This window comes from Pseudomonas sp. BF-R-26, assembly GCF_019947395.1.
Classification (GTDB): Bacteria; Pseudomonadota; Gammaproteobacteria; order Pseudomonadales; family Pseudomonadaceae; genus Aquipseudomonas; species Aquipseudomonas farris.
Genome location: NZ_JAGYGK010000020.1, coordinates 1 through 55,847, shown reverse-complemented (window position 1 = coordinate 55,847; position 55,847 = coordinate 1). Strand labels below are relative to the sequence as shown.

53 protein-coding genes (1 of these 53 running past the window's edge) are annotated in these 55,847 nt (G+C 59.1%); 17 read left to right on the top strand and 36 right to left on the bottom strand.

All coding sequences use genetic code 11. The annotated features are described in order from the left end of the window. Positions 1–453: the 5' portion of a DUF1780 domain-containing protein gene (locus tag KGB18_RS26000; protein ID WP_052967624.1), read on the bottom strand. It extends 174 nt beyond the left edge of the window; only the first 453 of its 627 coding nucleotides appear in the window; the start codon lies at positions 451–453; the stop codon falls past the left edge of the window. Positions 454–571: 118 nt separating this feature from the next. Here KGB18_RS26000 and KGB18_RS25995 point away from each other — a divergent pair, with 118 nt between their 5' ends. Next, on the top strand, positions 572–1,039 hold the full coding sequence (locus KGB18_RS25995) for an FAD/FMN-containing dehydrogenase (protein ID WP_123721411.1): 468 nt from the start codon (positions 572–574) through the stop codon (positions 1,037–1,039). A gap of 11 nt (positions 1,040–1,050) precedes the next feature. On the opposite strand, the gene KGB18_RS25990 is transcribed toward KGB18_RS25995, so the two are convergent. The 5 genes from KGB18_RS25990 to KGB18_RS25970 all read right to left on the bottom strand — a co-directional run bounded on the left by KGB18_RS25990 (position 1,051) and on the right by KGB18_RS25970 (position 6,264). Then, a complete protein-coding gene (locus KGB18_RS25990; RefSeq protein WP_123721412.1) occupies positions 1,051–1,497 on the bottom strand; it encodes a potassium channel family protein in 447 nt (148 codons plus the stop codon). A 22-nt stretch (positions 1,498–1,519) separates the two neighbouring features. Then, positions 1,520–2,620 (bottom strand): AI-2E family transporter, encoded by a 1,101-nt coding sequence (locus KGB18_RS25985; protein ID WP_123721413.1) that lies wholly within the window; start codon positions 2,618–2,620, stop codon positions 1,520–1,522. Positions 2,621–2,719: 99 nt separating this feature from the next. Next, positions 2,720–4,498, bottom strand: a complete 1,779-nt coding sequence (locus KGB18_RS25980; RefSeq protein WP_123721414.1) for a SulP family inorganic anion transporter — start codon at positions 4,496–4,498, stop codon at positions 2,720–2,722. Positions 4,499–4,547: 49 nt separating this feature from the next. Then, positions 4,548–5,372: a polyphosphate kinase 2 gene (gene ppk2, locus KGB18_RS25975; protein ID WP_123721415.1), complete on the bottom strand. Its 825-nt coding sequence runs from the start codon at positions 5,370–5,372 to the stop codon at positions 4,548–4,550. A gap of 229 nt (positions 5,373–5,601) precedes the next feature. Then, on the bottom strand, positions 5,602–6,264 hold the full coding sequence (locus KGB18_RS25970; RefSeq protein ID WP_123721449.1) for a hypothetical protein: 663 nt from the start codon (positions 6,262–6,264) through the stop codon (positions 5,602–5,604). Between the two features lie 248 nt (positions 6,265–6,512). Here KGB18_RS25970 and KGB18_RS25965 point away from each other — a divergent pair, with 248 nt between their 5' ends. From KGB18_RS25965 to KGB18_RS25955, 3 genes are all read left to right on the top strand, one after another. Then, positions 6,513–7,853 (top strand): aromatic acid/H+ symport family MFS transporter, encoded by a 1,341-nt coding sequence (locus KGB18_RS25965; RefSeq protein WP_223570721.1) that lies wholly within the window; start codon positions 6,513–6,515, stop codon positions 7,851–7,853. 3 nt (positions 7,854–7,856) lie between these two features. Beyond that, the gene (locus KGB18_RS25960) at positions 7,857–9,068 is read left to right on the top strand and encodes a benzoate/H(+) symporter BenE family transporter (protein WP_123721417.1); all 1,212 of its coding nucleotides are present in this window, start codon (positions 7,857–7,859) and stop codon (positions 9,066–9,068) included. A gap of 112 nt (positions 9,069–9,180) precedes the next feature. Continuing rightward, the gene (locus tag KGB18_RS25955) at positions 9,181–10,449 is read left to right on the top strand and encodes an OprD family porin (RefSeq protein WP_223570720.1); all 1,269 of its coding nucleotides are present in this window, start codon (positions 9,181–9,183) and stop codon (positions 10,447–10,449) included. 9 nt (positions 10,450–10,458) lie between these two features. Here the strand turns inward: KGB18_RS25955 and KGB18_RS25950 are convergent, their stop codons facing one another. Further along, entirely contained in the window at positions 10,459–10,701 is a 243-nt protein-coding gene (locus tag KGB18_RS25950) for a DUF2790 domain-containing protein (RefSeq protein ID WP_123721419.1), read from the bottom strand. A gap of 121 nt (positions 10,702–10,822) precedes the next feature. Between KGB18_RS25950 and KGB18_RS25945 the strand changes: the two genes are divergently transcribed. Beyond that, a complete protein-coding gene (locus tag KGB18_RS25945) occupies positions 10,823–11,755 on the top strand; it encodes a LysR family transcriptional regulator (protein WP_201121369.1) in 933 nt (310 codons plus the stop codon). An 8-nt stretch (positions 11,756–11,763) separates the two neighbouring features. Here KGB18_RS25945 and dctM read toward each other — a convergent pair whose 3' ends face one another. From dctM to KGB18_RS25925, 4 genes are all read right to left on the bottom strand, one after another. Further along, complete coding sequence (gene dctM / locus KGB18_RS25940) at positions 11,764–13,047, bottom strand: C4-dicarboxylate TRAP transporter large permease protein DctM (protein ID WP_123721421.1); 1,284 nt, start codon at positions 13,045–13,047, stop codon at positions 11,764–11,766. Further along, a complete protein-coding gene (locus KGB18_RS25935; protein ID WP_123721422.1) occupies positions 13,044–13,676 on the bottom strand; it encodes a TRAP transporter small permease in 633 nt (210 codons plus the stop codon). Before KGB18_RS25935 ends, dctM begins: the two co-directional genes overlap by 4 nt. Positions 13,677–13,748: 72 nt before the next feature. After that, positions 13,749–14,744: a C4-dicarboxylate TRAP substrate-binding protein DctP gene (gene dctP / locus KGB18_RS25930; RefSeq protein WP_123721423.1), complete on the bottom strand. Its 996-nt coding sequence runs from the start codon at positions 14,742–14,744 to the stop codon at positions 13,749–13,751. Positions 14,745–14,847: 103 nt separating this feature from the next. Next, complete coding sequence (locus tag KGB18_RS25925; protein ID WP_201062139.1) at positions 14,848–16,302, bottom strand: TrkH family potassium uptake protein; 1,455 nt, start codon at positions 16,300–16,302, stop codon at positions 14,848–14,850. Positions 16,303–16,549: 247 nt separating this feature from the next. Between KGB18_RS25925 and KGB18_RS25920 the strand changes: the two genes are divergently transcribed. Together KGB18_RS25920 and KGB18_RS25915 are read left to right on the top strand one after the other, a co-directional pair. Further along, on the top strand, positions 16,550–17,239 hold the full coding sequence (locus KGB18_RS25920) for an energy-coupling factor ABC transporter permease (protein WP_201062126.1): 690 nt from the start codon (positions 16,550–16,552) through the stop codon (positions 17,237–17,239). Positions 17,240–17,302: 63 nt separating this feature from the next. Then, complete coding sequence (locus tag KGB18_RS25915) at positions 17,303–17,518, top strand: hypothetical protein (protein ID WP_007938959.1); 216 nt, start codon at positions 17,303–17,305, stop codon at positions 17,516–17,518. 9 nt (positions 17,519–17,527) lie between these two features. Here the strand turns inward: KGB18_RS25915 and yacG are convergent, their stop codons facing one another. The 5 genes from yacG to pilB are packed head-to-tail and all read right to left on the bottom strand — an operon-like array spanning position 17,528 to position 22,139. Then, positions 17,528–17,728 carry a DNA gyrase inhibitor YacG gene (gene yacG, locus KGB18_RS25910; protein WP_077750267.1) on the bottom strand — a complete coding sequence of 67 codons (201 nt, stop codon included), beginning with the start codon at positions 17,726–17,728 and terminating at the stop codon, positions 17,528–17,530. Next, positions 17,725–18,348: a dephospho-CoA kinase gene (gene coaE, locus KGB18_RS25905; RefSeq protein ID WP_052967650.1), complete on the bottom strand. Its 624-nt coding sequence runs from the start codon at positions 18,346–18,348 to the stop codon at positions 17,725–17,727. Before coaE ends, yacG begins: the two co-directional genes overlap by 4 nt. Continuing rightward, on the bottom strand, positions 18,345–19,217 hold the full coding sequence (locus KGB18_RS25900) for a prepilin peptidase (RefSeq protein WP_123357381.1): 873 nt from the start codon (positions 19,215–19,217) through the stop codon (positions 18,345–18,347). The genes coaE and KGB18_RS25900 overlap by 4 nt, the downstream gene beginning before the upstream one ends. A gap of 1 nt (position 19,218) precedes the next feature. Then, positions 19,219–20,436, bottom strand: coding sequence for a type II secretion system F family protein (locus KGB18_RS25895; protein WP_223570719.1), 1,218 nt, complete (start codon positions 20,434–20,436; stop codon positions 19,219–19,221). A 2-nt stretch (positions 20,437–20,438) separates the two neighbouring features. Beyond that, entirely contained in the window at positions 20,439–22,139 is a 1,701-nt protein-coding gene (gene pilB / locus KGB18_RS25890; RefSeq protein ID WP_123721426.1) for a type IV-A pilus assembly ATPase PilB, read from the bottom strand. A 226-nt stretch (positions 22,140–22,365) separates the two neighbouring features. Between pilB and KGB18_RS25885 the strand changes: the two genes are divergently transcribed. Both KGB18_RS25885 and KGB18_RS25880 read left to right on the top strand, forming a co-directional pair. Then, positions 22,366–22,785 (top strand): pilin, encoded by a 420-nt coding sequence (locus KGB18_RS25885; protein WP_052967659.1) that lies wholly within the window; start codon positions 22,366–22,368, stop codon positions 22,783–22,785. Positions 22,786–23,101: 316 nt separating this feature from the next. Then, a complete protein-coding gene (locus KGB18_RS25880) occupies positions 23,102–23,458 on the top strand; it encodes a BON domain-containing protein (protein WP_007901973.1) in 357 nt (118 codons plus the stop codon). Positions 23,459–23,665: 207 nt separating this feature from the next. On the opposite strand, the gene KGB18_RS25875 is transcribed toward KGB18_RS25880, so the two are convergent. The 15 genes from KGB18_RS25875 to dksA all read right to left on the bottom strand — a co-directional run bounded on the left by KGB18_RS25875 (position 23,666) and on the right by dksA (position 43,683). Next, positions 23,666–23,962, bottom strand: coding sequence for a DUF2845 domain-containing protein (locus tag KGB18_RS25875; RefSeq protein WP_223570718.1), 297 nt, complete (start codon positions 23,960–23,962; stop codon positions 23,666–23,668). Beyond that, a complete protein-coding gene (locus tag KGB18_RS25870) occupies positions 23,962–26,952 on the bottom strand; it encodes a DUF748 domain-containing protein (RefSeq protein WP_223570717.1) in 2,991 nt (996 codons plus the stop codon). The genes KGB18_RS25875 and KGB18_RS25870 overlap by 1 nt, the downstream gene beginning before the upstream one ends. Before the next feature lie 61 nt (positions 26,953–27,013). Continuing rightward, on the bottom strand, positions 27,014–28,030 hold the full coding sequence (locus KGB18_RS25865) for a class I SAM-dependent rRNA methyltransferase (protein ID WP_123721430.1): 1,017 nt from the start codon (positions 28,028–28,030) through the stop codon (positions 27,014–27,016). 207 nt (positions 28,031–28,237) lie between these two features. Then, entirely contained in the window at positions 28,238–30,175 is a 1,938-nt protein-coding gene (gene acs / locus KGB18_RS25860; protein WP_223570716.1) for an acetate--CoA ligase, read from the bottom strand. A 230-nt stretch (positions 30,176–30,405) separates the two neighbouring features. After that, complete coding sequence (pgi, locus tag KGB18_RS25855; protein WP_123721432.1) at positions 30,406–32,070, bottom strand: glucose-6-phosphate isomerase; 1,665 nt, start codon at positions 32,068–32,070, stop codon at positions 30,406–30,408. A gap of 229 nt (positions 32,071–32,299) precedes the next feature. Next, positions 32,300–32,680, bottom strand: a complete 381-nt coding sequence (gene panD / locus KGB18_RS25850; RefSeq protein WP_008153310.1) for an aspartate 1-decarboxylase — start codon at positions 32,678–32,680, stop codon at positions 32,300–32,302. A gap of 195 nt (positions 32,681–32,875) precedes the next feature. Continuing rightward, a complete protein-coding gene (gene panC, locus KGB18_RS25845; protein WP_123721433.1) occupies positions 32,876–33,736 on the bottom strand; it encodes a pantoate--beta-alanine ligase in 861 nt (286 codons plus the stop codon). Beyond that, the gene (gene panB, locus KGB18_RS25840; RefSeq protein WP_123361272.1) at positions 33,733–34,533 is read right to left on the bottom strand and encodes a 3-methyl-2-oxobutanoate hydroxymethyltransferase; all 801 of its coding nucleotides are present in this window, start codon (positions 34,531–34,533) and stop codon (positions 33,733–33,735) included. The genes panC and panB overlap by 4 nt, the downstream gene beginning before the upstream one ends. 353 nt (positions 34,534–34,886) lie before the next feature. Then, positions 34,887–35,372: a 2-amino-4-hydroxy-6-hydroxymethyldihydropteridine diphosphokinase gene (gene folK, locus KGB18_RS25835; RefSeq protein WP_123721434.1), complete on the bottom strand. Its 486-nt coding sequence runs from the start codon at positions 35,370–35,372 to the stop codon at positions 34,887–34,889. 3 nt (positions 35,373–35,375) lie between these two features. After that, entirely contained in the window at positions 35,376–36,776 is a 1,401-nt protein-coding gene (locus KGB18_RS25830) for a polynucleotide adenylyltransferase PcnB (protein WP_008068509.1), read from the bottom strand. A 710-nt stretch (positions 36,777–37,486) separates the two neighbouring features. Beyond that, complete coding sequence (locus KGB18_RS25825; RefSeq protein WP_201062741.1) at positions 37,487–38,923, bottom strand: sigma-54-dependent transcriptional regulator; 1,437 nt, start codon at positions 38,921–38,923, stop codon at positions 37,487–37,489. Positions 38,924–38,945: 22 nt separating this feature from the next. Beyond that, positions 38,946–41,900: a sensor histidine kinase gene (locus tag KGB18_RS25820; RefSeq protein WP_187326443.1), complete on the bottom strand. Its 2,955-nt coding sequence runs from the start codon at positions 41,898–41,900 to the stop codon at positions 38,946–38,948. Continuing rightward, positions 41,884–42,060 (bottom strand): hypothetical protein, encoded by a 177-nt coding sequence (locus KGB18_RS25815; RefSeq protein ID WP_003176118.1) that lies wholly within the window; start codon positions 42,058–42,060, stop codon positions 41,884–41,886. The genes KGB18_RS25820 and KGB18_RS25815 overlap by 17 nt, the downstream gene beginning before the upstream one ends. 78 nt (positions 42,061–42,138) lie before the next feature. Next, positions 42,139–43,035: a tRNA glutamyl-Q(34) synthetase GluQRS gene (gluQRS, locus tag KGB18_RS25810; protein WP_223570715.1), complete on the bottom strand. Its 897-nt coding sequence runs from the start codon at positions 43,033–43,035 to the stop codon at positions 42,139–42,141. A gap of 204 nt (positions 43,036–43,239) precedes the next feature. Further along, positions 43,240–43,683, bottom strand: coding sequence for an RNA polymerase-binding protein DksA (gene dksA, locus KGB18_RS25805; protein WP_030130357.1), 444 nt, complete (start codon positions 43,681–43,683; stop codon positions 43,240–43,242). A gap of 334 nt (positions 43,684–44,017) precedes the next feature. Here dksA and KGB18_RS25800 point away from each other — a divergent pair, with 334 nt between their 5' ends. Both KGB18_RS25800 and sfsA read left to right on the top strand, forming a co-directional pair. After that, a complete protein-coding gene (locus KGB18_RS25800; protein ID WP_223570714.1) occupies positions 44,018–45,190 on the top strand; it encodes a pyridoxal phosphate-dependent aminotransferase in 1,173 nt (390 codons plus the stop codon). After that, positions 45,190–45,903, top strand: coding sequence for a DNA/RNA nuclease SfsA (sfsA, locus tag KGB18_RS25795; RefSeq protein WP_223570713.1), 714 nt, complete (start codon positions 45,190–45,192; stop codon positions 45,901–45,903). The genes KGB18_RS25800 and sfsA overlap by 1 nt, the downstream gene beginning before the upstream one ends. On the opposite strand, the gene KGB18_RS25790 is transcribed toward sfsA, so the two are convergent. After that, complete coding sequence (locus tag KGB18_RS25790) at positions 45,900–46,217, bottom strand: Rieske (2Fe-2S) protein (RefSeq protein ID WP_063342511.1); 318 nt, start codon at positions 46,215–46,217, stop codon at positions 45,900–45,902. The genes sfsA and KGB18_RS25790 overlap by 4 nt on opposite strands. 275 nt (positions 46,218–46,492) lie before the next feature. Between KGB18_RS25790 and KGB18_RS25785 the strand changes: the two genes are divergently transcribed. From KGB18_RS25785 to KGB18_RS25775, 3 genes are read left to right on the top strand one after another with little or no spacing between them, the layout of a single operon-like run. Beyond that, complete coding sequence (locus KGB18_RS25785; RefSeq protein WP_161794747.1) at positions 46,493–47,476, top strand: FecCD family ABC transporter permease; 984 nt, start codon at positions 46,493–46,495, stop codon at positions 47,474–47,476. Then, a complete protein-coding gene (locus KGB18_RS25780) occupies positions 47,476–48,243 on the top strand; it encodes a heme ABC transporter ATP-binding protein (protein WP_123721439.1) in 768 nt (255 codons plus the stop codon). Before KGB18_RS25785 ends, KGB18_RS25780 begins: the two co-directional genes overlap by 1 nt. 21 nt (positions 48,244–48,264) lie before the next feature. Beyond that, positions 48,265–49,119, top strand: a complete 855-nt coding sequence (locus tag KGB18_RS25775; RefSeq protein ID WP_223570712.1) for a ChaN family lipoprotein — start codon at positions 48,265–48,267, stop codon at positions 49,117–49,119. 280 nt (positions 49,120–49,399) lie between these two features. Here KGB18_RS25775 and KGB18_RS25770 read toward each other — a convergent pair whose 3' ends face one another. The 3 genes from KGB18_RS25770 to KGB18_RS25760 all read right to left on the bottom strand — a co-directional run bounded on the left by KGB18_RS25770 (position 49,400) and on the right by KGB18_RS25760 (position 51,909). Further along, positions 49,400–49,672: a TfoX/Sxy family protein gene (locus KGB18_RS25770; RefSeq protein ID WP_007902045.1), complete on the bottom strand. Its 273-nt coding sequence runs from the start codon at positions 49,670–49,672 to the stop codon at positions 49,400–49,402. A 244-nt stretch (positions 49,673–49,916) separates the two neighbouring features. Beyond that, positions 49,917–50,261 carry a pentapeptide repeat-containing protein gene (locus KGB18_RS25765; RefSeq protein ID WP_123721441.1) on the bottom strand — a complete coding sequence of 115 codons (345 nt, stop codon included), beginning with the start codon at positions 50,259–50,261 and terminating at the stop codon, positions 49,917–49,919. Between the two features lie 91 nt (positions 50,262–50,352). Then, positions 50,353–51,909: an AAA family ATPase gene (locus KGB18_RS25760; RefSeq protein WP_123721442.1), complete on the bottom strand. Its 1,557-nt coding sequence runs from the start codon at positions 51,907–51,909 to the stop codon at positions 50,353–50,355. Positions 51,910–52,027: 118 nt separating this feature from the next. Between KGB18_RS25760 and mrcB the strand changes: the two genes are divergently transcribed. From mrcB to KGB18_RS25745, 3 genes are read left to right on the top strand one after another with little or no spacing between them, the layout of a single operon-like run. Next, on the top strand, positions 52,028–54,352 hold the full coding sequence (gene mrcB, locus KGB18_RS25755; RefSeq protein ID WP_123721443.1) for a penicillin-binding protein 1B: 2,325 nt from the start codon (positions 52,028–52,030) through the stop codon (positions 54,350–54,352). 16 nt (positions 54,353–54,368) lie between these two features. Continuing rightward, entirely contained in the window at positions 54,369–55,103 is a 735-nt protein-coding gene (locus KGB18_RS25750; RefSeq protein ID WP_123721444.1) for a tetratricopeptide repeat protein, read from the top strand. Next, complete coding sequence (locus KGB18_RS25745) at positions 55,103–55,438, top strand: YqcC family protein (protein WP_123721445.1); 336 nt, start codon at positions 55,103–55,105, stop codon at positions 55,436–55,438. Before KGB18_RS25750 ends, KGB18_RS25745 begins: the two co-directional genes overlap by 1 nt. A gap of 114 nt (positions 55,439–55,552) precedes the next feature. Here the strand turns inward: KGB18_RS25745 and KGB18_RS25740 are convergent. Continuing rightward, on the bottom strand, positions 55,553–55,847 hold a 295-nt coding region (locus KGB18_RS25740), incomplete at its 5' end, for a DUF4124 domain-containing protein (protein WP_223570711.1).

The following is a 55,847-nucleotide window of genomic DNA, read 5'->3' as shown; positions in this document are numbered from 1 at the left end:
CAGCACTTCGCGCTTGAGGCTGGCGAAGGCGATGATGTCCAGCTCCCCCAAGTCCATGCCGCGCTCTTGGTAGTTGTGGGCTTTTTTACGCAAGGTCGGCGCCAGTCTCAGCAGAAATTCATTGGCCGGGATGCGCCGGGGCTTGGCCTCGCGGCGCACCAGCTGGCTCAGGGAAAACGCGCTGCGCCGACGTTGCAGCTCGTCGCGCCATTCGTCGTTGAGGCGCCGGCCTTCGTCGAGCACGAAAAACACCTCGAAATTCGCGTCGCGGAACAACACGTCCGGCGGCTCCCCGGCGGGGGCAAATTCGTCGGCGCGATAGGGAATGTTCAGGCCTTGCAGCAGGCGCTGGCAAACCCAACGCTCACGCTCCCATTTGCGGGCATTGGACAGGAACGTGTTGGCTTGCTCGGCCGCAATGGTCAGCAGGCGTAAATAATCTGAGTCATCCATAGGTCCAAGCTTAGCGTTCATTTGCGACAAGCAGAAAGCGTGAAACGCACTGAGCACTCGGAACGGGTGGTGTAGACTGCTGGCCATTACGCATATGCGCTCGAACAAGGAGTAGAACTTGAAATATTGGCCGGTGTTATTGCTCAGTCTTCTGCCTCTTTGGGCCCAGGCGCTGGAGGTTGGCGAGCGCCTGACGCCCTGGACCTTACTTGATCAGTTCGATCAGGCTTTCACGCTCGAGAACCAGACTCAAACGCTGCTGGTGGCGCGCAGCATGGACGCCGCCAAATTGGTCGGCGCCGCTCTGCAGGACCAGCCCAAGGGCTACCTGGAGGCTCGGCACGCGGTATTTGTCGCGGACATTCAGCGCATGCCTCGGCTAATCGCGAAAATGTTCGCAGTACCGGCTATGCGCGATTATTCCTATCGAGTGATGCTTGACCGTGATGGTCGCGTGGCGCCGCGCTACCCCGGGGCCGTGGATAAAGTGCTGTGGCTGCAGCTCAAGGACGGCCAATTGGTGGAGCAGCACGAATACGCCACGGCGGCACAATTGCGTGAGGCGCTGGAGAAGGCCCTGCCATGATCGGCGCATGCCTATGGGCGTTCACGCGGCTTTAGCCTGTCCATGTTGTGCTTTATGACATCCATCACCGCAGCGGTCATCACCGCGGTGGAGACACCAAACATCAGGATTCCGTTGGCGGCCTCCAATGGGCCAAGCAGACGCCAGCGAGAGGACATGATGATGTCGCCGTAGCCCAGCGTGGCGAAGTTGACCGCCGAGTGATACAGCGCGATGGCGAATTCGTCGAACTCATCGAGCAGCATGAACAGCGTGGCCCAGATGGCGATCTGCACGAAATTACTCAGCAACATCAGCAGCATCACCATCGACAACAACAGGATATTCAGCCATTGCGTTTCAGGCGGTTTGGAATGCCTGAAATGCACGTATTGACGCAGGCATATGGTGACGAAAACGGCTTGCATCAGCAGGCAGAACAACATTACGGGAAGACCGACCAGTAGATTCAACAGCATGGGAATATCCTCGGCCGCTGTGTCAGGTCTGCCCCTGGTTGTCTGGCCCCGGTTCTTGTACTTGATCCACCCATTCCCAGAACAGCTGATAGCCGACCGCGAGTATCACCGGGCCGATAAACAAGCCGAGGATACCGCCCGTGACCATGCCGCCCAAGGCACCGATCAGCACCACAGGCATCGGTACATCGACACCACGACCTAGCAACAGTGGTTTGAGGACGTTATCGACCAATCCTGCGATGAAGACATAGATGGAAAACACAATGGTCGCCGTACTGGCACCTTCGCTCATGAAAACAAAGACGATGACTGGAAGAGTAATCAGGGTCGCCGGTAATTGCATGATGCCAAGAAGCAGCACCGCCAAGGCGAGAAGACCGGCGCCGGGGACGCCCATGAGCACAAAGCCGATGCCCACCAACAGCATCTGGATGAAGGCGATGCCGACCACCCCCAACGCCACTGCCCGGATGGTGGCGGTGCACAGGTCGGCGATTTTCGGCCCGTTGATCGGACCGCTGAAGCGCGAAACGATTTGCACCGCGCTGCGGTGACCGCTTTCGCCATACGCTAAAAAAATACCGGCAATAATCAGGGCGACGATGAATAAAAGGAGCCCCATGCCGACACCCGCAAGCTTGCTCAGCAGGGAGAGGCTGACACCTTTGATCTGCGGCATGAACTTCTGTGCCAGATCGGGCAGGTCAGTGACGGCTTGTGTCCATAAGCTATGAAGAGGTTTCCCCACGAGTGGCCAGCCAGCTACCGCATCGGACGGTGGCGGAAAATGGAAACTGTCGGTTTTGACCATAGTCATAACCCTCTCCACGGAATCCGCAAGCGAGGCTCCCAACAAATAAACAGGCACGATAAGAATACTGATGGCGATCAATACGATCAGCGTCGCGGTGAGCCCGTCTTTGTTCCCCAGCTTGCCTTTGAACCTGACTTGCAAGGGGTAGAGGGTGATTGCCAGGATCACCGACCACAGCATCAGGTCGAGGAACGGGCTGAATATCTGAAAACAGAACATCACCAGAACGGTAATCACTCCGGCACGAATCAGCACATCGAGCAGATCCCGGGAAAAAATCTTTTCGAGCATGGGCGTGGGAACCATTGATTACCTCCAGTAGAGAGTGACAAAGGCTGCGTTCGGTAAGTCCAGCATAGACGGGCTGGCAATCTGCGTGCTGGTCGCGGGTATCTTCGATGCCACTCAGTGATCCTGGTCCTCCCAATCCACCGGATGAATCATCAGATAGCTGTCGACTGCAGTGCCTATTGTTGGAAAGAACGCCGTTTCGCCAAGTCGCGCGAAAAGTCCGAATCGCTTCAGCTTGTCCTTGACCGGATCCTTCATCTCGGCCACGCATAACTTGATACCCGCCGCGTGCAAGGTTTCGTCCAGCTCCGCCAACATGTCGGCGGAGGTCACGTCCACGCTGGTGACGGGTTCCGCCGCAACGACCAACCAGCGCACTGGCGTAGGCGATGCCGCCACGGCGTCGAGCACTCGGTCGTGGAACAACTCGGCGTTGGCGAAAAACAACGGCGCATCCCAGCGAAACAGTACGAGGCCGGGTACAAGGCGCGCGTCGGGATAGCGCTTGATGTCGTGATAACCCTTCACGCCTTCCGCGCGTCCCAGAACGGCAGAGTAAGGACGCCAGCCATCCCACAGAAATTCGATGACGGCGATCACGATGGCCAGGCCGATGCCTTCAATCGCCCCCAGCACGGCCACGCCGATGGTGCAGACGATCGACAGCCAGAACTCCCAACGCTGGATTCGATAAATTCGTCGCAGGTCGGTGACCTCGATCAGGCCGATGGCGGAGGCGATCACCACCGCCGCCAGTGCGCTGGTGGGTAAATCCTTCAACAGATCCGGCGCCACCACCAGCAGTAAGGCAACCGCAAGCGCGCCGATGACTCCGGTCAGCTGGGTTTTGGCGCCTGCAGCCTCGGCCACGGGCGTACGTGACGAACTGCTGCTGATTGCAAAACCCTGAAAAAATCCGGCGGCCAGGTTGGCGACGCCGAGGCCCACCATTTCCTGGTTCGGGTCGACATAGGTACGGGTCCGCGCCGCATAGACACGCGAGAGCACGCTGGTATCGGCGAACGAAACCAGGGCAACGGCAAAACCGCCGATCAGGACAGGGACGATATCGGCGCGAGTGATCCAGGGGATGGCGAATGCAGGCAAGCCTTGTGGAAGAGAACCCAGGACTGACACTCCAGCTTGCGCTGCAAGGTCCAGCACACCCACGGCGACGGTCGCTCCCGCCACGGCGATCAGAATGCCCGGAATGCGCTTGTTGCCCTTGAGCAGCAGAATCACGGCCAAGGTACCTGCGCCGACCATGAACGCGGTCCAGTTGGTTTTCCCCTCCATTACTGCTGTAGCGATCGCCCACAGGTTTCTCAGCGGGCCGTCGGATTCAATCGAAAAACCGAAAAACTTGGGCAGTTGACTGATCAATACCGTCAACGCGATCCCGTTCATGTACCCGTAGCGGATCGGTTTGGAAAGCAGCTCCGTGATAAAGCCCAGGCGCGCTATGCCGGCCAGGATGCACACCACCCCCGATACGATCGCCATCATGCTCGCAAGGGCGATTGCACGATGGGGGTCGCCGCCGGACAGTGGCAGCACGACGGCGAGAATAACGGCCGCCAGCGAGGAATCCGGCCCCAGCACCAGAATCCGGCTGGGGCCGAACAGCGCATATGCAAGCAGCGGAACGATGGTCGCGTAAAGGCCATAGATGCCGGGTACGCCCGATGCCACTGCGTAGGCGATGCCGACAGGCACCAGCATCGTGGTCAGCACCAGTCCGGCCACGAGGTCGTGCCGCAACCAGGCGATTTTGTATCCACGTAGTGTGCGCAGCCCCGGCAGCCAGCGGCTCCAACCGGCGGCGTCGCCGGTATCCCGATGGGCAATCCGACCCGGTTCCGGGACGGGAGGAGAAGCATCCGAATGGCTCATAGGACTGTGGCCCTTTGGTGTACAGCGCAGATCCGCTTGAAGGTGCCGGTCAGAACTTTTCTGGAATTCGCCGCAGCGGATAATTCGGTTCACGATAGCCGCCTGATTTCTGCCGTTTGGGCAAAATCACCTTCTCGCGCGGTACATTCTTGTACGGAATGCGGCTGAGCAAATCAGAGATGATGTTGAGGCGGGCCCGCTTCTTGTCGTTCGAGTTGGCCACAAGCCACGGAGCATGATCGGTGTCGGTCGCCTTGAACATGTCGTCACGTGCGCGCGAGTAGTCATACCAGCGGCTGTATGACTTGAGATCCATTGGCGTCAGTTTCCAGATTTTACGGCCATCCTTGATCCGTGCCTCGAGCCGACGGGTCTGTTCCTCTTCGCTGACTTCCAGCCAATACTTGAACAGCATTACGCCCGAGTCGACCATCATGCGTTCCATGAGGGGGGCCAGGCTCAGGAAGCGGGTCACCTGCTCATCGGTACAAAACCCCATCACACGCTCGACCCCTGCGCGGTTGTACCAACTGCGATCGAAGATCACCACTTCGCCAGCCGCTGGCATGTGCGCCAGGTAGCGCTGTATATACATCTGGCTCTTCTCGCGATCGGTCGGTGCAGGTAGCGCCACCACCCGAAAGACACGCGGACTCACCCTCTCGGTGAGCGCCTTGATTGTGCCGCCCTTGCCGGCACCGTCGCGCCCCTCGAAGACGATACAAATCTTGATGCCTTTCTGTTTCACCCATTCCTGTAACTTGACCATTTCGACATGCAGTAGGCGCAACTGCTCAAGATAGTCTTTGTTCTTCAGTTTCAACGGTTCAGCGGAGTTACTTTTAACAGGGGGTTTCTTCTTGTCCTTTGCCATGACCCAAGCCTCACCTATGCCAGTCGCTGACTGCCGATAGATAGACCCTGAAGGTGCCGCTATCAGCCTGCAGATTGCGCATTGCTTCGAGCAAAACTGGCGTCCGTCGTGGACGGCCCCTCTGCTCTTGACGTTTAACTCCATCACCAACCGCGTGAGTCTAGTCCATGAATCTGCCCTCTACAGGGTTGCTACAGGCTCTTGGAGCATGACGGTTGCTATTCGCTTTTCATCCGCCGAGCGCGATGATCGCGATAATCAGCATCGCGCCGATGACTGCCACCACAACTGCGCCTTGCCACGGTTTTGCGCCTGCGTATCGCGCAAGCATCCAACCGGCTATGAACAGCACTGCGAGTCCGATCAGGTTAGACGCGCGTATTGCCGGCCCCGTCTGATCAAGCAACAGGAAGGGCACCACGAGCGGGAATGTCGAAGACACTACCAATAGGAAAACGCCGATTGCACCCTTGAAATCATCCCAGCCGAGGCGCGGCTTTACCGGGATGTCCGAGGACTCGACCAGGCGGCGGCGCAGCAATTCCAGCCCCTCGGTGCCGGCCGCTCCCGCGAGACGCGGCGGTAACGCCTCAGCAATCAGCGCATGCCCGGTGGTCGCATCCACCCCGGCGCACAAATTTGTGAGTAGCGTGTGGCTACGCGTTCGCTCAATCAGGGTGCGCAGGAGATACATCATCGCGTCCGCGAGTCCCCAGGCGAGGTTGCAGCCGAGCGCGGCGAGCATCATCGTTCGCTCCGCCTCCTGGCCTGCCGTCGCCACGCTGATCGTTCCGGTGAAGGTCATCGCCATGAGCAGACCGAAGATCACCTCCGTGGCACGCTCGATCGGATTGAGCACACGTGCCCGCTTTTGTTCTCCAGTGTTTTGCATGCACCCAACCTCGCTGCCGGGGCGATTTTTCAAAGGGACTTCTCCAGCCCCATTTCAGTGTAGTTAGAAACGATATTGCCGCCTCGTAGGCAGGTGAATCTCCATCTCCCGGTTCAGGGCGTTGCACAAAATGGATAGCGATCTGCGCAAAGCGGCTATTGCCCCGTGCCCGGCGTCTCTACCCTCGGCTGTACGGACGTTAGCCGCGTTACCGACTCTTAAAAAAACAACAACAAGAGATAGATGCCATGCGCAAGATCAACGTACATGAGGTTATCGACAACGCTCGATTCAACCGCTTTCACTGGATGGTGCTGTTCTGGTGCGCCCTGATCATCATCTTCGACGGATACGATTTGGTGATCTACGGCGTGGTGTTGCCGATGCTGATGAAAGAGTGGGGGCTCAGTCCCCTGCAAGCCGGCGCGCTGGGAAGTTATGCCCTGTTCGGGATGATGTTCGGCGCACTGTTTTTCGGCCCGCTGTCGGACAAGATCGGCCGCAAAAAAGCCATCACGATCTGCGTGATGCTGTTCAGCGGTTTTACCGTGCTCAATGGTTTTGCCCGTAACCCCACCGAGTTTGGTCTCTGCCGGTTCATTGCCGGGCTGGGCATTGGCGGGGTGATGCCCAATGTCGTGGCGCTGATGAACGAGTACGCGCCGAAGAAAATCCGCAGCACGCTGGTGGCGATCATGTTCAGTGGCTACTCGGTGGGCGGCATGCTCTCGGCGGGGCTCGGCATCGTGCTGATCCCGAGTTTCGGCTGGCAGTCAGTGTTTTACGTGGCGGTGCTGCCGTTGCTGCTGTTGCCGTTGATCATGTATTTCCTGCCCGAGTCGGTGGGTTTCATGCTGCGTCAGGGGCGCAATGAAGAGGCGCGCAACGTTCTGGAGCGGGTTGACCCGGCTTACGTTGCACTCGCCAGCGATCAGTTGCACATGAGCGAAGTGAAGGGCACCGGCACCCCGGTGTTGCAACTTTTCCGCGAGGGCCGTGCGCTGCGCACGCTGATGCTCTGGCTGGCATTTTTCTGCTGCTTGCTGATGGTCTACGCCTTGAGTTCCTGGCTGCCGAAACTGATGGCCAACTCCGGTTACAGTCTGGGCTCGAGTCTGTCGTTCCTGCTGGTGCTCAATTTCGGCGCCATTTTCGGCGCGGTCGGCGGTGGCGTGCTGGGGGACAAGCTCAACCTGCCGCGTGTGCTGGCGGTGTTCTTCGTCGTGGCTGCGGTATCGATCACCTTGCTGGGCTTCAACAGTCCGATGCCGGTGTTGTACCTGCTGATTGCCCTTGCCGGCGCCACCACCATAGGCTCGCAGATTCTGTTGTACGCCTGCGCCGCGCAGTTCTACTCCATGACCATTCGCTCCACCGGTTTGGGTTGGGCGTCGGGCATCGGGCGCAACGGCGCGATCGTTGGTCCACTGCTGGGCGGTGCCTTGCTCGGGATCAGCTTGCCGCTGCAACTGAACTTCATGGCGTTTGCCTTGCCCGGTGCGCTGGCCGCCCTCGCCATGACCGTGTTCGCCATCAGCAGCCGGCGTAGCGCTGGTGTCAGCCGAGCGCTGTCACCGACCGGTGCTTGAGTCATGAAAGCTCTATTCCAGGACTTTTCCCTGTCAGCCGCCGTCGCCGGATTTATCGCCACAGTGATTTCCTACGCCGGCCCCTTGGTGATCATCTTTCAGGCCGCCGAGACCGCGCAGCTCTCGCGGGAAGTGCTGTCATCCTGGGTCTGGGCAATCTCCATCGGCAGCGCCGTGCTCGGCATCGGTTTGAGCTTGCGTTATCGCGTCCCGGTAATCATCGCGTGGTCGGCGCCGGGCTCGGCGTTGCTGGTGGCACTGTTGCCGGGAATCTCCATGCCGGAGGCGGTGGGCGCTTATCTGGTCAGCAGCCTGATTATTTTCCTGGTCGGCGTGTCGGGGGCGTTTGACCGGATCATCGGCAAACTGCCCGCGGCGATTGCGGCGGCGATGTTGGCAGGGATTCTGTTCAGCTTCGGCACCGGGTTGTTTGTATCGCTGCAAGGCAAGCCGATATTGGTGTTGGCGATGTTTGCCACGTACCTGATGTGCAAGCGGGTGATGCCACGTTATGCGGTGTTGATGGTGCTGCTGGTGGGCTGTTCGATTGCGTTTCTCTCCGGTGATTTGCACCGCGAAGCACTGGTGATCGGCTTGGCCACGCCAGTATGGATCACCCCCGCGTTCAGCCTGAGCGCGATCCTGAATGTCGCTTTGCCGCTGGTGATGGTGGCGCTGACCGGCCAGTTTGTTCCCGGCATGGCGGTGCTGCGTGCCAGCGGCTACCCAACGCCGGCCGGCCCGATCATCGCCAGCAGCGCGTTGGGCACTGCGCTGTTGGCACCGTTCGGTTGTCACGGGTTGAATCTGGCGGCGATTACCGCGGCCATTTGTACCGGTCGCGAGGCCCATGAAAACCCGCGCAAACGCTATGTGGCCGGGGTCGTGGGCGGGCTGTGTTACCTGCTGCTGGGGATCTTCGGTGCCACGCTGGTTTCGTTGTTTTCGGCGTTCCCCAAGGAACTGATCGCAGCCCTGGCCGGGCTGGCGCTGTTCGCGGCGATAGCCGGGGCGTTGGCCGGCGCAATGGCCGTGCCGAGTGATCGCGAAGCCGCGCTGGTGACCTTTCTCACCACCGCCTCGGGCATGTCGCTGTTTGGTTTGTCCGCCGCTTTTTGGGGGCTGATTTTCGGCATGGTCACGCACGTGCTGTTGAGTGCCCGGCGTCCCGCACCGGCGACTCAAGCCACCCCTGCGCAGGAGGTGGTGCGCTGACCGAGTAAGTAATCGCAACCCCGATCCTTATCCGTTTTCACCATCCCCCGCGGCGAATCCGCCACGGGTGGAGCACTTCAACCTGTCGATCAATAACAATAAGAGAACAGCGATGAAACAGATTCTTCCAGCAACCGGTTCAGTGTTGTCCCTGGCGGTCGTCTCGGGTTTTTCCAGTGGCGTGATGGCCGCGGAGGGCGGCTTCATCGAAGACACCACGGCCACCTTGCAAGCGCGCAATTATTACTTCAGCCGGGACTTTTCCGACATCGTCGGGGCCAATCAACAGTCGAAGGCCGAAGAGTGGGCGCAAGGCTTCATCCTCAACGTCAAATCCGGTTATACCCAAGGCCCGGTCGGTTTTGGTGTGGATGTCATCGGCCTGCTCGGGCTCAAACTCGACAGCAGCCCGGACCGGGTCAATACCGGTTTGCTGCCGGTGCACGATGATGGTCGCGCGGCAAATGATTACAGCCGTCTGGAAGGTGCGCTGAAGATGCGTTACTCCAAAACCGAGCTGAAAGTGGGTGAGTTGCAACCCAATCTGCCAGTGTTGGCCTTCAGCGATATCCGCCTGCTGCCGCCCAGCTATCAGGGAGCGAGCATCAGCTCCAATGAGATCGATGGCCTGACCTTGCAAGGCGGCCACTTGAATTCGACCAGCCTGCGCAACGAGGCCGGCGATGAAAAGATGCAAGCCATGCTTGGTCATGTTCCGCAGCGTCAGGTCAGCAGCGATGGTTTCAACTTTGCTGGCGCCGATTACGCCTTCAATGACAAACGCAGTTCGGTCAGTGCCTGGTTCGGGCAACTGGAAGATATCTACAACCAGCGTTTTCTCGGTTTCAAGCACAGCGAGCCGATGGGCGACTGGACCCTGGGCGCCAACCTTGGCTACTACGATTCGCGCGAAGACGGCAAAAAGTTGCTGGGCAATATCGACAACCAGGCGTTCTTCTCTTTGCTGTCGGCCAAGCGTGGCGGCCACACGTTTTATGTCGGCTATCAGGGCATGTTCGGCGACAGCGCCTTCCCGCGAGTCTTTGCCAACATCTCGCCACTGGGCAATGAAGTGCCGACCTACGAGTTCGCCTACACCGACGAACGTTCCTGGCAGGCGCGCTACGACTACGACTTCGCGGTCCTCGGCATGCCCGGCCTGACCAGCACCGTGCGCTACATCACCGGCAATAACGTCGACACCGGCAAGGGCTTTGAAGGCAAAGACCGCGAGCGCGATCTGGATATCGGCTATGTGTTGCAGAGCGGCAGTCTCAAAGGCCTCGGCATCCGCGTGCGCAACGTCATGGCGCGCTCCAACTACCGCAGCGATATCGACGAAAACCGCCTGATCCTCAGTTACACCTGGAAGCTGTTATGAGCCCCGCGGTCACAGATCCGTGGTGCAGTCACCCATGACTTCGTACGTCACGCGATGGCTCTGGCCCTGATGATCGACATACTCCATGGTCGCAGGCACAACCCCGCAGGCGGTTGCGGTGTTCGTCACGGAAACCACCTTGGCGATGTCCAGCGGCTGCGCCGGATTGTACGAGGTGGCGGCTCGCTCGTTGCCGGCGGCCAGGGCCGAGGTGGCGGCGAGGGTCAGAAACAGGCTGATCAAGGTTTTCATTTTTCCGTACTCCGTGTTGATTCCGATGGCTCAATTCTAGTCTTTGCCCGCGACCGATAAAGGGGCCAACGCCTGATGCAGCCTTACATGAAACGTAACAGTCACCGCCCCTGGAGGGCTTATGGATCTGCTCAATAACTTGCGGGTGTTCGTCCGCGTAGTGGACAGCGCAAGTTTTACCGCCGCCGCCGATGCGTTGGACCTGTCGACCGCGCAAGTGTCGCGATTGGTGGCGGATCTGGAGGAGCATGTGCAAGCCCGCTTGCTGCAGCGCACCACACGCAGGTTGAGCCTGACCGAGGCCGGTGAACGGTTCTTGCTGCGCAGCCGGCAAATACTCGAAGAAATGGAGGAGGCAACGGCAGAGGCCCGCGGCGCCCATCTCAAACCCAGTGGACGGTTGCGGGTGCACAGCATGAATGGCCTGGGCGTGCTGATCACGCCGTTGATCGCCCGCTACAGCGAGCTTTACCCCGATGTGGTGTTCGAGCTGACCCTGTCGCAGCGTAATCCGGATCCGTTGGAGGACGGGCACGACGTGGTGATTTCAATTGCCCACGAACTGGCCGATTCGCAATTGGTCGCCCATGCCATCGGGCAGATTTACAGCGTGCCCTGCGCCTCCCCGGAGTACCTGCAGCGGCGTGGCGTGCCGGACACACCACTGGCGCTGAACGATCATCAATGCTTGCGCATGATCGACCCGTTATACAGCGATCAATGGGTGTTTCAGGACAAGCATGGCGAGCACGTCATCAGCCCGGCCAAGACCTTTCAATGCAACGTCGCCGAGTCGATGGTCAAGGCGTCAGAGGCCGGCATGGGCATCAGCCTGATTCCGTTCTATACCGCCACGCGACCCTTGAGCGACGGCACGTTACTGCGTCTGCTGCCAGCCTGGCGTCCCCGTCAACGCAATGTGTATGCGTTGTATCCGTCGCGGCGTTTTCTCGATGCCAAGGTCCGGACCTGGGTGGCCTTTCTCAAGGCCGAATTACCCAAGCTGTTCGCCGAACATGACGCGGTGATGAACGATCCGCGGCATTGGGCCTGAGGTCCCGGTTACGTCATCCCCAGCCAGTTAGGCAGGACCAGAGAAATCCACGGTACATAAGTAATCAATACCAGGAACAGCAGCAGGATAATCAGCCAAGGCATTGCTGCACGTATGGTGGCGGTCAGCGACATGCCAGTCACCGCCGAGGTGACGAACAGGTTCAGGCCTACGGGCGGCGTAATCAGTCCGATCTCCAGGTTCACCACCATGATGATCCCCAGGTGAATCGGGTCGATTCCCAACTTCATGGCGATCGGGAACATGATCGGCGCCAGGATCAGGATGATTGCCGAGGGTTCCATGAACGCCCCCGCCACCAATAACACGATGTTCACCACGAGCAGGAATGTCACCGGTGTGAGGCCCGCGCCGATGACCCAGGCGGTAATTTGTTGAGGTAATTGTTCGGTGGTCAGTACGTGGGCGAAGAGCATGGCATTGGCGATGATAAACATCAGCATGATGCTCAGCTTGGCGGATTCGAGCAGCACCTTCGGCGTTTCGCGGAACGACATGTCCTTGTAGACGAACAGCGCAACGAATGCCGCGTAGACCGCCGCCACGGCCGCCGCCTCGGTCGGGGTGAACATCCCGCTGTAGATGCCGCCCAGGATGATGACCATCAGCAACAGGCCCCAAATGGCTTTGCGTGCCGCACTCAACCATTCACGAAAGGTCGCCCGCGGCATGGCGGGCAGGTTTTTCCTGACGGCAACGACGTAGATGGCCACCATCAGCGCTGTACCCAGCAGCAGGCCGGGCACCACGCCGGCCATGAACAGCTTGCCGACCGAGGTTTCCGTCGCCGCGGCATACACCACCATCACGATGGAAGGGGGAATAAGAATGCCCAATGTGCCGGCGTTGCACACAATACCGGCACCGAATGCCTGTGGATAACCGGAGCGGACCATCCCCGCGATGGCGATGGATCCCACGGCGGCTACCGTCGCGGGGCTTGAGCCGGACAACGCCGCGAACAACATGCACGCCAGCACCGCCGCGATGGCCAGGCCGCCGCGAATATGCCCAACGCAAGCGTTGGCAAAGTCGATCAAGCGCCGCGCCACACCGCCTGTGGTCATGAAGGCACCGGCCAGCAAAAAGAACGGGATGGCCAGCAACGTGTAGTGCTCGGAGGTCTCGAACAGCTTGATGGCCAGTGAGCGCACGGAGTCAGGGCTGAAAAAGATGATCGTCAGCGAACCGGCCAGGCCAAGGGAAATGGCGATCGGTACGCCGATAAACATCAGCACGAACAGGGCAACAAAAAGGAAAAGAATAGTCATTTCTTGTCATCCTCATGCTCGGTCAGTTTCATCACCTCCGCGGCCTCGTCGGCCAGGCCCAGGCCCGTTTGACGGTTTTGTACAATGCGCACCAGGATCTCGGCAAAGCGGATGAACACCAAGGCAAAACCCACCGGCACAATCAGCCCGATGTGCCATTGCATGATGCCGTAATGACCGAGGTCTTCGGCACCGATGCCGGCGATGAACAGCGTCTGAATCCATTCGAAACTGGCGACGCTGAGCAGGCCCGCATAGACCAGACTGCAGAGGCAGGCAATGATGCCAATGATTCGCTGAACCGGTTTGGTGGCCAGTTTCACCAAGGCATCGACACCAATGTGCCCGGCCGTGCGCACGCCATAGGACAAGCCGAAAAAGATCAACCAGGCGAACAAGGCCTTGGTCAGCGATATGCTCCATGTCATGGCCTGGGCCATTCCCATGACGCTGTCGCCAATGGCGAACAAGGGTTCACTGGCGCTCTGCCACTGCTCGGCGAGGCTGTAGAAAACGCTATAGAGGTTGTTAAGGATGACGTAAACGAACGTTACCAGCGTCATTGCCGCCAGCAGGAAGACGATAAAACCTTCTTCGAAGTGATCCCAGATACGCCGTAAGGCATTCATGAGTGGCATCTCCCGATCGAGTGACGGCCTATGAAACAGGGGCCACCCTTTCGGGTGGCGCCCGCCGGCAGATTACTGAGCCTGGTTGGCAGCTTCGGCGGCCTTGATCAGGTCGGCACCGATATCACCTTCGAACTTCTTCCAGACCGGTTTCATTGCTTCGCGCCACTCGCCACGCTGCTCTGGGGTCAGCGTGATGATTTCAGTGGTTTTGGCGTTGATGATGTTCTGTTTGGCATCCTGGTTCAGTTTCTCAGCATCTTTGTTCACCTGAGCGGTGACCTCGACGATGATCTTGTCCAGTTCGGTTTTTATATCCGGTGGCAGGCCAGTCCAGAACTTGGTGTTGGTGATCAACATGTAATCGAGCAAGCCATGGTCGGATTCAGTGATGAACTTCTGCACTTCGTGCATTTTCTGGCTGTAGATGTTCGAGTAAGGGTTTTCCGCGCCATTGACGACGCCGGTCTGCAAGCCCTGATACACCTCGGCGAAGCTCATCTTGCGAGGGTTGGCGCGTACCGCCTTGAATTGCTCTTCGAGCACGGCCGAAGCCTGCACACGGAACTTCAAACCCCGGGCATCGCCCGGTTTACGCAGCGCCTTGTTGGCGGACAACTGCTTCATGCCGTTATGCCAATAGGCCAGACCGGTGATGTTCTTGCTTTCCATGGACTTGAGAAGCCCCTGGCCATCAGGGCTTCGCTGGAAGCGGTCGACTGCCGAGATGTCGTTGAACAGGAACGGCAGATCGAACAATTGCAGCTTGGGTGTGTATTGCTCGAACTTGGCCAGCGACGGCGCAATCATCTGCACATCGCCCGACAGCAGCGCCTCCATTTCCTTGCCGTCACCGAACAGCGAAGAGTTTGGATAAACCTCTACCTTGACCTTGCCGGACAGGCGTTCTTCGACGAGTTTCTTGAACAGCAGGGCGCCTTGGCCTTTAGGCGTTTGTTCGGCAACCACGTGAGAAAACTTGATAACGACTGGATCAGCCGCCAGCGCCAGGCTCGACGCGCCCAGCGCGAGTGCGCAGACGACTGCGTTGCACAATGATTTGAGCATCTAGATGTTCCTCTTGTTTTAGTTCTCGTGCCGTTCATGTCTGAACGCATTTGCACGGTGGACAAGAGGAGTCTAGGCAATAAATCACCATTGGTCGTTGGGACTAGTATTTCCAGAAAACCGGGATGAACAGCACCAAAACAGTGAGGATTTCCAGCCTTCCCAACAGCATACCGACGGTCAGCAGCCATTTGGCGGCATCGGGCAGGGTCGAGAAGTTGCCTGCCGGGCCAATGATCGAACCAAGGCCAGGCCCCACGTTGCAGACGGCAGTGGCCGCGCCACTCAATGCCGTGGTCCAGTCCAGGCCGATGAGCGCCAAGCCCATGGCGATCGCCCCGATGGTGATGGTGAAAAAGAATGAAAACGTCAGGAGCGAGCGGGCGATATCCTCGTCGATAGGGTGATTGTTGTATTTTTTCCGGATGATGGCTCGCGGATGAATCAGTTGTTTCAGGCTTCCCATGAGCAGTGCGCCAGCCACTTGAAAACGGAAGATTTTAAGCCCGCCAGCGGTGGAGCCGGAGCAGCCGCCGACAAAGGTCAGGTAAAAGAACAGCAACACGGAGAAACTGCCCCATAACGTGTAATCCCCCAGCGCCACGCCGGTCGTCGTGACCACCGACGTCACGTTAACCGCCACGATCCGAAACGCTTCCCACCAGCTGTACTCGCTGTGCAAGCACAACCATGTACCGAACAGCAGCCAGGTGATGATCAAAAAGCCAATGAACCCGCGTACCTGATGATCGTTGAACAAGGCCCGTTTATTCCCGCGCAACATGCTCACATACAGCGTAAAAGGCAGGCTGCCCAAAATCATGACAACCACTGACACCCAATGAATGGCCGGTTGCGGCCAGTGCGCCAGAGAAGCATCGGAGGTGGAAAATCCTCCCGTGGAAATCAACGCCATGGCATGGTTGATGGCTTCGAACGGCGTCATCCCTGCTATCCACAGGCCCAGCGTGGAAAGAGCGGTAAGCCCGATATACAGCCCAAGAATATATTTGGCGGCTACGTGGGAGCGTGGTGTGACCTTCTCTGACCAGTCGGATGATTCGGTCTGAAACAGCCGCATGCCCCCGACCCGCAATAGCGGCAGGATGGCCACGGCCATGCCGATGAAACCGATCCCGCCCAGCCAATGCAGCATTGAACGCCAGATCAGCAATCCGGGAGAGGCGGTGTCCAGACCGGTCAGGATGGTCGATCCGGTGGTGGTGATGCCGGACATCGTTTCAAAAAACGCGTCGGTGTAGCTGATGTGCTGGATCAGGACCATGGGCAATGCGGCGAACATGCAGACGACTACCCAACTGGCAGTGGTCAGCATGTACATATCGCGGGGGCGCAACTGAGCGTCCTCAGGACGTCCCTTGTTGATCAACAGCAGCCCGGACACCGCCGTGATCAGACTCGACCACAGAAAGGCCGACATATCATCGTTGCGTTCATAGATCACCAGCGTGAGCATTGGTATCGCCATGCTCACTGCCAGTGTGATCAAAAAAATACCCAGGATGAAGCCGATAAGCCGCAGTACCGCAATGGACATAAATAACGCCTGTCTTGTTAGCGCCGCGCAGTATCGACCGGCTTGTCGTTTTGTCTCGTAAAGTTTGTGTAACTTTTTTCCTTTGCCCCTGATTTTCTGTACGCCAGGGTAAAAGAGCGACACGGGCGGTCAGAATCGCCGGTATAGACTGAGAGCTATCACGACAGGAGAGACGCGTGAAATATAGAACAGTGTTGCTGCTCAGTCTTTTGCTTTTATGGGCTCAGGCGCCGAAGAAGGCACGCCCATGATTGGCGCCGAACTGTTGTCATCGCAAAGCCTCACAGTTGGCTGGCTGATTTACGTGCCGGTAGTGATCTGGGCTGTCTGTCGAACGCCTTGGGTTGAATTGTTCAGCGATAGCCGCCGTCAGCATCTGTTGTTCGGCACGGTGTTCGCACTGTTCATGCTCTGGCTGGTGCGACGGGACTTCGACACTGGCGTGTCCTATCACTTCATCGGCATGACGGCAGTGACGTTACTGCTGGATTGGCCGTTGGCAATTGTCGGCGGGTTGGTCGCGCAAACGGGATTGGTGCTGCTCGGACGGCAGGACATGGCGGCCATGGGGGTCAACGGCGCGTTGCTGATTCTGCTGCCGGTGCTGGTCACCGAGTGCTGCGCAATCCTGGTCGAGCGCGCGCAGCCGCGTAATCCCTTTGTGTACATCTTCTGTTCCGGCTTTTTTGCCGCCGCGTTGTCGGCCCTGTTGTGCCTGATTCTGGCGCTCACATTGCTGTGGTACGACGAACGTTTCGCCATGCCCTATTGGCTGGAAGATTTTGTCGGTTATCTATGGCTGCTGATTTTTCCGGAAGCGTTTATCAACGGCATGGTGGTCAGCGCATTGGTGGTGTTCTGCCCCGAATGGCTGGAGACGTTCAATCGCACCCGCTACCTTTCGGCGCCCTGGAAAGACGACGATCCCAAATCTTGATCCACATCAAATCCAAAAAACGTTACCGAATCCATGCTCTGGAAAACCTTCAGGAGCAATGGTATGAGTGTGTATGAGTGGGCGAGGCAGGAGTTGCGTCAGAGTCTGGATGTGGCGCAGGAGGTGGGTTTCGATCCGGGGTTGAGCCTGCGCGCCTTGCTCAGTGCGGTAGTGCAGCAGAGCAAGGCGGTACGCAATATCGAAGACCTGGCCGATGAGTTGCGGTTTCTCGCCGAGAACCTCGACGAGGGCCAGGACTATGGCTTTATGCGGCCCTGAGGGTCGGGATCAGTGACGCGGGTCGAAGTCTTCGCTGAACATTTCGTCTTCGGCATCCGGGCTCACCGGAATCTTGTGTTCTTCCGACGCCCAGGCGCCCAGGTCGATCAGTTTGCAACGGTCTGAACAGAATGGCCGGAACTTGTTTTCGGGGCTCCATTCAACAGGTGCGCCACAGGTTGGGCAATCGACGGTTGGGGTTTGGCTCATGACTGGCCTCCACGCAAAGTAAGGTAAAAGTGATGCAGGCGTTCGACCTCGCTGTGCAGCCAGGCGAGGTCGCGGTCGTTGACCACCACATCGTCGGCATGGCTCACGCGGTCCTGTCGGCTGGACTGGGCCTTGAGGATCGCCTGGACCTGCTGTTCGCTGGTCTGGTCACGCTGCAGGGTGCGTTCGATCTGTAACTGTTCCGGGGCATCGATCACCAAAACCCGTTGGGTCATGGCGTATTGCCCGGACTCGATCAGCAGCGGCGAAACCAGAATCGCGTAAGGCGATTGTGCCTTGGCCAGATGGTGGGCGATCTCTTCGGCGATCAGCGGATGCAGCAGCGCTTCGAGCCAGCGGCGTTCATCCGGCACTTCGAAGATCAGCTTGCGCAGCGCCGCCCGATCCAGTTGGCCATCAGCTTGCAGCACGCCGGGGCCAAAGTGCTCGGCAATCTTCGCCAGTGCCGGGCGACCGGGTTCGACCACCCAGCGAGCCGCATGATCGGCGTCCACCACGTGCACGCCCAGATCGATGAAGTGCTGGGCGGCCGCGCTTTTGCCGCTGCCGATGCCGCCGGTCAGGCCGAGAATCCAGGGTTTTTCCACAGGGGTATTCATTTCAAACCGACAAACTGCCAATAGAAGCCGGTTATTTGACCACCCCAGAGCAAGGCAATCCAGCCGGCAATGGCCAGATAGGGGCCAAAGGGCAGCGGAGTCGAGGTTTTTGCGTCCCGCAGGCGCAGCAAAATCACCCCGATGATGGCGCCCAGCAGCGATGACAGCAGGATGGTCAGCGGCAGGATCTGCCAACCGCCCCAGGCGCCGAGCATCGCCAAGAGCTTGAAGTCGCCGTAGCCGATGCCGTCCTTGCCGGTGATCAGCTTGAACAGCCAGAACACCGTCCACAGCGCCATATAGCCGGCCACCGCGCCCCAGAGCGCGTCATGCAGTGACACGAAGAGCCCGAAACTGTTGACGATCAACCCCAGCCATATCAACGGCAGCACCAGCACATCCGGCAACAGCTGGTGTTCGGCGTCGATCAGGCTCATCGCCAACAGGCCCCAGCTCAGGACCAGCACCATGCAGGCCTGCCAACCGAAACCGAAATGCCAGGCGACGAACGCCGACAGCACGCCGCAGGCCAGTTCGGTCAGCGGGTAACGTTTGCTGATCGGCGTCGCGCAGTTCGAGCATCGCCCACGTAAAAACAGATAACTGAGTACGGGAATGTTTTCCCACGCTCGAATCCGATGGCCGCAGTCGGGGCACTCGGAGTGAGGCAGTATCAGGTTGTAAGCCGGGCCGGGGGCTTCGGGTGGCAAATCCAGGACGTCATGGGCCTGCAGGCGCCATTCACGCTCAAGCATTTTCGGCAGGCGCCAGACCACCACGTTGAGAAAACTGCCGATCAGCAAACCGATCACCAATGCGGTGATCGTGAAGGCCAGCGGGTTGAGACTCAGAAATTCGTTCAAGGACATATCAGATCGCTGAGCCGAGTTGGAAGATGGGCAGGTACATCGCAACCACCAGGCCGCCGACGATAACCCCCAGCACCACCATGATGAAAGGCTCCATCAGACTGGTCAGGTTATCGACCATGTTATCCACCTCGTCTTCATAGAAGCTCGCGACCTTGTCGAGCATATCGTCCAGTGCGCCGGACTCTTCGCCGATGGCCGTCATCTGGATCGCCATGTTCGGAAAGATGCCGGAGGTGCGCATGGCAAAATTCAGCTGCATGCCGGTTGAAACATCCTGCTTGATGCGCAACACCGCGCGCTTGAACACGATGTTGCCGGTCGCGCCCGCGACCGACTCCAGGGCTTCGACCAGTGGCACCCCGGCGGCAAACGTCGTCGACAAGGTGCGGGCGTAACGGGCCACGGCGGACTTGTACATGAGCGCGCCAACCAACGGCAGTTTCAGCAGCCAGGTGTCCATCCGGTCCCGAAAGCCCGGGGACTTTTTAAAGGCATGGCGGACGCCGAAGATCAGCGCACCCAATATGCCGAGCACCATCCACCACCAGGCCTGCAGGAACTCCGACAAGCCGATGACCATCACGGTGAACGCCGGCAGTTCGGCGCCAAACCCCGAGAACACCGACTCGAACTGTGGCACAACCTTGACCAGCAGAATCCCGGTCACAATGATCGCGACGAACACCACCGCCAGCGGGTAAGTCATGGCTTTCTTGATCTTGGCCTTGAGGCTTTCGCTCTTTTCCTTGTAGGTCGCCACCCGTTCCAGCAGGGTATCCAGAGCCCCGGCCTGCTCGCCGGCATCCACCAGGTTGCAGTACAGCTCATCGAAATACTGGGGCTTTTTGCGCAGGGCTGCGGCGAAGCTGTTACCAGCCGCGACCTCCTGTTTCACCTCGTCCACCAGCTTGCGCATCTTCGGGTTATCGAAGCCCTCACCGATAATGTCGAACGATTGCAGCAGCGGCACGCCGGCTTTCATCATGGTCGCCATCTGCCGGGTAAACAGGGCAATGTCCAAGGCCTTGATGCGTTTGCCGGCACTGAAAATGGACGCGGTTTTTTTCCGCACCTTGCCCGGGTTGATGCCTTGCTTGCGTAACTGGGCCTTGATCAGCGCGGGATTCTGACCGGTCAATTCGCCGGTCATTTTTGTGCCTTTTTTGTCTGTGCCTTCCCAGGCATATATGCTGATTTTCGCTGCTTTGACCGCCATGTTCAGTCCTTCGTGACCCGATTGATTTCTTCAAGGCTGGTGATGCCTTGCATGGCCTTGAGCAGGCCCGAAGTACGCAGATCGTTGAAGCCGTCCTTACGCATCTGGATGTCGATTTCCAGTGAATTGCCTTCGGCCATGATCAGCCGTTGCAGGTCTGGGGTGTTCTTGACCACTTCATAAATCCCTACTCGCCCTTTGTAACCGTTGTTGCACTGATCGCAACCGACCGGTTCATAGATCGTGAACGAGCCGATGCGTTCCTCGGGAAAGCCTTCTTTGAGTAACGCCTCGCGGGGAATCTCGATGGGCTTTTTGCAATGACTGCACAGTTTACGCGCCAGGCGCTGGGCGATGATCAGGCTGACCGAGGTCGCGATGTTGAACCCCTGAATCCCCATGTTGTGCAAGCGGGTCAGGGTTTGCGCGGCGCTGTTGGTGTGCAGTGTGGAAAGCACCATGTGCCCGGTCTGGGCGGCCTTGATGGCGATTTCGGCGGTTTCGAGGTCGCGGATTTCGCCGACCATGATCACGTCCGGGTCCTGACGCAGAAACGAGCGCAGCGCTTGGGCAAAGTCCAGTCCTTGCCTCGGATTGACGTTGACCTGGTTGATGCCTTCGATGTTGATTTCTACCGGGTCTTCGGCGGTGGAAATATTGATGTCGACGGTGTTGAGGATGTTCAGCCCGGTATACAGCGACACGGTCTTGCCCGAGCCGGTGGGGCCGGTCACCAGGATCATTCCCTGTGGCTGCTTGAGAGCGGCCATGTACAAGTCTTTCTGGTCGGGTTCGTAGCCGAGAGCATCGATGCCCATTTGGGCACTGGACGGATCGAGGATCCGGATCACCACTTTCTCGCCCCACAGGGTTGGCAGCGTGTTGACCCGGAAGTCGATGGACTTGCTTTTGGACAGGCGCATTTTGATTCGCCCGTCCTGGGGTTTGCGCCGCTCGGAGATGTCGAGACTGGCCATGACCTTCAGCCGCGAAGCAATGCGGTTGGCCAGTTGTGTCGGCGGCCTGGCGACCTCCCGCAGCATGCCGTCGGTGCGCATCCGCACGCGGTAGATTTTTTCATAGGGTTCGAAATGCAGGTCGGAAGAGCCGCTCTTGATCGCGTCGAGCAACATCTTGTGGACGAAGCGCACCACGGGCGCGTCATCGGTATCTTGCCCCGGGATGGAATCCTGGTGCTGGTCATCGACCGACTCTATGTCCAGCCCGTCGAGGTCGACATCGGCCATGTCTTCCAGACCGGTCGAGTGGTTGTCGAAGAATTTTTCGATGGCATCGCTGAGCTTGTCTTCCTCCACCAGAATGGCTTCGGTGCTCAGCCCGGTGCTGAACTGGATGTCGTTGATGGCTTGATGATTGGTCGGGTCGGAAATCCCCACGAACAGCTTGTTACCACGCCGCCAGAGGGGCAGGGCGTGGTGCTGACGGATCAGCTTCTCGCTGACCAGCCCTCGGGGTTGGGTGTCATTGTCCAGGCAATTGAGGTCCAGCAGGGCCATGCCGAAATGCTCCGAGGCCACCTCGGCGACCTGCCAGCTTTTCAGCAGTTTGTTTTGCACCAGATAGCTGACCAGCGAAATTCGATTGCGTTGGGCTTGCTGATACGCCTGTTGCGCACTTTGGTCAGTGATCAGCTCGGCCAGTACCAATTGCTTGGCCAGACCGCTAAGGGCAATGTCATTCATTGGGATACCGGACGCAGACAGTTAATGACTTATAGCCTAGTCAAGCAGTGGAACCAAACCAGTCGGGGTGAGGTGACAAAAAGTGTCAGATAGTGCGGATCCTTGGAGTAGGAAAGGTCTTTGCCGCGATCTCGCGCCGAGCAGGCAGGGGCGTGCGCGGCTTGGCATGACCTGTGCTGTGCCTTGTTCAGATCATGAGATTTCGACTCATGCATGGAGCCTGTCTATGAAAAATCAAAAAGGTTTTACTCTGATCGAGCTGCTGATCGTGGTGGCGATCATCGGGATTCTGGCGACGTTTGCGTTGCCGCAGTATTCGAAGTACCAGGCGCGGGCGAAGGTCACCGCTGCTCTTGCAGAGATTTCGGCATTGAAGGTGCCTTTCGAAGACATTATCAACCAGGGCACTAACCCCACCCTCGCACTGATCGGCGGTACGGCGACCACCGGTAATTGCACGATTACGGCATCGGGTACCGCCGCTGACGGTGCGGGTACTATTGGCTGCGTTATTCTCAATGCTCCAGGGCCGGTGCTCAGCAAAACCATTACGCTTACACGCACCCTTACCGGTGGCTGGACTTGCGTTACCACGGCTGAACAGCAATACACACCTAAAGGTTGTACCGGTGCTGCTGACGCCTGAACCATTGTCATCCTGCCAATGCCCCGCGTTTAACGACACGGGGCATTTTTTTGCTCGTCATTTGGGGACCGATTCAATAATCAAGAAAACCCCCGACAATTCATGGCCTTAGGCCTGCGCTAAAACCCGCATGTTGCATGTAGATAATTTCGCAGTCATGCAATTTGCATGATTTCGAAAATCGCCATTGTGTCTAACATATTGATTTAAAAGGTTTTATTTTTTATGTGGTGGTTGGCACAACGTTCGCACTATCTCCTGTAACCCTGCTGACAAGACACGCAGCAGACTTTCCAGAAATACAGGAGTTACTCGTATGAAGAAGTTCGCTATCGCTGCCGCTACTGCTACCGCGCTGACCCTGACCATGGCCAACGCTGCATTTGCACAGACTACCCAAGCGACTCAGGCACCTATGATGCTGGCCGCCGGTGAAGTCACTGAAGCGAAAGAGGATGTTTCCGATACCTGGATCACCACCAAAGTCAAAGCAGACCTGGTCACCGAAAAAGGTATCCCAGGCACCGACATTAAAGTCGAAACCAACAAAGGCGTTGTTTCCCTGTCTTCCATGACTGTTCTGACAGACGCTCAGAAAACAACCGCCGTGGCTATCGCCAAGAAAATCAAAGGTGTCAAAGCGGTGTCCGCTGACGGCCTTAAATCCGAGTAAGACAAGGCTTCTCGCCTGGACTGGGAGAAGGTGCGGTAGGCGGGCCGAGTCATACGTCTGCCGCTACTTGAGAGTTCATGCGAAGGCCACAAGGATGTGGCCATTACAGGCCCCGGCATTCGTGTCGGGGCCTGTTCTATTTTGGGGGGAAAAGATCAAAAGATCGCAGCCTTCGGCAGCTCCTACAGGGCGATCTTTTGATCTTCTTCAATTCCCGCGCTTGCTGGTGATTCGAACCAACCGGTTGCCTTCAAAGCGCAGGTACTGGTACATCCCGCTGTTGGGCCCGTAGGTCCATTCCTCGACCTGAAACTCTTCCCGTCGATTGGCGCTGCGCTTATAGCCCAACACGTCGCGGGCAACGGGCTCTCCGCATTTCTGCAGCACTTCGCCGGACCTGTCCCCGACGCTGATCAATTGACTGCCGCATCGCAAGGTATCGGCCGCCGCAGCTTGGCCGACAGCCAACCCCAGGGCCAGGCTCAGAAGCCAGCGAGCGCCCATCACTCGGCATCCAGATGCATAGGGGTGATAACGCGGCCATCGCTTTCTGCCTCACCGAGGCTGGCGTCGATGAAGTACACGCGGTCATCGGCCAACTGACCCTTATCCACCAGATAATCCTTGATGCTGCTGGCCCGCTCTTGACCCAGTTGACGTAACAGCACCTCGCTGGAACTCCAGAACGTGATCACACTTTCACGCATTTTTTTGCTGCGCTCTTCCTTGCCCAAGTCCTTCCATTCGGCGGGCGGCTGAGTCTTGAGGCGTGTGCGGTAGATCCCTTCGAGCAGCGGGCCTTTCTCGCTGTCCGGCACTTCCAGCAATGAGGCTTGGGCCGGCACCTTGTCACCACGGCGCTGGAGCATTTTGTAGTAGTTGTACTGGTATTCCCGCTCCAGGCGTTGCTCGGCAATCAGCGGGCCATCGCTGGTCTTGGCGGCGGTGCCTTCGATTTCCAGGCGCAGGGCCGGACGTTCCTTGAGCGCCTGGGACAATTTGACCAGCGCCGCTTCAGCGTCTTTGCTCAGGTCGCTTGAACCCGGTGCAAATGCCACGGTGCCCAAGTCTTCCGAACCACCGCCGCTGACCAGACCGCCAATCATTTTGAATGGCGCTGCGGCCGCTTTCACGATCAGGTTGCGCAGGGTCTGCCAGATAATGGGCATGACACTGAACTGTGGGTTGTTCAGGTCGCCGCTCACCGGCAGCTCGATGGAAATCTTGCCGTCGACATCCTTGAGCAAGGCAATCGCCAGTTTCAGCGGCAGGCTCACGGCGTCTGGACTGTCGACCTTTTCACCCAGTTGCAACTGCTCGACCACCACTTTGTTTTCGGCCAGGAGCTGGCCGTTGGTGATCTTGTAATGCAGGTCGAGATTGAGCCGGCCCTTGCGGATACGGTAACCGGCGAATTTGCCGGAGTAGGGTGTCAGCGTGGTCAGCTCCACCCGTTTGAAACTGGTGGCGATGTCCAGGCTGGCCATTGGGTCGAACGGGTTGACCGAACCCTTGATGGTCACTGGTGCATAGCGGTCGACCTTGCCTTTGACGTCAACGCTGGCCGGTTTTGCCTGTCGGCTGTCGATGGTGCCGATCTTGCCGTTGAGCTGTTGAACGGCCGTGGCGAAGTTCGGGGTCAGGCTGAAGTCGGCGAAGTTTGCCGAGCCGTCATTGATGGCAATGCCGCCAATGTGGATGCCCAGCGGTTTTTCTTTTCCGGCTGCCGGCTTGGCCGCAGCGGTGGTTGTGGCGCCGGAGTCGGCCGGTTGCGGGATCAACAGGTCATCGACGTTGGTGGTGCGATCATCGTTGATCATGAAGCGTGCATAAGGCTGGAACAGGTTGACCTTGTCGATCGACAGGCTGTCGCCATGTTGATAATTCAGGCCTTCGAGCACCAACTGTTGCCACTTGAGGAAGTCACGGGTTTTCAGGGTGTCGAGGGTATGCAGTTGATCGACCTGGGCGCGGCCGGTGACGCTGAACGCCAGCGGCTCGGTGCTTTTCAGGTCGACCGCCAGATCACTGCCCAGCATGCCGCTGCGCAGTTCGAGACGAATGAACGGGTTGATGTAGGACTGGGCGACCCGCAGGTCGATGTCCTTGGTCTGCACGTTCAGTTTGGCGCTGATCGGGGCCAGATTGACCACGCCATCCGCGGTGATCTTGCCTTGCTTGCCCACGCCGGTGTCGAGCTTGAGGTTGAAAGGTGAGCCATTGAGGCTGTCGAAATTTTGCAGGTCCAGGTTCAGCGGACCCAACTCCAGCGCCACCTCCGGTTGAGCCTTGCGGTCGGCCAGGTGCACTTGATAATCACGTAGCTGCACGTCTTTGAGCAGCACCTGCCAAGGCTTGCTCGGCGCGGTCGGTTCAGGCTTCGGCGAATCGGCAGCCGCTGGTGTGCTGGTCGGCTCGGCATTAGCCTTGGCGGAGGCTTTGGACGGCTGACTGGCGAACAGTTTTTGCCAGTCGAGTTGCCCGTCGGCTTCGAGGGCGGCCCAGGTTTCCAGTTTCTGACTGCGAATCTTGCCGACCACCACTTGCTGTTTGGCCAGGTCTACGGTGGTTTCGCTGATGTCCAGCCGCGCGAGCTTCGCCAACGGTCGGCCGTCCGCAGTCTTGATGGCGAAAGGCGCGACGCTGACGGCAACGTTGCTCAGCAGCAGTTCGGTTTCCTTGGCCAGGTTGAGTTTGTAGTCGGTGCTGAGGCTGACCACGCCATCTTCGAGTGCGAGTGGCACAACATCGCGCACATAGGGCCAAAAGGATTTCATCTTGCCGTCGGTGATTTTCAGCTTACCTTCGGAGGCGATCGGGATCAGGCTGAAGTTGCCGGTCCAGTCGATCTGTCCACCTGCCGGGCCAACGGCCACCAGCGTCATGTCGGCGCTGTCTTCGGGCAGGGTGCTGAGGTTTTTCAGTTCGAAATCGAGTTTGTCGTAGAGAAATTCGATGGGTTCGCTGGGCCGTGCATCCTCGAAATGGACGGAGCCGCTGGCCAGTTTGATTCGCTCCACGCGCAGCGGGAATGGTTTGGCGTCCGGATCGGCCGGGGTCGGTTCGCTGGCGGGGATTTTGAACAGGCCGAGCAGGTTGAGTTTGCCGTCCTTGCCGAAAAGGATTTCGGTCTTGGGTTTGTCCAGTTCGATATCGGACAAGTGCAGCGCTTTGGTCCAGAGGCTGTCGATCTGCAGGTTGGCGTATAGACGTTCGAAGCCCACTTGTTCCTTACCCGGCTCGCCGATGACCAGGCCCCAAAGGGTGACTTCAAGACTGAACGGGTTGAGTTCGATCCGCGAAATCGTCGCGGGCGTCGTGGCGTAGTTGGCCAATTGTTGGTTGGCGACCCGCAACGCGATGCCCGGCAAAATCAGAAACCCCAGCAGGCTATAAAGAGCCAGGGCAGTCAACAAGGCGCCGATAGCGCGAATCAATCCTTTGGGCATGTGCGGCTTCATTTGTCGGAATCGGAGTGCCTTGGAGTATGGCATGCGTTTGCGGTTCCGAAGCAATCACGCTTTATAGGATTTGTCTGATTATCGGCGTGGACTTTCAGAGCTGCAGGATCAGTGTTTTCAGCGGCGGCTGTTGATCCATCGACGGGAAATCGCTGCCCGGCGTCAGCACGCTCCACTCACGCACCGGTCGCCCGGCCTTCTCTGCGCAGCGCAGAACCTGTTCGCGCCAATCGTCCATGCTGACCTTCGCCAGGTTGTTGCAGCAGATCAGCACGCCATTTTCCGCAGTGGTCAGCAGCGCCGGTTTGAGCAGGCTTTGGTAGTCGCGCAACAGGTCGACCGTGCCGAAGGCACTCTTGGCCCAGGCCGGAGGATCAAGCAGCACCAAATCGTACTGACGCGGGTCCAGACGTTGGTAGCTCGGCAGTTTCTGGCCGCGACGCTGGCTGATCGGCAGACCGGCTAATTGACGAATCGCCGGGAAATAATCGGACTGGATGAATTCCATCGTTGGCAATTGCGGGTTGAGCAGACCGTTCTCGCGGCCGACCGCCAAGTTGCCTTCGGCAAAGTCCAGGTTACACACCTCGCTCGCCCCACCCGCCGCGGCGCTGAGGCCAACGCCACAGGTATAGGCAAACAGGTTCAGCACACTTTTGTTTTTGCTGTGCGCCTTGACCCAGCCGCGAGCGTTGCGCAGGTCGAGAAACAGCAACGGGTCCTGGCCGGCGTGACGCCCGCGAACCCGGTAGTTCAGTCCCCATTCGTGACCGATCAAATCTTGCAGGGCGGCTTCGTCGGCGCGGTAGACGGTGTCTTCGCGGTCGATGCGCGAGTTGCCACGGGAGCGGTCGTTGTAGACCAGCAGGGTGTCGAGGCCCAGCTGTTGATTGACGATCTCGTGCAACTGCAGCAGGGCGTCACGCTCCAGTGCCTGGTGAAAGCTCTGCACCAACAGTTGCGGGCCGTAGCGGTCGATGGTCAGGCCACCGGCGCCTTCCTGGCTGCCGTGGAACAGGCGATAGCAATCGGTGCCTTGCTGATGCAGCTCGGCGAGCAGGTCCTGACGATGATCGAGGGCGGCGCGCAGCGCCTGATTCAAGGGAGACATGCTGAGCGCCTTGCAGGAGGGAATTGGGGGCGCGGGAGTTTAACAGCTTGGCGCGAACCGAGGTGCTGCCTTCGCGAGCAGGCTCGCTCCCACACTGAAATGATGAACGACACCAATCCATTGTGGGAGCGAGCCTGCTCGCGATGCTTTTAAGCCCTTTCGATTGCCAGTGCTACGTCTTGGACTCCGCCAATGCACAACATGGGCTCATTGGTTCAGGCGTTGATCGATCAACCCTTGCACCACGCTTGGGTCGGCGAGGGTCGAGGTGTCGCCCAGGCTGTCCAGTTCGTTGCAGGCGATCTTGCGCAGGATTCGTCGCATGATCTTGCCTGAACGGGTTTTCGGCAGGGCCGGCGCCCATTGGATCAAGTCCGGTTTGGCGAAGCTGCCGATTTCCTTGCTGACATGCGCCAGCAATTGTTTCTTCAGTTCGTCGTTGGGTTCGGTGCCATTCATGGGCGTGACGAAGGCATAGATGCCCTGGCCTTTGACGTCGTGGGGGTAACCGACCACGGCGGCCTCGGCGATGCTGTCGTGCAGCACCAGCGCGCTTTCCACTTCGGCCGTGCCGATGCGGTGCCCGGAGACGTTGATCACGTCGTCGATGCGCCCGGTAATCCAGTAGTCGCCGTCCTCGTCACGGCGTGCACCATCGCCGGTGAAGTAATAGCCGGGGTAGGGCTTGAAGTAGGTTTCGATCATCCGTTTCGGGTCGCCGTAGACGCTGCGGATCTGCGCCGGCCAGCTGGACTTGATAGCCAGTATGCCGCTGCCAGCGCCTTTGATTTCCTTGCCGTGTTCGTCGAGCAATACCGGTTGCACGCCGAACATCGGTTGGGTGGCGCAACCGGGTTTGATCCGTTGGGTGCTGACCAGCGGGCTGAGCATGATGCCGCCGGTTTCGGTCTGCCACCAGGTATCGACAATCGGGCAGCGCTGCTCGCCGACCGTATTGAAATACCACTCCCAGGCTTCCGGGTTGATCGGCTCACCGACGGTGCCGAGTAACCGCAGGCTCTCGCGGGACGTTTCCTTCAACGGTTCGGGGCCTTCACGCATCAACGCGCGCAGGGCGGTCGGAGCGGTGTAGAAGATATTCACGTGGTGTTTGTCGATCACTTGCCAGAAGCGCGAAGTGCTGGGGTAGCTCGGCACGCCTTCGAAGATCAGCGTGGTCGCCCCATTGGCCAGCGGCCCGTAGACGATGTAGCTGTGGCCAGTGACCCAGCCAACATCAGCGGTGCACCAGAAGACCTCACCGTCACGATAGTCGAGCACGTACTTGAAGGTCATGGCGACTTGCAGCAAGTAGCCACCGGTGGTGTGCAATACCCCTTTGGGTTTACCGGTGCTGCCGGAGGTGTAGAGGATGAACAGCGGGTCTTCGGCGTCCATCGGTTCTGGCGGGCAGTCGTCGCTGACATCGCGCAAAGCCTGGTGGTACCAGATGTCCCGATCGTCGACCCAGTTAACCTTGCCTTGGGTACGTTCGATCACGATCACGGTGCTCACGTCGGGGCAGCTTTGCAGCGCCGTGTCGACGTTCTGTTTGAGCGGCACGAATTTACCGCCGCGCACGCCTTCGTCGGCAGTGATCACTGTGCGGCAATCGGCGTCGAGGATCCGGTCACGCAGCGAGTCCGGGGAGAAGCCGCCGAACACCACCGAATGAATCGCGCCGATCCGCGCGCAGGCGAGCATGGCGTAGGCGGCTTCGGGGATCATCGGCATGTAGATGCACACGCGGTCGCCTTTCTTCACGCCACGGCTTTTGAGCACGTTGGCCAGTCGGCAGACGTTGTGATGGAGTTTTTTGTAGGTGATCTGGGCGGATTCGGCGGGATCATCGCCTTCCCAGATGATCGCGATTTGATCGCCGCGTTTTTCCAGATGACGGTCGATGCAGTTGTAACTGACGTTTAACGTTGCGCCAGCGAACCAGTTCGCCTCACCGGTTTTCAGGTCGTAACGCTGGACGGTTTGCCACGGCGCGCTCCAGTCGAGAAAGCGTGTGGCCTGTTCGGCCCAGAAGGTGCTGGGGTGCTCGATGGATTGGCGGTACAGGCGTTGGTAGTCGTCTTGACTTAACTGTGCAGCCCGGCGGACGGCATCGGCTTTGGGGAACGTGCTGATATCGAACATGACGGTTCCTTATTCTTGTTTTGCGACAAGAGGGGAGCTGCGCGACCCTCGTAGGAGCTGCTGAAGGCTGCGATCTTTTGATCTTGTTTTTAACAATCAAGATCAAAAGATCGCAGCCTTCGGCAGCTCCTACAGTGATAGCGCACGCCACCGATTTTGCAGTAAACCCGGTGCCGTGGAACTGTCGGTGCTGCAAGTTGAAGGGGCGGGTCAACCGCCCCTTCAGCCTATCACCCGCGGTGACGACCGCGGAAGTAGTTGATCAAGCCTTGGGTGGAGGCATCGTCGGCCGGGCTTTCTTCGCTGCCGACCAGGCGGTTGTAGACGCCTTTGCCCAGTTCCTTGCCCAGCTCCACACCCCACTGGTCGAAAGCGTTGATGCCCCAGACCACGCTTTGCACGAAGACTTTGTGTTCGTACAGCGCCACCAGTGCGCCAAGACGACGCGGGCTGATGCGTTCGACCACCAGGGTGTTGCTCGGACGGTTGCCCGGGATCACCTTGTGTGCCGCCAGCTTCTGCACTTCGTCCTCGCTCATGCCCTTGTCACGCAGCTCGGCTTCGGCCTCGGCGCGGGTCTTGCCCAGCATCAGCGCCTGGCTTTGCGACAGGCAGTTGGCGTACAGCCACTGGTGGTGGTCGGACACCGGGTTGAAGCTGACGATTGGCACGATAAAGTCAGCCGGAATCAGCTGGGTGCCTTGGTGCAGCAACTGGTGGTAAGCGTGCTGACCGTTGCAACCGACGCCGCCCCAGATCACCGGGCCGGTATCGGTGGACACTGGCGTGCCGTCCTGGCGCACGCTCTTGCCGTTGGATTCCATGTCCAGCTGTTGCAAGTGTTTGGTGATGTTGCGCAGGTAGTGGTCGTACGGCAGGATCGCGTGGCTTTGCGCGCCCCAGAAGTTGCCGTACCAGACGCCGAGCAACGCCAGCAGCACCGGCATGTTCTGTTCGAATGGCGCGCTCTGGAAGTGCTGGTCCATGGTGTAGGCACCGGACAGCAGCTCCTTGAAGTTCGACATGCCAATGGCCAATGCAATCGGCAAACCGATGGCCGACCACAGCGAGTAACGCCCGCCAACCCAGTCCCACATCGGGAAGATGTTTTCTTCGCGAATACCGAACGCTACCGCCGCAGCATTGTTGCTGGAAACGGCGATGAAGTGACGGTACAGCTCGGCTTCCGAACCACCTTGAGCCAGGTACCAGGCACGTGCGGCCTGGGCATTTTTCAGGGTTTCGAGGGTGTTGAAGGATTTCGACGAGACGATGAACAGCGTGGTCTCGGCGCGCAGCTTCATGGTCAGTTCGTGGAATTCACTGCCGTCGATGTTCGCCAGGTAATGGCAGCGCACGCCTTTCTGGGCGTAGGACAGCAGCGCTTCGGACACCAACTCAGGGCCGAGGAACGAGCCACCGATGCCGATGTTGACCACGTCAGTGATCGGCTTCTCGGTGTAACCGCGCCACAACCCATCGTGGATGCGGCCCACGAGGTCGGTGATCTGGTTCAGCACCTTGTGCACATCGGGCATCACGTTGACGCCGTTGACCGACAGCTTGTCGCCCACCGGGCGGCGCAGTGCGGTGTGCAGCGCGGGGCGGCCTTCGGAAGAGTTGACGATTTCGCCATCGAACAGCGCTTTGATCGCGCCCTGGAGATCGACTTCGTTGGCCAGGCCCACCAGCAGGTTGCGGGTCTCGGCGTTGATCAGGTTTTTCGAGTAGTCGAGAAACAGGCCGCAGCTGCTAAGGGTGAATTGAGTAAAGCGCTGCGGATCGGCATTAAAGGCTTCGCGCATGCTGAAATCCTGCATGGCTTGGCGGTGGTCATTCAGCGCTTGCCAGGCGGGCAGAGCGGTAACGTCGTGAGGAGTGCGGTAATACGCCATCGCTGCGGTTTTCCTTTTTACTTGAACGGCCTTTTGAACACTAAAATCCCGGAGCGCTGCGGTTGGGCGTCCGGTCAACTGCGTCGACACGATTTCATGGCGCAGGGCGAATACAGTAAACCTCGCGCTGCAATCTGTCTTGACTTTGTCTGACCTGCTCCCGGTACTTTTTTAACATTTAAACAGGGAGCGGCCGACAAACGGAAGGCTGACAGGGGGAGGGGCTCGATCAGGCGACCTGAACCGGAATGGCATTACTGGTGTGGCTCAACTCGTTACCCGGTGCCATGTAGAGCATGCGCGGCTTGAAGTTGAGCAGTTCGGCTTCGCTGTAATGGGCGTAAGCGCAGATGATCACGCGGTCGCCGACCTTGGCCTTGTGCGCCGCGGCACCGTTGACCGAAATCATGCGCGAACCTTCTTCGCCACGAATCGCGTAGGTGGTGAAGCGTTCGCCGTTGTCGATGTTATAGATCTGGATCTGTTCGTACTCACGGATGCCGGACAGGTCCAGCCATTCGCCGTCGATGGCGCAAGAGCCTTCGTAATCGAGTACAGCGTGGGTGACTTCGGCGCGATGCAGCTTGGCCTTGAGCATGATGGCGTGCATGAGTGTTTCCCCAGGTCGGAATCGAACGGCGGGCAGTTTGCCCGAAGGCATGAAGGGCGGCAATACGATGTGGAATTTGACGCAGGACCAATGTGGGAGCGGGCTTGCCCGCGATGGCGTACTAACAGTCAGCATCTATGTCGACTGCTAAATCGCTATCGCGGGCAAGCCCGCTCCCACAGGGTTTGGTGGTGTTTATGCGGGCGCGTCGAGGTTCAGATGCAGGTTGTCGATCAACCGCGTCGTGCCCAGGAACGCCGCCACCAGAATCACCAGATCCCGATCTTCCGCCGTTGCCGGACGCAAGGTCAGCGCATGGCGAATTTCCAGATAATCCGTACGCAGGCCCGCGGCTTCAAGCTGCTTGATCTGCTCGTTGATCAACGTCGGGTAATCCCGCTCACCCTGTTTGATTGCATCGGCAATTTGGGTCAGGGTGCGATAGACCACTGGCGCTACGGCACGCTGTTCTTCGCTGAGGAAACCATTGCGCGACGACAGCGCCAGACCGTCGGCGGCACGCACGGTGGGTTCACCGATGATCTGGATCGGCATGTTCAGGTCATGCACCAGGGCGCGAATCACCGCGAGTTGCTGGAAGTCTTTCTGGCCGAAGATCGCCAAGTCCGGCTGAACCATGTTGAACAGCTTGCTGACTACGGTCGCCACGCCTTCGAAATGCCCCGGACGGCTGGCGCCGCACAGGCCTTCGGACAGTTGCGGAACGCTGACGCGGGTCTGGCCGGCCATGCCGTCGGGGTACATTTCTTCGACGGTTGGTGCGAACAGCAGATGGCAACCGGCCTGGAGCAGTTTCTCCTGATCGGCGGCCAGGGTCCGCGGGTACTTGTCGAGGTCTTCGCCGGCGCCGAACTGCAGCGGGTTGACGAAAATGCTCGCGACCACGAAATCCACCCGTTGGGTGGCTTTGGTAATCAGCGCGATATGCCCGCTGTGCAGGTTGCCCATGGTTGGCACGAAGCCGATGCGCTTGCCTTCGCTACGGGCACGGGCCACGGCGGCCCGCAGTTCGCGTACGGTTTTTACGGTGTTCATGCAGAGAATCCGTGTTCGATGCCAGGGAAAGTCGCCGCTTTGACTTCAGTGACGTAAGCGCTCAAGGCGGCTTGAATGCTGGTTTGGCCAGTCATGAAGTTCTTCACGAATTTTGGTACGCGGCCGGTAATGGACAAGCCAAGCATGTCGTGCAGGACCAGTACCTGGCCGTCAGTGCCGCTGCCGGCGCCGATGCCGATCACCGGGATCTTCACCGCCTGGGTGATTTCTTCGGCGAGTTCGCTAGGCACGCATTCGAGCAGCAGCATGGCCGCGCCGGCCTGTTCCAGGGAGATGGCGTCGGCACGCATTTGCCGCGCCTGGTTCTCGTTGCGGCCTTGGACTTTATAGCCGCCGAGGATGTTGACCGATTGCGGTGTCAGCCCCATGTGCGCGCACACCGGGATGCCACGTTCGGCCAGCAGACGGATCGAGTCCGCGAGCCACAATGCCCCTTCAACCTTGACCATGTGCGCACCGGCCTGCATCAACAGGGCGCTGTTGGTCATGGTTTGTTCAATGGTGGCGTAGGCCATGAAGGGCAGGTCGGCGAGGATCAGGGCATCGGCGTTGCCACGTTTGACGGCTGCCACGTGGTAGGCCATTTCAGCGGTGGTCACCGGCAGAGTGCTGTCGTGACCTTGCAAGACCATGCCGAGGGAGTCGCCCACCAGCAGCACTTCAACCCCGGCCTCATTGCAGGCATGGGCGAAGGTCGCGTCATAGCAGGTCAGCATGGTGATCTTTTCACCTTTCTGCTTGAGGCTCTGGAGCGTGGTCAGGGTGATGGCTGGCATGAAAAAAATCCTCATTACAGGCGCTATGGAAACTACTGCGAGTAACGCGCGTGATTCGTCATTTATACAGGCGCACCTTCTTTCGTGGTGCTTGTAAGGCCTGGATTGCGCCCTTTGGCGCCGCGTTGGCGGCAGCGGGACGCCTATAGTCGTGAGGAGAACCCGGGAAGTCAATTGCATGTGTTACCGCATTGTTACGTGTGGGGTGTTACCGGCGTTACTGATGCGATTCAGCAGATACGACAGAAACCATTGTGGGAGCGGGCTTGCCCGCGATAGCGACTTTACATTCAACATCAATGTTGACTAATAGTCCGCCATCGCGGGCAAGCCCGCTCCCACAGGGAGTTTTGTCAATTCGGAGAGAGGCGTTCCAACCCGACGAACGGGCAGGCAGCGAGCAATGCTGTGAGGGTGCGGCCATCGGCCAGGCGCAGATCCGCCGGTGCCAGCTCGGCCAGCGGATAGAGCACAAAGGCCCGTTCCTGCAGGTGATAGTGGGGGACTTTGAGGCGAGGTTCGTCGATCAGTCGATCGCCGAACAGCACGATGTCCAGATCCAGCGTGCGCGGGCCCCAGCGTTCAAGGCGCTCGCGGCCTTGGCCATTCTCGATGGCTTGCAGCGCATCCAGCAGGTCCAGTGGCGCGAGGCTGCTGTCGAGCGCAGCGACCGCGTTGGTGTAACGCGGTTGGCCGGGCAGCAGCGAGTCGCTTTGATAAAACCCGGAAACCCCGACCAGTTTGGTTTGCGGCAATTGCGCCAGCGCTGCGATAGCGCTGCGCAACTGTTCGGTGGGGTCAGCCAGATTGCTGCCCATGCCGATGTAGATGCGTTCCATGGCTTATTCGCCTGTAGCGCTCGGTGCGCCGGCAGCGCGCTTGCGCTTGGCACCGCCGCTGCGGCGACGTTTGCGTGGAGCGCCAGTACCGTCGTCCTTGCCGCTGAGGTCGCGGATCATGTCCCGGCGTTCGCTGTCGTTGGCGTCCTGATAGTCGGTCCACCATTCGCCCAGGCCATCGGTCTGCTCACCGGCGCTTTCACGCAGCAGCAGGAAGTCGTAACCGGCGCGGAACCGCGGGTTGTCCAGCAACAGGTCGGCGCGTTTGCCGCTGCGCCGTGGCAGACGCTCCTGCATGTCCCAGATCTCGCGTATCGGCATGGTGAAGCGTTTCGGAATGGCGATGCGCTGGCACTGTTCGGCGATCAACTCGTGAGCGGCTTCCTGCATCGCCGGAATCGGCGGCATGCCGCGTTCTTGCAGGCGCAACACACGGGCCGGCAGGGCAGGCCAGAGCAGGGCGGCAAACAGGAACGCCGGGGTAACCGGTTTGTTCTGCTTGATTCGCAGGTCCGTGTTGATCAGCGCTTCACTGATCAGCGTGTGCGTGTAGGTCGGGTTGTACTCCAACGCTGCCGCACTGGCCGGGAACAGCGGATCGAACAACTGCAGGTCGACCAGCATTTCGAAGGTGTCCGCGGCATAGCCGGAGAGGAACAACTTGAGCACTTCTTCGAACAGACGAGCCGACGGGATCTCGCGCAGCAATGGCGCCAGTTCGCGGATCGGCGTGGCGCTGTGTTTTTCGATGCCGAAATTCAGCTTGGCGGCGAAACGCACGGCCCGCAGCATCCGCACCGGGTCTTCCTGGTAGCGTTGCTTCGGATCACCGATCAGGCGGATCAGATGATTGCGGATGTCGTGTACGCCGTTGGCGTAGTCGAGAATGCGCTCGCTGACCGGATCGTAATACAAGGCGTTGATGGTGAAGTCGCGGCGTTGCGCGTCTTCTTCCAGGGTGCCGTAGACGTTGTCGCGCAGAATGCGCCCGCTTTCGTTACGAGACGATTGGTTGCTGTCTTCGTCCTCGTCGTTTTGCGGGTGATTGGCGCGGAAGGTCGCGACTTCAATGATTTCGCGGCCAAAGTGGATATGCACCAGCTTGAAACGCCGACCGATGATCCGCGCGTTGCGGAATTCGGCGCGTACCTGTTCAGGCGTGGCGCTGGTGGCGACGTCGAAATCTTTCGGCGTGATGCCGAGCAGCATGTCACGCACGCAGCCGCCGACCAGGTAAGCCTGGTAACCGGCGTTCTGCAGGCGTTCGACGATATTCACCGCGTAACGGCTGAACTGTGCCTTTTGCAGCGAATGTTGGCCGCTGTTGAGCACTTCAGGCGTACTGCGAATGTGTTGCGTATGACGCTTGGGAGAACGGAATGACTGGAACAACTTCTTCAGCATGGGATGCACTGTTTGAAGGAATGTTCGGCCATAACGAAGAATGACCGCATGATGGGCCGGGATTCTAGCATTTAGTCGGGGGATGGTGTAGGAAGCTGCGCAAGCGCTTGAAGAGGGATGTCGAATAGCAGGGCAAACACCAGAAACCACAAGGGGAGCCGAAGCTCCCCAAGAAGTAGTTGCATGCTCTATTTTTATTATTGGTTTCGGGCTTCTTGTTTTTGTTGAGCGCCCTCGCCATGAAGTTTTCCTTCATGACCCTCCCAATCGGGAGCCAAGAGCAAACGGATTGCTTTGGTCGCTGTGTTGCTGTGATCGTTCGATCCAACCAGTTCAGGCACTGTCTTGAGACAGCTTTTTATTATTCTCGGCCTGGTCGTGGGGCAAGCCCCAAATGCAACGCCTCTCCAAAAGAATCAGTTAGCTACGCCTCTCGCCGTCTTGTTTTTATTGTGCGTGAGTCGATTCGTCTTATTTTTATTGTCTTGTACATTGCTTGTTATTGTTCTTGTACCAAACATATAGCAGGGTGCGTGCCAACTTTTGTGAAGCCCAGTAAAGCAAGGGGTTAGGCGGGTTGATGGTGTTTTTCGAGGCCAAAAAAAACCGGGGCTTCGTTACCGTAAGCCCCGGCTTCTGTTACGCGAAAAAGCTGAGGTAACAGTTTTTTCACAATGTCATGTGTTACCCGCACATCGGACAGGTGCGGTTCAGCTCTCGCTGGCCACCCCGGTCTTGCGTCGCGGAATGCCCAGGCGCTGACGGCGTTCCCACAGGCATTTGCGGCTGACCCCGAGTTTGCGGGCCAGTTCGGTTTCGGTCATGTGATCTTGATGCTCGAGAACGAAATGCTGGAAGTAGTCTTCCAGGGACAAATCTTCGGTCGGTTCGTGGCTGGTGTTACCGGCGCCGTTGCCCTGTTGGGGCGCGAGGCCAATGAAGTCGTCGTCGTCCAGATCGCTCAGTTCGATGTCGATGCCCAGCAGCTCGGCGGAAATCTCCGGGCTTTCGCACAGGATCACCGCGCGCTCGACCGCGTTTTCCAGTTCGCGAACGTTACCCGGCCAAGAGTAATGCCGAATCGCCTGTTCGGCATCCAGGGCGAATTTCAGATCGGTACGGTTGACCCGTGCGCTCTGCCGCGCGAGGAATGCAGTGGCAATTTCATTGACGTCCGCGCCGCGCTCGCGAAGGGCCGGCAGCTTCAAGGCGATCACGTGAAGACGGTAATACAAGTCTTCACGGAACTGGCCAATCTTCGCCAGGCTCTTGAGGTCCCGGTGAGTCGCGGCGATCAGGCGTACATCAACCTTCTGCGACTGGACCGAACCGACCCGACGGATTTCCCCTTCCTGCAACACGCGCAGCAGGCGGGCCTGAGCTTCCAGTGGCAGCTCACCGATTTCATCGAGGAACAAGGTGCCGCCGTCCGCCGCTTCCACCAACCCGGCACGCCCGGCACTGGCGCCGGTAAACGCGCCTTTTTCGTGGCCGAATAGCTCGGACTCGATCAGGCTTTCCGGAATGGCCGCGCAGTTCACCGAGATCATCGGCGCCTTGGCGCGTTTGGACAGATTATGCAGGGCGCGTGCTACCAGTTCTTTACCGGTACCGGATTCACCCTGGATCAGGACGTTGGAATCGGTTGGCGCGACTTTACGGATCTTGCTGTACAGGTCCTGCATCGGCGGACACGAGCCGATAATGCCGATTTCGCCGTTGCTGTTGTCGACACCGTTTTTCGCGGCGCCATTGGTCGTTTTGCCGACGACCGGTTCACCGCTGGCTTGCGCCGATTGCCGGTCACGCAGGATTCGCGCGACGGCCTGGAGCATTTCGTCGTGATCGAAAGGCTTGGCGATGTAATCCACCGCGCCCATCTTCATGGAGTCGACGGCCGAACGCAGGCTGGCGTAACTGGTCATGATCAGCACCGGAGTGCCCTGGCCAAGTTTGATCAACTCGGTACCGGGGGCGCCCGGCAGACGCAGGTCGCTGACGATCAGGTCAAACGTGGGAATGCTGAAACGCTCTTGTGCTTCCTGCACGGATCCGGCTTCGCTGACCTGGTACTGGTTACGTTCCAGCAGACGGCGCAAGGCGGAGCGGATAATTGTTTCGTCTTCGACGATCAAAATGTGCGGCATTGATTCGATACTCTCGACGGTCTCAGTTCACAGCGGACGTCGCTTCGACATGACGCGGCAAAGTTACCCGGATACGGGTGCCGCGTTGGCTTTGAACATCAGCCGGGCTGTCGATGGTGATTTGTCCATAATGCTCTTCAACGATGGAATAGACCAGTGCAAGGCCCAGACCGGTGCCTTCGCCAGGATCCTTGGTGGTGAAGAAGGGTTCGAACAATCGGTCCATGATGCTCGAGGGAATACCGCTGCCTTCGTCTTCGACGATCAGATCGACCGTGTGTTCGCCGGCTTCGCTTTTGACTCGTACCGCACTGCCCGGAGGCGAGGCGTCGCGGGCGTTTGAGAGCAGGTTGATCAATACCTGGGCGAGCCGCTGCGGGTCGCCTTCGACCCAGTGGTCGGGATCGCACAGATTATAGAACTGTACTTCGAAATTGCGCCGGTTCAAGGCCAGCAGGCCGATGGCATCCTGGGCCACTTCCGCCAGACAGACGGGCTCGTCAGTGTGCTGATAACTGCCGGCATGGGCGAAGCTCATCAGCGACTGAACAATGCGTGACACGCGTTTGGTCTGCTCGAGGATCTGCCCACTGATTTCCGTGAGTTCGGCGTCTTCTTCACGCTCTTCGCGCAAGTTTTGCGCGAGGCAGGCAATGCCGGTGATCGGGTTGCCGATTTCATGGGCCACGCCGGCCGCCAGTCGACCGATGCTGGCAAGGCGCTCGGAGTGCACCAGTTTGTCTTCGAGCATCTGGGTTTCGGTCAAATCTTCCACCAGCAACACCAGGCCGCTGTTACCCGGCGCCAGCGGTTCATCGATCGCCGCTTTGTGCAGGTTCAGCCAGCGCGTCTGACCGTCGAGGGCCAGGTGCTGTTTGTGCAAATGCTCGTCCGGCAGATTGATGAAACCTTGCAGCAGGTCTCTCCACGGATCGCCAATGGTGCTCAGGCGCGAACCGACCACACGCTGCGCGGCAATCCCGGTCAGTTCCTCCATGGCTTTGTTCCACATGAGGATTTCCTGATCCTTGGCCAGCGAGCACACGCCCATCGGCAATTCCTGCAAGGTCTGGCGGTGGTAGCGGCGCAGGGCATCGAGTTCGGCGGCAAGGCCGGTGAGGCGCGAGTGGTAGTCCTCAAGGCGGCTTTCGATGAAGTGGATATCTTCGGTGACGTAGTTTTCGCCGCCAGCCTTGTAGGGCAGGAAGGTTTCGACCATGTCTTGCGCCACGCTCGGCCCCATCAGGCCGGAGAGGTTGGCTTCGATACGGTCACGCAGACGGCGCAAGGCGTATGGCCGGCGTTCATCGAACGGCAGATAGAGGTCACGCAGCGCCTGCTCGACTTCTTTCTGCGCTGCCTTGGCGCCCAGCGGCTTGGCCAGTTGCGTGGCAAATTCCTGAGGCGAGGCGGCATGCAGTTCGCGGCGTTGCGGGCGGCGAACGTTGTCCACCGCGCAGGCTTCGGCGGCGCTGGCCTCTTCGGGGCTGGCGTTGGTGAACAACGAGATCAGCGTGAACATCAGTACGTTGGCGGCCAGTGAGGCGATTGCGGCCATGTGCCAGCTGGTGTCGTCCAGCACGTAAATCATGTTCAGCAGCGGAATGTAGAAACCTTGCAGATTGCCGACCAGCGGCAGCAGCATGGTCACCAGCCACACCAGAATCCCCGCCAGTAGGCCTGCGATGAAGCCGCGACGGTTGGCGGTCGGCCAGTACAGTACCGACAACACCCCCGGCAGGAACTGCAATGTGGCGACGAAGGCGACGATGCCTAGGTTGGCCAGGTCTTGCTCGGCGCCCAGCATCAGGTAGAAACCGTAACCGGCCATGATGATCGCGACGATCAGCGCCCGGCGGGTCCACTTCAGCCAACGGTAGATATTGCCTTCGGCCGGCGGCTGATAGAGCGGCAGCACCAGATGGTTCAGCGCCATCCCGGACAGCGCCAGCGTGGTGACGATGATCAGGCCGCTGGCTGCCGACAATCCGCCGACATAGGCCAATAGTGCCAAGGCTTTGTTGTTGGCGGCGATGCCGATGCCCAGGGTGAAATATTCCGGATTGGTCGTGGCGCCGAGTTTCAGCCCGGCCCAGAGAATCAGCGGTACCGCGAGGCTCATCAACAGCAGAAACAGCGGCAGACCCCAGCTCGCACTGACCAGCGAGCGCGGGTTGAGGTTTTCGGTAAAGGTCATGTGGTACATGTGCGGCATCACAATCGCCGAGGCGAAGAACACCAGCAGCAGCGTGCGCCACGGGCCTTCCTGCAATGGCGTGTGCAGGGCGGCGAGGGCGGTCTGGTTTTGCAGCAGCCACAGCTCCAGCTGCTGCGGGCCGTCGAACACGCCATACAGCGCATACAGACCGACGCCGCCAATCGCGATCAGTTTGATCACAGACTCGAAGGCAATCGCAAACACCAGGCCTTCATGTTTCTCGCGGGTAGCGATGTGGCGTGAGCCGAAGAAAATCGTGAACAGCGTAATCAGCGCGCAGAAGCTCAAGGCCACGCGATGCTGCACCGGCTCGCGGGTGAGGATGCTGATGGAGTCGGCCACTGCCTGAATCTGCAACGCCAGCAACGGCAACACGCCGATCAGCATGAAAATTGTCGTCAGTGCGCCGGCCCAAGTGCTGCGGAAACGAAACGCGAACAAGTCGGCCAGGGACGAGAGTTGATACGTGCGGGTGATTTTCAGGATCGGGTACAAAAGCACCGGTGCCAGCAGAAAGGCCCCGGAAACCCCGAGGTAGCTGGACAGAAAACCGTAGCCGTACTGATAAGCGAGGCCCACCGTGCCGTAAAACGCCCAGGCACTGGCGTAAACGCCCAGCGACAGGGTGTACGTCAGCGGGTGGCGAATGATCGCCCGGGGGATCATGCCCCGTTCGCTGATCCAGGCCACGCCGAACAGCACCGCCAGGTACGCGGCGCTGATCAGGATCATCTGGGTCAGGCTAAAGCTCATCGGCATCTTTTTGGCTCTGCAGAATGAAGGTCACGACAATCAGAATCAGCCAGAGCAAATAAGGGCGATACCAGGCGCCCGTGGCGTCGATCCACCAATCCATGATGGCCGGGGAGAACAGATAAATCCCCACTACCAGGAGCAGGACCAAGCGATAGATGTACATCCCGGCCTCTCTTTTTTTATGCGCGTGCCCGAAAACGTGCGGCGATGGTAACGGATGGGCGCGCCACTGCAAGTGGCATCACTGCAGTTGCGCTTCACGCAACGTCAGTGTGCGCGGGATCAGCGATGCATCCCAGTGGACAATTCCCCAGTTCAGCACTTCTCGTGGCGTGGCGTCATTCAGTTCGGTTACAGGCTTGTGCCCCAGCGCCCGCAATGCGCGCAGTAACAGCGGCGTGGCCTGATCTTCGGTCAGCGGCGGCGAGCGATAGGATTTTCCGAGTTTGTGGCCGTCCGGCTGGGTAATCAGCGGGATGTGCAGGTAACGCGGTTGCGGCAGGCCCAGCAGTTCTTGCAGATAGAGCTGGCGTGGCGTGGAATCCAGCAAATCGGCTCCGCGCACGATATCGGTGATGCCTTGCCAGGCGTCGTCCAGCACCACCGCCAATTGATAGGCGTAGAGCCCGTCGCGACGGCGGATCACGAAATCACCAACCTCTCGACCCAAGTGTTGACGGAATTCGCCCTGCACCCGGTCGATGAAGTGGTATTCCAGCTCCGGTACACGCAGGCGGATCGCTGCGTTTTCGGTGCCGTGCCCCGCGTTGCGGCAGAACCCGGGATAGATGCCGTGATACGGCTCCAATTGTTTGCGCGAACAGGTACAAGCGTAGGCCAGGCCCTGATTGAACAGGCGATTGATGACTTCGTCGTAGGCCGCGTGCCGCTCACTCTGTCGGACCATGTCGCCATCCCACTCGAAACCGTAGCTTTCCAGTGCCTTGAGAATCGCCGCTTGAGCGCCGGGCTCTTCCCGTGGCGGATCTAGATCCTCCATGCGCACCAGCCAACGGCCGCCGACCGAACGGGCGTCGAGGTACGAGGCCAACGCTGCGACCAGTGAACCGAAATGCAGATGCCCGCTGGGTGTGGGAGCGAAACGCCCGATGTAGCGAGGGGAAGTCGTGGCAGTCATGGACGAATGTTACTTTCTCTGGTCGTGCGCAAGTCCCTGTGGGAGCGAGCCTGCTCGCGAAGGGGCCATCAGCTCCGACATTAGTGTTGCCTGACACACCGCATTCGCGAGCAGGCTCGCTCCCACAGGTTTTCTGCCGAGGCGAAATTCAGAAACAAAAAACGGAGCGTTCGCACGCTCCGTTCTTCGTTCAAGTCGCAAAGATTACTTGCCGACTTGCTTTTCCTTGATTTCCGCCAAGGTCTTGCAGTCAACGCACATGTCGGCGGTAGGACGGGCTTCCAGTCGCTTGACGCCGATTTCGACGCCGCAGGACTCGCACCAGCCGTATTCTTCGTCTTCGATCAATTGCAGGGTTTTGTCGATTTTCTTGATCAACTTGCGCTCACGGTCGCGGGCGCGCAATTCGAGGCTGAATTCCTCTTCCTGGCTGGCACGATCTGCCGGGTCAGGGAAGTTGGCCGCTTCGTCTTTCATGTGATCAACAGTACGGTCGACTTCCTGCATCAAGTCCTGTTTCCACTTGTTCAGGATCTTGGTGAAGTGAGCGCGCATGGGCTTGCCCATGTACTCTTCGCCCTTCACTTCTTTGTAGGGTTCGAAGCCGCTGATCGACTGGTTCTGCTGTTGCTTTGCTTGGGTGGGCATGAAATGGACCGCCTCTACTCTTGTAATCCATTGCGCAGGATTGCTCCATCACCGACACCTGCCGGCCCTGCGGCTGCAAGCGGGCGAACTTACCAGATCAAATCGGGCCGCGCTACTCCCGGATGTCGAGCCCGCGGCCCGTGGGCCTTGCAAAAGATTGCAAAGCCTTGCCTGGTGGCTCTGGAGACCTGATCAATTATTGATTTTAGTCAAACCTGGAGCATACGCTTGAACCGTTTGAGACCAGCGTTATATGGGCTCTGACCGCTTTAGGTTCTCGCTCGTTCCTGCGCTTGGGTAGAATCGATTCTTTTCCCCGTTGTAAGGAAGGCTAATGGCTCTGTCCTACAGTGCGCGCAGTCGCGCTATCGAACCGTTTCACGTCATGGCCCTGCTGGCCCGGGCCAACGAGCTGCAAGCAGCCGGCCACGACGTGATCCACCTGGAAATCGGCGAGCCGGACTTCACCACTGCCGAGCCGATCATCCAGGCCGGCCAGGCCGCGCTGACGGCGGGGAAGACTCGTTATACCGCCGCCCGCGGCATTCCCGAGCTGCGCGAGGCCATTTCGGGGTTTTATCAGCAGCGTTACGGGCTGAACATCGATCCGCAACGAATTCTTATCACGCCCGGCGGTTCAGGCGCGTTGCTGTTGGCCAGCGCCTTGCTGGTGGACCCAGGCAAGCATTGGCTGCTGGCAGACCCGGGTTACCCGTGCAACCGGCACTTCCTGCGGTTGGTGGAAGGCGCGGCGCAACTGGTGCCGGTCGGCCCGGACGTGCGTTATCAGCTGACCCCTGACCTGGTCGCGCGCCACTGGGATCACGACAGCGTCGGTGCCCTGGTGGCATCGCCGGCCAACCCGACCGGGACCATCCTGTCCCGCGACGAGTTGGCCGGGCTCTCTGCAGCGATCAAGGCCCGCCACGGCCATTTGGTGGTCGACGAGATCTACCATGGCCTGACTTACGGCACGGATGCGGCCAGCGTGCTGGAAGTCGATGACAGCGCCTTCGTCCTCAATAGTTTTTCCAAGTATTTCGGCATGACCGGCTGGCGCCTCGGTTGGCTGGTAGCGCCAGAAGCCGCGGTCGGTGAGTTGGAGAAACTCGCCCAGAACCTCTACATCAGCGCGCCGAGCATGGCCCAGCACGCCGCATTGGCTTGCTTCGAACCCGCCACCATCCAAATTTTCGAGGAGCGCCGCGCCGAGTTCGGCCGACGTCGTGATTTCCTGCTGCCAGCCTTGAGGGAGTTGGGTTTCGGTATCGCTGTAGAGCCGGAAGGTGCGTTCTACTTGTACGCCGATATCAGCAAGTTCGGCGGCGATGCCTTCGCGTTTTGCCGACATTTCCTCGAAACCGAGCACGTTGCGATCACCCCAGGCCTGGACTTCGGGCGTTATCAGGCCGGGCATCATGTGCGGTTTGCCTACACCCAAAGTCTTCCACGCTTGCAGGAAGCGGTTGAGCGGATCGCTCGTGGTTTACGGAGCTGGCAAGGCTGATGCGTTTTCATCCTCCCCTCGAAGAAGGTCGCTTGATTCGTCGCTACAAACGTTTTCTCGCTGATATCGAAACCGTTAGCGGCGAGTTGCTGACCATTCACTGCCCTAACACTGGTTCGATGCTCAATTGCCAAGTCGAAGGCGGGCAGGCCTGGTTCAGCCGTTCCAACGACCCCAAGCGTAAGCTGCCCGGCACCTGGGAAGTCGGCGAAACCCCGCAGGGGCGGCTGTTCTGCGTAAACACCGGGCGCGCCAACGGTTTGATTGAGGAGGCGTTGCGGGCCAATGTCATCACCGAGCTGAACGGCTTTACCGAATTGAAGCGCGAAGTGGCCTACGGTCAGGAAAGCAGTCGCATCGATTTCCGTCTCGATTACCCGAGCGGGCCAGCCTATGTGGAAGTCAAAAGCGTCACCCTGGGCTTCGATGGCTCGTTGGTGGCGGCGTTTCCCGATGCGGTGACCCAGCGCGGGGCCAAGCATTTGCGTGAGTTGGCGCATTTGGCCCGGGACGGGATTCGTGCCGTGCAGCTGTATTGCGTGAACCTGACCGGCATCGACTCCGTGCGTCCTGCTGAAGAAATCGATTCGGCCTACGCGGCGGCGTTACGCGAAGCGGTGGCGTGTGGGGTCGAAGTGCTGGCGTATGGCGTGCACTTGACTCATGAAGAGATGGTGGTCGATCGGCGTCTGGAAGTGCTGTTAAACGGTTAGAGTGTGACCCAGATCCCTTGCTCGTCTTCGTGGCAGGGGATGGTGGTCAGGGATTGCCCGGCGCAAGGCCCGGCGACGCATTCGCCGTCTTCGATCAGAAACAGCGCGCCATGAGTGGCGCACTGGATCAGGCTGTTGCTGGGGTCGAGAAACTGGTCGGGTTTCCATTCCAGTCCGACGCCTCGGTGCGGGCAGCGATTTTCATACACGTACACTCGGCCACCCCGGCGCACGGCCAGAAGCTTCTGACCGTCAACGTCGAAACCGCGACTGCTGGCGTCAGCCAATTCGGCGCCTGTGCAAAGAAGCTTCATGTCTATCCTCAAGTCCTGCAGCTCGTACCAGATATGTCCGAGCTTGACGTTCAAATGCAAACAATTATCAAATGGCCGCTCACCCACAGGGCGATTGCCGGATGCCGAGGATACTTGGCCTGCCCTCTCGATGCCCGGGAAAACCTTTAAAGGAAGCTGTTTATGCGCCTGAGTACCCGCGTTGCTGCGCTCTGTGCGTTCTATCCCGGTACGACCGGCCAATGACTTTTCTGGTTAAACCCCGTGCATTATTCATTGGCCTGAGCCTGCTGTGTTTGCTGGCGATCTGGTTGTCGCTGGCGTTGGGGCCGGTGAGTCTGCCGTTGTTCGACACCTTGCGCGCGGCGTTGCGGCTGATTGGTTTACCCATCGCGCCCGACGGGTTGGAGCAGGCCGAACTGATCCTCGGGCAGATTCGCTTGCCACGAACCTTGCTCGGCTTGGCCGTGGGCGGCGTGCTGGCGCTGTCCGGCGTGGCGATGCAGGGCTTGTTTCGCAACCCTCTGGCTGATCCGGGATTGGTGGGGGTCTCCAGTGGTGCGGCATTGGGCGCCGCCATCGCGATTGTCGGCGGCTCGGTGTTCGGCGGTCTGCCCGAATCCTTCGGGCCTTATCTGTTGTCGGTGTGCGCGTTTCTCGGCGGTCTGGGTGTAACGGCGCTGGTCTATCGACTGGGGCGACGCAATGGCCAGACCAACGTCGCCACTATGCTGCTGGCCGGTATTGCATTGACTGCCCTGGCCGGTTCGGCGGTAGGGCTATTCACCTATCTGGCGGATGACGCGACCCTGCGCACCTTGACCTTCTGGAACCTGGGCAGCCTTAACGGCGCCAGTTATTCGCGACTTTGGCCGTTGCTGCTGGTGAGCACTGGTGTGGCGCTGTGGTTGCCGCGTCGGGCCAAGGCCTTGAATGCATTGTTGCTGGGGGAGTCGGAGGCAGGTCACCTGGGGATCGATGTCGAAGGCCTCAAGCGCGAACTGGTGTTCTGCACGGCGCTGGGCGTCGGCGCGGCGGTCGCGGCAGCGGGGATGATCGGATTTGTCGGTCTGGTGGTGCCGCATCTGGTCCGATTGCTGGCCGGTCCCGATCATCGGGTGCTATTGCCAGCCTCGGTATTGGCGGGGGCCAGTCTCTTATTGTTTGCCGATCTGGTGGCGCGACTGGCCCTGGCGCCGGCCGAGTTGCCGATCGGGATCGTCACAGCCTTCATCGGCGCACCGTTCTTTCTGTATCTACTGCTCAGAGGGCGTGCCTGATGTTGCGAACGCAGAATCTGCAAATTCGGCGCGGTCGAAAGATTGTTCTCACGGACATCACCCTTGAACTCAAACCGGGCGAAGTCCTCGGCGTGCTGGGCCCCAACGGTGCCGGTAAAAGCACATTGCTCGGCGCCCTGTGCGGCGAATTGCATGCGGACCATGGCAGTGTCTGGCTCGATGAGCGCGAGCTGAGTCGTTGGGCCGGGGTGCAGCGAGCCCAGCGTTTGGCGGTGTTGCCGCAGGTGTCGACCCTGGACTTTGCCTTTCGCGTCGAAGAAGTGGTCGGCATGGGGCGTCTGCCTTATCAAAGCGGCCGGGTCCGGGATGACGAAATCGTCGCCGCCGCGCTGCACGCGGCCGATGCGCTGCACCTGAGTGGACGCAGCTATCTGGCGTTGTCCGGCGGCGAGCGTCAGCGGGTGCATTTGGCGCGGGTGCTGGCGCAACTTTGGCCGGGGGAGGCGGGGCAAACGTTGTTGCTCGATGAACCGACATCGATGCTCGATCCGCTGCATCAACACACTACTCTGCAAGCGGTGCGCGAGTTCGCCGATCGTGGTGCCGCGGTGTTGGTGATCCTGCATGATCTGAATCTGGCGGCACGCTATTGTGATCGTCTGTTACTGCTCGAAGGTGGGCGACCCGTGGCGCTGGATACGCCGGAGCAGGTGCTGCGCCCGGAACCGCTCAAGGCCGTGTTCGGGCTGGAAGTACTGGTGCAACCGCACCCGGAGCGTGGGCATCCGCTGATCATCGCCCGCTGAGCATTTCGTCGAGGTGAGAACATGCGTGTGATGGTGATCCTGGCTGTGCTGTTACTGAGTGCCTGTCAGCATGTGCCGGTGGTGCCGCCACCCGTCAGCGGCGAGATCCGGGACCTGCGCAGCGGTCAAACCCTGACAGCGCAGGAACTGCTTGCACGGTTAGCCAAGCCTTTGCGGTTGATCGTCGGCGAGCAGCATGACAATCGTGATCACCATCAACTGCAATTGTGGTTATTACAGGCACTGGGTGAGCGGCGCCCCCAAGGCAGTTTGCTGCTGGAAATGCTCACGCCGGATCAGCAAGCGCGCGTCGATCACGTCAGGCATGCTTCACCGCTACCTGCTGACTTGCCCAATGCATTGGCCTGGCAATCGGGTTGGGACTGGAGTCTGTACGGGCCGATCGTTAGTTTTGCCCTGACTCAGCCGTACCCGTTGCTGGCGGCTAATCTGGATACGCTTGAAGTCCGTGCTGTCTATGCCAAACCGCCGACATTGAGCGGTTCGCGCTCCAACGCCCCGATGGTCAAGGAAACGTTGCTGGCACAAATAAGCGATTCCCACTGCGGCTTGCTGCCTACATCGCAAATGCCCGCGATGCTGGCTGTCCAGCAGCAACGTGACCGGCGGATGGCCGGGCGATTAGTGGCCGCACCGACGCCTTCACTGCTGATTGCCGGCGCGTACCACGCACGCAAGGATGTCGGGGTGCCGATCCATGTGCTGGATCTGGATGAACCTGAAGCGCCAACGGTATTGTTGCTGGCGGAGCAGGGCGCTGAGGTCACGCCGGCCATGGCCGATTACGTCTGGTATACGCCCGCCACGCCACCGCAGGATTACTGTGCGCAAATGCGTAAACAGTTCGGCAAGTAGTCAGGGCAGTAAAACCTGGCGAGTTTTCCACAGGCAAAAAAAGACCCGGCAAGAGCCGGGTCAAATAACCGTGATTAGCCTGATGAGGAGATAATCTGAGAGTCCGAACCAAGGGCTTTTCAGAATATCGACCAGTCTCGCGACCAGTTGTGATAATCATAGCGATTCTCATTACCAAGTCAACCGCTGATTTTTAATTTCTGTGGATCTCACCGGTTCCCTCGGTGAAAGCCCTGCAATCATTAGTCTTCAGGCTGTGTGTGTAAGCGTAATTACCCGTTCAAATCTTGTGGCGTGACGAGATAGCGTCCAGCTGTTTGTTCAAGGCTTCCTTGCGTTCGGCGGGAATGTCGTTCCAGTGAACATCCATCAATGCGCCTTCGATCGCATACAACAACACCTTGGAAGCCCGAAAACCGCGCGTGCGCACGGCCCGATAAGCATCCACAGCTCCCAGCCGACGCAAGTCCGAGGCACTGTGGATGCCCACGGCATGCAGCCATTGCGCCGACGTCTTGCCAAGATTTTTCAGGTGTTGCAGTTCATCATTCATCAAGCCTCCTTGCGACAGCCGAACGGTGCGTGGGCGAGCCTCTCAGCAGTGTAGCCATCAGTAGGAAAAGCGTGATTGTTTGGTCGGTTTCGACGCAAAAGCTTCTAAGAAACGGGCTCAAGAAGTGGCGTGAAAAGGCTGCGAGTGCAGTCGGAAGACGGGCGGGGGATTGAGTTTCAGGATAGAAAAAAAGTACAGAGTCCAGCGCAAAGCAGGGGCGCCGGACCTGGTAGAAACGTCGCTTTTAGCGGGTGCGATAACGCAGTCGCGTACCGAAATTCATCGACATCAGAATCTCATCGGCACTCAGCTCTGGCGGGAAGTAGGCGCCGGATATCTGCGCGTGAGCCAGGCTCGCCCCTTCCAGGGACGAGTTGCGAAAGTCGATGCCGCGCAAATCGGCAGAGCGGAAATAGGCATCGGTGAAGTCGACGCCGTCGGCGTTCAGTTCACGCAGATCGAGACCACGGAAGTCGCCACCGACCATGTCGATAGGCCCATCTTTCGGGCGTTCATTGTTAAAGCCTGTGATGTCGTCTTTGTGCAGCAAGGCATAAAGCGGGGTGTCGAGAAGTTTCGGCTGGTTCATGTCGCATCACCTGATGGTTTTATGACGCCAGTATAGTGCCACTATTTGACAGCCGTGAAGCCGGTGAAGGCTTCACGGTTGAAATAGTTTTTTACAGGCCTGGCAGGCGTTGGCGAATCTGCGCAACGACGGTATCGAGCGTGCCACTTTCATTGGTCTGGACGCGTTTGCTGCACAGAATTTCTGCTGGCGTCAGGGCCTCGCGGCTGGCTTGCTGGGCGGCGATAACGGTCAGGTTGGCGTCGGACGGATCGTTATTGTCTGCCTGACGTTGCTTCAACCAGCTCTCGATCACCGCTTGTGGTGCGTCGCAATCGAGGATCAGGAACGGTGCACCCGTGGCTTCGGCGATTTTTGCCGCGCCATCGCGTTGGTCGCGCTTGAGGTAGGTGGCATCGACCACTACCGGGAAACCGGCATGCAAAATAACACCGGCAACTTCATGCAGACGGCTGTAGGTGGCAGCGCTGGCGTCAGCACTATAGATACCGGCCTGCGGATCGTTCGGTACGGTTTGCTCGCCGAACATACGCTTGCGCTCGACATCGGAACGCAGGCGAATGGCGCCCAGCGCTTCCACCAGGCGCATGGCCACGTGACTCTTGCCGACGGCGGAAACACCGTGGGTAATCGCCAGGAAGCGCGAAGGAATGGTGCTGTAGCTTTCCGCCAGGTTGGCGTAGTTGCGGTACTGACGCAGAGTAGTGGCGCGCTGCACCGGATCGGCCTCGGCGGGCATGCTGAACAGGCTGACCTTGGCGCGAACCAGTGCGCGGTAGGCTTTATAGAAGTTCAACAGCTCCAGGCCCTGATAGTCGCCGGTCAGCTCCAGGTATTGGCTGATGAAACGGCGCGCCAGGCTCTTCAGGCCACGGTCTTCCAGGTCCATCGCCAGGAAGCCGGTGTCGGCGTAAACGTCGGTGAAGCGGAACGGTTCGTTGAACTCGATGCAGTCGAAGATCACCACTTTGCCGTCGATCACGGTGGCGTTGCCCAAGTGAATGTCACCGTGGCATTCACGAATGAAACCGTCGGCCTTGCGCTGGGCGAACAGCGGCTTGAGGCGTTCGAAGCTGCTTTCGGCCCAGGCTTGCAGCGCCTCGAGTTGCAGCAGATCGGCCTTGTCGCTGAGGAACGGACGAATCTGTTCGAAGTTCTGCCGTACCGGCGCCATGACGCTGTCCGGCGTGCCGGCTTCGTGTTCGGCAGGCACTTTCGGCGCGCTGAGGTGGAATTGAGCGATCTGCGCGGCCATCTCGTCGATGTGCGTGGTGGTCAATTCGCCGTTGGCTTGCAAGGTGCTGAGCAATTGGCTTTGTGGGAACTGACGCATTTTCAGGGCGTAATCGACAACCGGGCCATCGCCACCCAGTTGTGGCGCCTCGGCGCTGCCAGTGATCGGCAACACTTCAAGATACAAATCATGGGTCAGGCGTTGGTTCAGACGCAGTTCTTCAGCGCAGAAATGCTCGCGAGCCTCGAGGCTGGTGAAATCGAGGAAGCCGAAATTCACTGGCTTCTTCACTTTATAAGCAAAGGGCCCGGTGAGCAGCACCCAGGAAATATGGGTCTCGATGACCTGGAACCCTTCTACGGGATGCGGGTAGAGGGCCGGGTTTTGCAGGGCAGCGATCAGGGACTGGCTCACAGGCGATCCTTCAGAGTCTGGGGAAAATTCAAGGCCGTCATTATGGCCGCAAGTCCGCCCGACGCAAACCTCAGCGGGCTTCTGTTGAGTATGAATAAAGTGCGTATAATCCGCCGCCATGACTCGTACTCGATCCCCCCGCACCCCCAAAAAACCACCTTCCAAGGGCTTGCGCCCCTGGCTGGGCTGGGCCCTTAAACTCAGCCTGGTCGGCCTTGTGGTGCTCGCCGGGTTCGCGGTTTACCTCGACGCTGTGGTCCAGGAGAAGTTCTCCGGCAAGCGCTGGACCATTCCGGCCAAGGTGTACGCGCGCCCGCTTGAGCTGTTCACGGGGCAAAAGCTGAGCAAGGAAGACTTCCTCACCGAGCTCGATGCCTTGGGCTACCGACGCGAAGCCGTCAGCAACGGCCCCGGCGCGGCGGCGGTCAATGGCAATACCGTCGACCTGAATACCCGCGGCTTCCAGTTCTATGAAGGCATGGAGACGGCTCAGCCTGTGCGCGTGCGCTTCTCCGGCGATTACGTGGCCGAGCTTTCGGCGACCAACGGTTCGAAGCTTTCTGTGGTGCGACTGGAACCGCTGCTGATCGGTGGGATTTACCCGAAAAACCTTGAAGACCGCATCCTGATCAAGATCGATCAGGTTCCGCCGTATCTGCTCGAAACCCTGGTTGCCGTAGAAGACCGGGATTTCTACAGCCACTGGGGCGTGTCGCCGAAGTCGATTGCCCGAGCCATCTACGTCAACACATCGGGCGGCAAGATGACCCAGGGCGGCAGTACGCTGACGCAACAGTTGGTCAAGAATTTCTACCTCACCAGCGAACGCAGCCTGACCCGTAAGCTCACCGAAGCCATGATGGCGATGTTGCTTGAGCTGCATTACGACAAGCGCGAAATTCTTGAGGCTTACCTCAATGAAGTGTTCGTCGGCCAGGATGGTCAGCGCGCGGTGCACGGTTTCGGTCTTGCCAGCCAGTTCTTCTTCGGGCAGCCATTGTCCGAGCTGAAACTGCATCAAGTCGCTTTGTTGGTGGGCATGGTCAAGGGGCCGTCCTATTACAACCCGCGTCGCAACCCTGAGCGGGCGCTGGAGCGGCGCAATCTGGTGCTCGATGTTCTGGGGGAGCAAGGCGTTGCCACCGCCGAGCAGGTTGAGGCAGCGAAGAAAATGCCACTGGGTGTGACCACTCGCGGCAAGTTGGCCGATAGCTCGTTCCCGGGCTTCCTCGACCTGGTTAAACGTCAGTTGCGCGAAGACTACCGTGACGAAGACTTGACCGAAGAGGGGCTGCGGATCTTCACCAGTTTCGACCCGATTCTGCAGATGAAAGCCGAAGCGTCGGTCAACGACACCTTTAAACGCCTGGCCGGACGCAAAGGCTCGGATGATGTCGAAGCGGCCATGGTCGTAACCAACCCGGAAACCGGCGAAGTCCAGGCCATGATCGGTAGCCGTCAGGCGAGTTTTGCCGGTTTCAACCGTGCGCTGGACGCGGTACGACCGATCGGCTCGTTGATCAAGCCGGCGGTTTATCTGACAGCCCTTGAGAAGCCGAGCCAGTACACGCTGACCAGTTGGCTGTCAGACGACTACTTCTCGGTCAAAGGCGCGGATGGTCAGGTCTGGAAACCGCAGAACTATGATCGCCGCTCCCACGGTACGGTGTTCCTTTATCAAGGGTTGGCACACTCCTACAACCTGTCGACCGCGCGTCTCGGGTTGGCGGTGGGCGTGCCGAATGTCTTGAAGACCCTGGCACGCTTGGGAGTGAGTCGCGAATTCCCGGCGTTCCCGTCGATGTTGCTCGGTGCCGGCGGTATGACCCCGATCGAAGTGGCGACCATGTACCAGACGCTGGCCAACGGCGGATTCAATACGCCGATGCGCGGGATTCGCAGTGTGCTGACTGCCGAGGGCGAGCCGCTCAAGCGTTATCCGTTCCAGATTCAGCAGCAATTCGATCCGGCGTCTATTTACCTGATCCAGAGCGCCATGCAACGAGTCATGCGTGAAGGCACCGGTAGTTCGGTTTATAACGTGTTGCCGAAAACCCTGACCCTGGCCGGTAAAACCGGTACCAGTAACGATTCGCGGGACAGCTGGTTCGCCGGTTTCAGTCAGGATCTGCTGGCAGTGGTCTGGCTGGGGCGCGATGATAACGGCAAGACACCATTCACCGGTGCCACCGGTGCGTTGCAGGTCTGGACCAGTTTCATGCGCAAGGCCGATCCGCTGCCGCTGGACATGCCGCAGCCGGACAACATTGTTCAGGCTTGGGTCGATTCGCGCACCGGGCAAGGTTCTGAAGGCAGCTGCCCAGGCGCGGTGCAGATGCCGTATATTCGCGGCAGCGAACCGCCTCCTGGTCCCGCTTGCGGTGGCGAAGGCCCTGCTTCCGGCGAATCGGTGATGGATTGGGTCAAGGGCTGGATGAATTAAGCAAAGAGGGTTTCAAGTGAACAAGTGGTTGATTCCAGCAGTGACCGCCGTGGCTTTGCTCAGCGGCTGCTCCACCGTACAGCGTGGTTCGATTCCGGTTGTGGATTCCGGCAGCGCCGTTTCGAACAGTGAACGGATACAGGCGAATGGCGGTTACCGTCAGACGACAGTAAAACGTCCTGTGCAAGGCCAGACTCAGGCAATCCCGCAAGGTGACACTGGCGTTGTCGTGATGGTGCCGGGTGGTGGCGCGGTTTCCTCGGCCCCGATCAGCACTTCGCCGATTACCCCAGGCCCGATCACTCCGGGGCCGATCGATACTTCGCCGGTCCAATCGGCACCGATCAACCAGGGCAGCTACAGCATGCCGTCGACGCCGAGCGGGATTCCTTCGGCGAACTCCGGCGGCCTGTCTGCCGATGAGCAACTGGACGGTCCGGTCCTGGCATTGTTGACCACTGCCCAGCAGCAACAGGCCAGCGGCGACCTTAATGGCGCGTCGTCCAGTCTCGAGCGCGCCCAGCGTGTCGCTCCGCGTGAGCCGCAAGTACTGTATCGCCTGGCCCAGGTGCGTATGGCTCAAGGTGATGCGGCACAGGCCGAGCAATTCGCTCGTCGTGGTCTGACGTTCGCCAATGGTCGTCCGGCTCTTCAGGCCAGCTTGTGGGGATTGATCGCTCAGGCTCGTGAGAAGCAGGGTGACTCCGCCGGTGCAGCGTTGGCTCGTCAGAAGGCCAAGGTCTCGCTGTGATGGATGCACGCTTCCCGAAGATTGCCGAGCAGTTGCTGTTGATCGAACGCGAACTGCGCGTTCAGGGCTGGTGGGACGAAGTCGCGCCGTCTGCTGAAGCGCTATCCAGCGTCGAGCCATTTTCGGTGGATACGCTGGATTTCGAGCAATGGCTGCAATGGATTTTCCTGCCGCGGATGAAGAGCATCCTTGAACAGGATCTGCCGCTGCCCAACGCATCGGGGATCCAGGAGATGGCCGAAATGGTCTTCGCCGCCCGTAACGTCCAGGGCAAGGATCGCTATTTGCAGGTCTTGCTCAAAGAGTTCGACCTGCTGATCACCGCTTCTCGCTAACTCCGATCCGTTGTAGGAGCCGTAGGAGCTGCCGAGTGAAACGAGCAGCGATCTTTTGATTTTGTTTTTAAAAGCAACGTCAAAAGATCGCAGCCTCGTTTCACTCGACAGCTCCTACATGCAGTTTTTCGCAATCTGTTTCTGTGCTTCGGTGATGCGCTCCTGACGTTGTTGGTCGGTCAGGCGGCGCATCTCACCGTCGACATCCTCTCGTAGTCGCGGATTATTCTGCAGTTGAGCCAGGTTCGTTCGGGCCTGTTCGCAGAATACTTTTAACTGGTCTTGCTGCTCGGCGACCTGCTTTTTCACTTTGTTGTCGATGGCCCGTTGATCGCCTATGGCGTTGCTGCGCGCTGGCGTACTCGGTTTGCCGACGGGCGGGGCGGGCGTCACCACGAGGGTCTGTCTC

What these genes read in the sequence shown, in the direction of transcription:
- KGB18_RS25960 (WP_123721417.1), top strand. Translation starts at nt 7,857, where the DNA reads ATGAAAGCTCTATTCCAGGACTTTTCCCTGTCAGCCGCCGTCGCCGGA.
- KGB18_RS25800 (WP_223570714.1), top strand. Translation starts at nt 44,018, where the DNA reads ATGGCTCTGTCCTACAGTGCGCGCAGTCGCGCTATCGAACCGTTTCAC.
- mrcB (WP_123721443.1), top strand. Translation starts at nt 52,028, where the DNA reads ATGACTCGTACTCGATCCCCCCGCACCCCCAAAAAACCACCTTCCAAG.
- coaE (WP_052967650.1), bottom strand. Translation starts at nt 18,348, where the DNA reads ATGAATACCCCTGTGGAAAAACCCTGGATTCTCGGCCTGACCGGCGGC.
- KGB18_RS25820 (WP_187326443.1), bottom strand. Translation starts at nt 41,900, where the DNA reads ATGCCGATGAGCTTTAGCCTGACCCAGATGATCCTGATCAGCGCCGCG.
- KGB18_RS25865 (WP_123721430.1), bottom strand. Translation starts at nt 28,030, where the DNA reads ATGTCTCCCTTGAATCAGGCGCTGCGCGCCGCCCTCGATCATCGTCAG.
- KGB18_RS25775 (WP_223570712.1), top strand. Translation starts at nt 48,265, where the DNA reads ATGCGTGTGATGGTGATCCTGGCTGTGCTGTTACTGAGTGCCTGTCAG.
- KGB18_RS25745 (WP_123721445.1), top strand. Translation starts at nt 55,103, where the DNA reads ATGGATGCACGCTTCCCGAAGATTGCCGAGCAGTTGCTGTTGATCGAA.
- KGB18_RS25935 (WP_123721422.1), bottom strand. Translation starts at nt 13,676, where the DNA reads ATGAATGCCTTACGGCGTATCTGGGATCACTTCGAAGAAGGTTTTATC.
- panD (WP_008153310.1), bottom strand. Translation starts at nt 32,680, where the DNA reads ATGCACGCCATCATGCTCAAGGCCAAGCTGCATCGCGCCGAAGTCACC.
- gluQRS (WP_223570715.1), bottom strand. Translation starts at nt 43,035, where the DNA reads ATGACTGCCACGACTTCCCCTCGCTACATCGGGCGTTTCGCTCCCACA.
- KGB18_RS25945 (WP_201121369.1), top strand. Translation starts at nt 10,823, where the DNA reads ATGGATCTGCTCAATAACTTGCGGGTGTTCGTCCGCGTAGTGGACAGC.
- KGB18_RS25895 (WP_223570719.1), bottom strand. Translation starts at nt 20,436, where the DNA reads ATGGCGGTCAAAGCAGCGAAAATCAGCATATATGCCTGGGAAGGCACA.
- KGB18_RS25780 (WP_123721439.1), top strand. Translation starts at nt 47,476, where the DNA reads ATGTTGCGAACGCAGAATCTGCAAATTCGGCGCGGTCGAAAGATTGTT.
- panC (WP_123721433.1), bottom strand. Translation starts at nt 33,736, where the DNA reads ATGAACACCGTAAAAACCGTACGCGAACTGCGGGCCGCCGTGGCCCGT.
- acs (WP_223570716.1), bottom strand. Translation starts at nt 30,175, where the DNA reads ATGTTCGATATCAGCACGTTCCCCAAAGCCGATGCCGTCCGCCGGGCT.
- KGB18_RS25950 (WP_123721419.1), bottom strand. Translation starts at nt 10,701, where the DNA reads ATGAAAACCTTGATCAGCCTGTTTCTGACCCTCGCCGCCACCTCGGCC.
- KGB18_RS25875 (WP_223570718.1), bottom strand. Translation starts at nt 23,962, where the DNA reads ATGGGCGCTCGCTGGCTTCTGAGCCTGGCCCTGGGGTTGGCTGTCGGC.
- KGB18_RS25830 (WP_008068509.1), bottom strand. Translation starts at nt 36,776, where the DNA reads ATGCTGAAGAAGTTGTTCCAGTCATTCCGTTCTCCCAAGCGTCATACG.
- pgi (WP_123721432.1), bottom strand. Translation starts at nt 32,070, where the DNA reads ATGGCGTATTACCGCACTCCTCACGACGTTACCGCTCTGCCCGCCTGG.
- KGB18_RS25880 (WP_007901973.1), top strand. Translation starts at nt 23,102, where the DNA reads ATGAAGAAGTTCGCTATCGCTGCCGCTACTGCTACCGCGCTGACCCTG.
- KGB18_RS25955 (WP_223570720.1), top strand. Translation starts at nt 9,181, where the DNA reads ATGAAACAGATTCTTCCAGCAACCGGTTCAGTGTTGTCCCTGGCGGTC.
- KGB18_RS25790 (WP_063342511.1), bottom strand. Translation starts at nt 46,217, where the DNA reads ATGAAGCTTCTTTGCACAGGCGCCGAATTGGCTGACGCCAGCAGTCGC.
- KGB18_RS25920 (WP_201062126.1), top strand. Translation starts at nt 16,550, where the DNA reads ATGATTGGCGCCGAACTGTTGTCATCGCAAAGCCTCACAGTTGGCTGG.
- pilB (WP_123721426.1), bottom strand. Translation starts at nt 22,139, where the DNA reads ATGAATGACATTGCCCTTAGCGGTCTGGCCAAGCAATTGGTACTGGCC.
- ppk2 (WP_123721415.1), bottom strand. Translation starts at nt 5,372, where the DNA reads ATGGCAAAGGACAAGAAGAAACCCCCTGTTAAAAGTAACTCCGCTGAA.
- KGB18_RS25965 (WP_223570721.1), top strand. Translation starts at nt 6,513, where the DNA reads ATGCGCAAGATCAACGTACATGAGGTTATCGACAACGCTCGATTCAAC.
- KGB18_RS25885 (WP_052967659.1), top strand. Translation starts at nt 22,366, where the DNA reads ATGAAAAATCAAAAAGGTTTTACTCTGATCGAGCTGCTGATCGTGGTG.
- KGB18_RS25990 (WP_123721412.1), bottom strand. Translation starts at nt 1,497, where the DNA reads ATGCTGTTGAATCTACTGGTCGGTCTTCCCGTAATGTTGTTCTGCCTG.
- dctM (WP_123721421.1), bottom strand. Translation starts at nt 13,047, where the DNA reads ATGACTATTCTTTTCCTTTTTGTTGCCCTGTTCGTGCTGATGTTTATC.
- KGB18_RS25915 (WP_007938959.1), top strand. Translation starts at nt 17,303, where the DNA reads ATGAGTGTGTATGAGTGGGCGAGGCAGGAGTTGCGTCAGAGTCTGGAT.
- KGB18_RS25985 (WP_123721413.1), bottom strand. Translation starts at nt 2,620, where the DNA reads ATGGTTCCCACGCCCATGCTCGAAAAGATTTTTTCCCGGGATCTGCTC.
- KGB18_RS25980 (WP_123721414.1), bottom strand. Translation starts at nt 4,498, where the DNA reads ATGAGCCATTCGGATGCTTCTCCTCCCGTCCCGGAACCGGGTCGGATT.
- sfsA (WP_223570713.1), top strand. Translation starts at nt 45,190, where the DNA reads ATGCGTTTTCATCCTCCCCTCGAAGAAGGTCGCTTGATTCGTCGCTAC.
- panB (WP_123361272.1), bottom strand. Translation starts at nt 34,533, where the DNA reads ATGCCAGCCATCACCCTGACCACGCTCCAGAGCCTCAAGCAGAAAGGT.
- KGB18_RS25870 (WP_223570717.1), bottom strand. Translation starts at nt 26,952, where the DNA reads ATGCCATACTCCAAGGCACTCCGATTCCGACAAATGAAGCCGCACATG.
- KGB18_RS25825 (WP_201062741.1), bottom strand. Translation starts at nt 38,923, where the DNA reads ATGCCGCACATTTTGATCGTCGAAGACGAAACAATTATCCGCTCCGCC.
- KGB18_RS25970 (WP_123721449.1), bottom strand. Translation starts at nt 6,264, where the DNA reads ATGCAAAACACTGGAGAACAAAAGCGGGCACGTGTGCTCAATCCGATC.
- KGB18_RS25765 (WP_123721441.1), bottom strand. Translation starts at nt 50,261, where the DNA reads ATGAACCAGCCGAAACTTCTCGACACCCCGCTTTATGCCTTGCTGCAC.
- KGB18_RS25900 (WP_123357381.1), bottom strand. Translation starts at nt 19,217, where the DNA reads ATGTCCTTGAACGAATTTCTGAGTCTCAACCCGCTGGCCTTCACGATC.
- dksA (WP_030130357.1), bottom strand. Translation starts at nt 43,683, where the DNA reads ATGCCCACCCAAGCAAAGCAACAGCAGAACCAGTCGATCAGCGGCTTC.
- dctP (WP_123721423.1), bottom strand. Translation starts at nt 14,744, where the DNA reads ATGCTCAAATCATTGTGCAACGCAGTCGTCTGCGCACTCGCGCTGGGC.
- KGB18_RS25925 (WP_201062139.1), bottom strand. Translation starts at nt 16,302, where the DNA reads ATGTCCATTGCGGTACTGCGGCTTATCGGCTTCATCCTGGGTATTTTT.
- KGB18_RS25770 (WP_007902045.1), bottom strand. Translation starts at nt 49,672, where the DNA reads ATGAATGATGAACTGCAACACCTGAAAAATCTTGGCAAGACGTCGGCG.
- folK (WP_123721434.1), bottom strand. Translation starts at nt 35,372, where the DNA reads ATGGAACGCATCTACATCGGCATGGGCAGCAATCTGGCTGACCCCACC.
- KGB18_RS25815 (WP_003176118.1), bottom strand. Translation starts at nt 42,060, where the DNA reads ATGTACATCTATCGCTTGGTCCTGCTCCTGGTAGTGGGGATTTATCTG.
- yacG (WP_077750267.1), bottom strand. Translation starts at nt 17,728, where the DNA reads ATGAGCCAAACCCCAACCGTCGATTGCCCAACCTGTGGCGCACCTGTT.